Here is a 55,687-nt window from a genome sequence, read left to right as displayed (position 1 = left end):
GCCGGTACGCCGAGCGCTATCGCCAGCCGCGCCCCAACCCGCGGCGCGTGGTCATCGAGATCACCGTCACCCGCCTGCTCGGCAGCCTGCCGGTCACCGCCTGACCCTGCTCCGCGCGCCCGGTGGGGTGTGTCCGGTGTTTTGCGCCCGGTGTCCGGTTCGGGGTGTCCGGCGCCACCCCGGCAGCGGAATCAGGAGCAGCTACGGACCGTTAGTACTTCCGTACGACCGAGCCGGGCGGGTCCCGGCGGTCGTCGTTTTCCCGGTGAGTGAAGCGGGGCCGCGCCCCGATCCCCCGAGAGCAAGCCGAGCGCCACTCCTGGTGCTCCGTCCCGTGGACGTCCCGCGGGACGGCAACCCCCCGAATGGAGCTTCGACATGAACTCGATCTTCCGTAAGAGCATGCTGTCCGTCGCCGGTCTGGTCATGTCCGGTGGCGTCGTCGCCGGCCCGGCCGTGGCCGCCCACGCCGCCCCGGCGCACGCGAAGCCCGTCGTCGCCGACAAGGGCAACGGCAAGGGCAACGGCAAGGGCGCCGACAAGAGCGAGCGCAGCGCCGGCTACGAGTACGAGGCCCAGCCGAACTACTTCTACTGCGGCCCGGCCTCGACCCGGATCGCGCTCTCGGCCGAGGGCAAGGAAGTCAGCCAGGACGAGCTGGCCAAGCAGCTCGGCACGACCGAGAACGGCACCGACTCGGCCATCGACATCACCCGGGTGCTCAACGAGCACACCGGTGGCAAGTACAAGACCACTGAGATCCGGGACGACGTGGCGACCAAGGATCAGATCGAGCGGCTGCGGGTCGACGTCAAGGCCGCCGTCGACCAGGGTCGTCCGGTCGTCGCCAACGTCCTGGGCAGCGCGCTGGACATCGACGGTGCCGCGCACAGCTACCCCGGTCACTACCTGACAGTGGTGGAGTACAAGAACGACGGCAACACGGTGCTGATCGCCGACCCGGCCAGCCCGAACGAGCCGACGTACTGGATGGGCGTGACCGACCTGGCCAACTGGATCGCGGGCCGCGGTTACAGCTCCTGACCGAGCCGCACGAAGGGCCGGCCTCCCTCGGGGGAGGCCGGCCCTTCGTCGTCCTCAGGGCCGGTCGGCCCTCGATAGCATCGGGAGCGTGCCGCGTCCGGTGATCTTCGACCTCTTCCACACCCTGGTGCCCGGCGGCGACCCCGAGCGGGACCGGGTGATCGGCGAGATGGCCCTGATGGTCGGGGTGGCGCCGGCCGCGCTGGTCGCCGCGTACCACGCCACCTGGCGGGACCGGATGACCGGCTGGGACACCGAGGAGACGGTACGGACCCTCGCCCGGCGGCTCGGCGGCACGCCGACCGAGGAGCAGGTCGCCCGGGCCGCCGCACACCGCCGGGAGCTGGCCTGCCGGCTGCTGGCCCGCGTCGCGCCGGAGACCCTCGCCGTGCTGGACGCGCTGCGCGCCGACGGTCACCCGGTCGGCCTGCTCAGCAACGCCACCGCTGAGACCGCCGAGGCGTGGCGGTCCAGCCCGCTGGCCCGCCGCGTCGACGTGGCGGTCTTCTCCTGCGAGGTCGGCCTGGCCAAGCCCGACCCGGCGATCTACCGGACGGCGGCCGAACGGCTGGCCGCCGAGCCGGCCGACTGCTTCTTCGTCGGCGACGGCGCGGACGGCGAGCTGGCCGGCGCGGCCGCGGTCGGCATGACGGTGCTCCGGACGACCGAGCACAACGACACCGACCCGGCCTGGGCGGGCCATGTCCTCACGAACCTCGGCGAGCTGCCCGTCCTGCTGCACGAAAGGTAATCGGCTGGCCGGCCGGGGGACCCGCGGTTAGCGTGCCGCCATGACCAGCAGGCTGGCGCTCGCCACGCTCACCGCCGACCTCGACGACCTCTTCGAGCTGGCGGACGCCGAGCCGGACACCGCCATGCGGCGGCACGTGCCGCGGGTGCACGACGAGGCCGGGATCGACTGGCGGCGGTACGTCACGCCCCGCTTCGCCGAACGGTTCAACGGCCTGATGATCGAGGGCCGCCCCGAGGTCGGCCGGGTCTTCGTCGCCTGCTTCCCCTCGGCGGAGGTCCTGGACCGGTGGCTGCCCGCCGCCGCGCCCGGCGACCTGCTGGTCACCCACCACCCGATCGACCTGCGCAACGGCCACCCGTCCGGGGTGTGGGCCGAGGGCTTCGTGCCCATCCCGGCCGCCCGCTTCGCGCAGCTCCGCGACGCCGGGGTCAGCCTCTACGCCTGCCACGCGCCGATGGACACCTCGCTCCGGGTCGGCACCGCCGCCGCCATCGTCGCGGCGCTCGACGGCACGATCGTGGACCGGTTCTGGCCGTACGGCGACGGCCACGCCGGACTGGTCTGCGAGGTGTCGCCGTGCAGCAGCGCCGACCTGGTGGCCCGGGCCAGGGAGATCTTCGGCGTCGACCTGGTCGAGGTGGCGGGGCGACGCCGGGACGTGATCGAGCGGATCGCCGTGGTCGGCGGTGTCGGCGACCACGTCGAGGAGATGGCCTACGCCGAGCGGCTCGGTGCGCAGGCGTACCTCACCGGCGAGCTGCACGTCCGGATCGAGGGCGAGTACGGCCGCCGCAAGTACGACCAGGTCCGCGAGTTCGCGGCCGGGACGTCGATGACCCTGGTCGGGGTGTCGCACGCCGCCAGCGAGCAGCTGGTGCTGGAGACCCAGCTCGCCGCCTGGTTCCGCGAGCGGCACGGGGCCGAGGTCGTGCCGCTGCGGGAGCCGGAGTGGTGGCGTCGACGGAGGCACCCTCCCGCCCCTCGTGAGGACGGGAGGGCGCGACCGGTCGGATCAGTGGGTGAGGATCCGGGCGAGTTGACGGATTTTTGTCGCCCCGGGCAACGAGCGGCCGCCGCAGGTCACCCGGTCAGGGGCTCTGCGGGTACGGGTCGAGGGGACGCTCGAAGAAGCTCTCCAGCACCACCACGGTCTGCGTACCGGTGACGCCCTCCACCTGGAAGAGTCGGCGCAGGCTGGCCTGGAGCTGCTCGGGCGTACCGACCCGGATCTTGACCAGCAGCGAGGCAGGGCCGGCGATGACGTGCGCCTCCTCCACCTCGGGCAGCGCCGCCAGCGCCGCGTGGGTGGACCGGTCACCCATCCAGGCGTTCGCCTCGACCAGCACGAACGCCAGCACCCCCCGGCCGACCGCGCCCGGGTCGACGTCCACCGTGGTCCGCCGGATCACCCCCTGCTCGCGCAGCTTGCGTACCCGGTCGTGGACGGCGCCGGTGGAGAGCCCGACCGCGCCGGCGAGTGCGGCGTACGACTGGGTGGCGTCGCGTTGCAGCGCGGCGAGCAACTTCCGGTCCACGTCGTCCACGAGCCCTCCTTCGTTCGGAGATTATCTTCTGCACCGATTCTGGTTCGGTCATGTTAGCTTGCTCCCGAACGTGAGTCACAGAGTGGAGGCAGTCATGGCCGACCGGTTCAGGACGCGGTTCGAGGTGCTCGACGAGCGGTTCCGTCGGGGCAACGGCGACGAGTGGGTGCAGTGTCTCTGGACGGGTGGCCGCTGGCTGGAGGGCCCGGCCTGGTTCCCCGCCGGGCGGTACCTGGTCTTCAGCGACATCCCGAACGACCGGCTGCTGCGCTGGGACGAGACCAGCGGCGCGGTCGGGGTGTTCCGCCAGCCGGCCGGCTACGCCAACGGGCACACCGTCGACCGGCGGGGGCGGCTGGTGAGCTGCGAGCAGGGCCGGCGGCGGGTCACCCGCACCGAGGCGGACGGCACCGACACCGTGCTGGCCGAGCACTGGCGGGGCCGGCGCCTCAACAGCCCGAACGACGTCGTCGAACGCTCCGACGGGTCGATCTGGTTCACCGACCCCAGCTACGGCATCGACAGCGACTACGAGGGGCACCGGGCGGAGAGCGAGATCGGCGGCAATCACGTCTACCGGGTCGACCCGCACGACGGCGTGGTGCACCTCGTCGCCGACGACTTCGGGCAGCCCAACGGCCTGGCCTTCAGCCCCGACGAGTCCGAGCTCTACGTCGTCGACACGCGGGCGAAGCACCTGCGCCGGTTCCAGGTGACCGAGGGCGGCACACTGCGCGGCGGCGACGTCTTCGCCACCTGCGACGCCGGCTCGTTCGACGGCATCCGCCTCGACGACGCGGGGCGGGTCTGGGCCGCCGCACACGACGGGCTGCACTGCTTCGACCCGGACGGGACCCTGCTGGGCAAGCTGCACCTGCCCGAGGTCGTCGCCAACTTCACCTTCGCCGGGCCGAAGCGCAACGAGCTCTACATCTGCGCCTCCAGCTCACTGTTCAGTCTGCGAGTGAACATCAGCGGGGTCCGCTACCCCGGCTGGTGATCCTCCGGCCCTGGGTGTCGGATCGACGCCCGTCGGGTATCGCCGCCGTCGCCTGACCCGGCCGGGCGGCCCGGGTCAGGCGGGATGCGGGGTACGGAGCTTGGTGGTGAACCAGGTGCCCGCCTGGTCGGCCACCTGCTCCAGGGCTCCGGGCTCCTCGAAGAGGTGGGTGGCGCCGGGGACGATCCGCAGCTCGGCGACGTCGCCCAGGTCGTCCCGCGCCTGCTCGTTGAGCACGATCACCTCCTGGTCCAGGCCACCGACCAGCAGCAGCGTCGGGGCACGCACCGCCGACAGGGAGCTGCCGGCCAGGTCCGGCCGACCACCACGCGACACCACGGCACCCACCTTGCCCGGGCGGGCGGCCGCGGCGACCAGGGCGGCGGCCGCGCCCGTGCTGGCGCCGAAGAGCCCGATCGGCAGCTCCCCCAGCGTCGGCTCGGCGGCCATCCAGTCGACGATGGCGGCCAGCCGCTCGGCGAGCATCCCGATGTCGAAACGCAGCTCCGCGGTCACCGCGTCCCGCGCGTCCTCCTCCGGGGTCAGCAGGTCGACCAGCACGGTGGCCAGCGCCCGGTCGTTGAGCTGGTGCGCCACGGCCACGTTGCGCGGACTGTGCCGCGAGCTGCCGCTGCCGTGCGCGAAGAGCACCACCCCCACGGCCCCCTGGGGCACCATCACGTCCGCCGGCAGCCCGCCGTCCACCACCGGCACCGTCACCTCACGCGTCTCCATCCCACACCTCCCACCCCGCCGCATACCCCCGCCCACCGCCTCCTCACCTCGGGGTTGCCTTGACGTCGGCGGCAAGGTTTAGCGTGGGGTGCCGAGGGAGGGCGGGCTGGGAGGTGGGGATGCGGATCGGCGAGCTGGCGGAACGGGCCGGCACGAGCACCCGGACCCTGCGGTACTACGAGACCCAGGGGCTGGTGCGGCCACGCCGCTCCGCCAACGGCTACCGGATCTACGACGAGGCGGAGCTGCGCGTCGTGCACGAGATCCGGGCGCTGCTGGCGGTGGGCTTCGGCCTGGACGACATCCGCCCGTTCGTGGCCTGCCTGCGGGCCGGCAACAGCTCCGGCGACGTGTGCCCGGATTCCGTCGCGGTGCTGCGGCGCAAGCTCGCCGAGGTGGACGACTACCTCGACCGGCTCGGCGCGGTCCGCCGACAGCTGCACGACCAGCTCGCCCGCGCGATCGCCCATCGGGAGGAAACATGCCTCAGGACACGCAACAGGCCCGACTGACGCCGGTCACCGACGCCACGTTCGCCGCCACCGTGCTGGCCAGCGACCGGCCGGTGGTGGTCGACTTCTGGGCGGAGTGGTGCCCGCCCTGCCGGGCGGTCTCCAAGCACCTGGCCGAGCTGGCCGAGGAGTTCGGCGACACGCTGCGCTTCGTCACCCTCAACTCGGACGAGAACCCGGAGACCACGCGGGCGTACCAGGTGATGTCGATGCCGACGATGCTGGTGTTCCGGGACGGGCAGGTGGTCGGCTCGATCGTCGGCTCCCGCCCGAAGAACCACCTGCGGCTGAGCTTCGCCCGCCACCTGGACGGTTGAGCCGCCCCGGATCGGGAAGGCGCAGGGTGACCACGGACCCCGACCGATCGCGAGGATCGTCATGGCGAAACAGGACAGGTCCCGGCAGCAGGAGCTCACCGATCAGAAACGCCGCGAACAGGACATGAGACGCTCGCAGGACTGGGCGGACCACGCGGCGTTGGCACGTACCGCCGACGACCCGCAGGCGACGGCGCCACGGGACGCCGGGGGCCGGCCGTCCAACGGCCGCCAGTTCTGACGTACGCCGGAGACGCCCCGGACCGCGACGCCGCGGCCGGGGCGTCTCAGCTCGCGTTCTCGGGCAGATGCAGCAGGGGCGCCCGGCCCGGCGGCTGCTCCGGCGGCGGCCCGGACGGGTGGGCCGGCGGCACCGGCACGGTGACCGGCTGTTTGGTGGTGACCCGGATCGGTTCGCCATGGTGCCGCAGCTCCAGCACCGCGTCCGGTCCCCCGTGGCGCAGCGAGTACGTCGTCTGGTGCGGCCGGATGTCCACCCGCAGCCGCATCGACCGCCACTGCAGCGAGAACTCCAGCCGGCTGAGCCGGCTGGAGAGCCGGGGCGAGAAGGAGAGCGTCCCCGCGTGGTCGCGCAGGCCGCCGAAGCCCGCGACCAGGGCGATCCAGGCGCCGGCCAGCGAGGCCATGTGCACCCCGTCGCGGGTGTTCTCGTTCAGGTCGTGCAGGTCCATCAACGCGGCCTCGCGCAGGTAGCGATGGGCCAGCTCGGGGTGCCCCACCTCGGCCGCCACCACCGCCTGGGTGCAGGCGCTCAACGAGGAGTCCCGGACGGTGCGCCGCTCGTAGTAGAGGAAGTTGCGCCGCTTGTCCACGTCGCTGAACGCGTCGCCGCGCCAGTGCATGGCGAGCACCAGGTCCGCCTGCTTGACGACCTGCTTCCGGTAGAGGTCGAAGTACGGGTAGTGCAGGAGCAGCGGGTACTTCTCCGGCGGCGTGTTCTCGAAGTCCCACTCCTGCAACCGGGTGAAGCCCTCCACCTGCTCGTGCACGTGGAGTTCCTCGTCGTACGGGACGTGCATGGCGTGCGCGGCATCCCGCCAGGCGGCCGCCTCCTCCTCGGTGACGCCGAGGTCGAGGGCCTGGTCCCGGTGCCGCATCGCGCAGTCGGCGGCGGTGAGCAGGTTCCGCTGCGCCATCAGGTTGGTGTAGATGTTGTCGTTCTTGACCGCGGTGTACTCGTCCGGGCCGGTCACCCCGTCGATGTGGAACTGCCCATCGCGGTCGTGGTGGCCGAGCGAGCGCCAGAGCCGGGCGGTCTCCACCAGCAGCTCCAGTCCGATCTCCTGTTCCAGCCTGTCGTCGCCGGTGACCAGCACGTACCGGCGCAGCGCGTCCGCGACATCGGCGGCGACGTGGAAGGCGGCCGTGCCGGCCGGCCAGTACGCCGACGACTCCGGACCCTCGATGGTCCGCCACGGGAAGGCCGCCCCGTTCAGGTTCAAGGTCAGGGCCCGCTCCTGCGCCTGCGGCAGGGTGGAGTATCGCCAGTGCAGGGCGTCCCGCACCGCCGACGGTTGGGTGTACGTGAGCACCGGCAGCACGAACATCTCGGTGTCCCAGAACGCGTGCCCGTCGTACCCGGGGCCGGTGAGCCCCTTGGCGGAGATCGGGCGGCGTTCCGCCCGGGCACCGGCCTGGAGCACGTGGAAGAGCCCGAACCGGACGGCCTGCTGCACCTCCGGGTCGCCCTCCACCCGCACGTCGGCGGCGTCCCAGAACTCGTCCAGGTATTCCCGCTGCGCCCGGCGCAGCCCGTCCCACCCGTCGAGCCGGGCGGCGGCCAGGCCCGCCCCGACCTGGTCGCGCAGCGCCGGAAGTGAGCGCCGGCTGGACCAGCCGTACGTCAGGTACTTGACCACCCGCAACATCTGGCCCGGCTTGAGCACGCAACCGATGGTGGTCCGGACCCAGTCCTCGTATCCCTCGGACTCGAGGGTGGTGCGCTCCGGGCCCTGCACGTCGTGCGCCATCGCGGCGGCAACCCGCAGTCCGCTGACCTTGGTCCGGTGGATGAGCAGCCCGCCGTCGTCGGTGGTCAGCTCCTCTTCTGCCTGCAACGGAGACTCCAGCACCGCGGCCACCCGGGGATCCCTGCTCTGCGCCGGCAGGCTCTCGTTGGCGACCAGTTCGGACTGCAGGATCAGCCGGAGCGGCTCGTCGACCGCCTCGACCTCGTAGCGGATCGCGGCGACCGCCCGCTGGGTGAACGACACCAGCCGGGTGCTGCGGACCTTCACGGCCTGCCCGGCCGGCGAGCGCCAGTGCAGCTCCCGGTGCAGCGTGCCGGCCCGTAGGTCGAGCACGCGCTCGTGGGAGAGGAGTTCGCCGTACCGGACGTCGAGCGGCTCGTCGTCGACCAGCAGCCGGATCAGCTTCCCGTTGGTGACGTTGACGATGGTCTGGCCGGACTCGGGGAAGCCGAAGCCGGCCTCCGCGTACGGCAGCGGCCGCAGCTCGTAGAAGGAGTTCAGGTAGGTGCCGGGGAGACCGTGCGGCTCCCCCTCGTCCAGGTTGCCGCGCAGCCCGACGTGCCCGTTGGAGAGGGCGAAGACCGACTCGGACTGGGCGAGGACGTCCATGTCGAGCCGGACCTCGCGGACGTGCCACGGCTCGACCGGATAGGCCCGTTCCCGGATCACCGGGCCGCCTCCGTCATCAGCTCGGCGAGGTCGGTCACGACCACGTCCGCGCCGTTCGCGCGCAGGTCGTCGGCCTGGCCGACCCGGTCGACGCCCACCACGTACCCGAAGCCGCCGGCCTTCCCGGCCGCCACGCCGGCGAGGGCGTCCTCGAAGACCGCGGCCTGCTTCGGCCCGACGCCGAGCAGGTCGGCGCCGGCCAGGAAGGTGTCCGGGTGCGGCTTGCCGCGCAGCCCCCGCTCGCGGGCCACCAGCCCGTCCACCCGGGCCTCCAGCAGCCGGTCCAGCCCGGCGGCGGCCACCAGGGCCGCGCAGTTGGCGCTGGCCGAGACGACCGCCCGGCGCAGCCCGGCCCGGGCCGCGGCCTCCAGGTAGCGCACCGAGCCCTCGTAGACCTCGACGCCGTCGGTGTGGATCCGCTTGAGCAGGATGACGTTCTTCCGGTTGCCCACCCCGTTGACCGTGTCCACCTCCGGCGGGTCGTCGGGCGAGCCCTCGGGCAGGGTGATCCCGCGCGAGGCCAGGAACGAGCGCACCCCGTCGGCCCGCGGCTTGCCGTCCACGTACCGGTTGTAGTCCGGGCCGGGGTCGAACGGGCGGTACGGCTCGCCGGTGGCCGCCGCGCGTTGCTTCAGGAACGCGTTGAAGGTCTCGGTCCAGGCGGCGTTGTGCACCTTGGCGGTCTGCGTCAGCACACCGTCCAGATCGAAGAGACAGGCGGTCACGTGAGCGGGTAGGCCCAGCACGGTACGAATCTATCCAGCGGACCGGCCGGGCAAACCCGATTCGGACGTCAGCGGTTCGGGCGGAGCGTCCAGATCACCGTCAGCACCGAGGTGACCGTGCCGTCCTCGGTGCCGATCTCCACCTCGACCGGGAACTCCGGACGCTGCCCGGCGTCCAGTTCGGCGACCACCTCGGCCGGGATTCGCCCCAGCCGGGCGGTGGCCCGCACCGGCCCCAGGGCGACCTTCTGGTACCGGATGGTGGCGGTCACGGCCAGCGGCACCGCCCGGTCGAGCACCTGCCCGAACGCGGCGAGCACCACCGCGCCGGAGGCGGTCTCCCCGAGGGTGAACATCGCCCCGGCGTGCGGGCCGCCGACGTGGTTGTGGTGCTCGGGCGTGTCGGGCAGCCGGACGACCGCCCGCACCCCGCCCTCGGCCTCGGGGGCGACCTCGACGAATTCGATACCGAGCGTGCGGGCGAACGGTACGGCCTCCAGCAGACCGGCCGCCACCTGGCGAGAGTCGATGGACATGCCCGAACGCTACTCGCCGGTAACTTCTTGGGCAAGGGGTACGCCGCTCATCGCCAGCCCACGTCGATCCGGTCGCCACGCTCGTCGAAGAAGTGCAGCGCGTCCATCCGTACCTGGACGGCCAGCGGGTGCCCCGCCGACACCGTCGGGTACGGAGCGAGCCGGACGGCCAGCTCGGCCGGGCGGCGGTGGTGCCGGCCCGGGTCGGGGAGCACGCTGGTCCGGCTCTCGCCAGCGGACGGCGCGGAGACCGGGGCGTCCGCGGCCCGGCCGGTGAGCCGCTGCATGAAGCCGAACCGGCGCAGGCCGCGCTGGCCGGGCAGCGCGCTCTCCACGGGGGTGCCCATCTCGTCCACCACGATGGCCGTGGCGCCGACGTCGAGGAAGGCCAGCGACTCGTGGCCGTGGTGCTCCAGGTAGCGGATCCGCCCCTGAAGGACGTCACCCGCGGTGTCCGGGGCGACCGGGGTGAGCGCCTCGGCCCGCAGCCCGACCACGATCCGCTCGCCGTGGTAGTGCGCCACGGCCCGGCTCCGGATGTCGTCCCAGGGCAGATAGAGCGACTGCTCGCCGAGGTTCAGTACCACGTACCGGTCGAGGTGGACGTAGACCGACGCCTCCAGCAGGTTCATCCGGGGGCTGCCGAGGAAGGCGGCGACGTAGAGGGTCGCGGGACGGCCGTACACCTGGGTGGGGGTGCCGACGTCCTGGAGCACGCCCTTGCGCATGATGGCGACCCGGTCGGCCATGGTCAGCGCCTCGGCCTGGTCGTGCGTGACGTAGATGGTGGTGACGCCGAGCTCACGGGTCAGCCCGGAGATCTCGGCGCGCAGCTCGGCGCGGAGGCCGCTGTCCAGGTTGGAGAGCGGCTCGTCCATCAGGAACAGCCCAGGCCGGCGTACGATCGCCCGCCCCATGGCCACCCGCTGCCGCTGGCCGCCGGAGAGCTGACTGGGCTTGCGGCCGAGCACGTCACCGATGCCGAGCGCGCTCGCCACGTCCTGGATCCGCTCACCGCGCGGCCCGGGCTCGACCCCGGCCAGCCGCAGCGGGAAGCCGATGTTGTCGCCGACGGTCATGTGCGGATACAGCGCGAAGTCCTGGAAGACCATGGCGATCTTCCGCTCCCCGGGCGGCAGGTCGTTGGCGACCTCGCCGTCGAGCATCACCGCGCCGGAGGACGGGTCCTCCAGTCCGGCCACCATCCGGAGCACGGTGGACTTGCCGCAGCCCGAGGGGCCGAGCAGCACCATGAACTCGCCGTCCTGGACGTCCAGATTGATGGCGTCGACCGCGACTGTCCCGTCCTGGAACACCTTGGTGACATCCTTGAGCGCGACGGTGGTCACCGTCACCTCCCCAGCTCCTCGGCGAAATCCGGGAATGAATGTGACCAGGATCATCCGATCCGCGCATCGGGTAAACGTGCCATGTTCATCTCGTGACCGGCTTATTACGTCGATCGGTCGGCGCCGATCGCTAAGGCGACCGACGAGTAACCGGATTCAGACCGGCTCGTCCAGGAAGACCCGGCGGACCACGCGCTCCGCGGCGTGGCCGTCGTCGAGCGCGCAGAACCGGGCCCGGAACCGTTGCCGGGCCTGCTCGGCCTCGGCCGCCCGGACCGCTCCCGAACTGAACACGTCGAGCAACCCGGGAAAATCGAGGGCCACCGCGCCGGGCGGTTCGGCGATCAGGTCGAAGTAGACACCCCGGGCCACCCGGTACGCGTCCCAGTCCGGGGCGTAGACGACGATCGGCCGGTCCAGCACCGCGTAGTCGAACATGGCCGACGAGTAGTCCGTGACCAGCACGTCCGCCGCGAGGTAGAGGTCCTCCACCCGGTCGCACGTGCTCACGTCCAGCACCCCGTCGGCGGACGGCCCCCCGGGCCGCCGGTCCCGGTCGTGGAAATAGTGGCTGCGCATCATCAGCCGCCCAGCCGGGCCGAGCACGTCGCGCATCCGGTCCGGGTCGAACGGCGGCCGCCAGCCGGGCAGGTGCTCCCGGTGCGTCGGCGCGTAGAGCACCACGAACTCGTCCGGGCCGATGCCCAACCCGGCCCGTACCCGGCGGCACTCCTCCGGGGTGGCCAGCGCCAGCCGGTCGTTGCGCGGATAGCCGACCTCCAGCGCGCTGTACCCGGCCGGGTACGCCCGCTCCCACATCTGCGTGGAGAAGCTGTTCGCGGTGACGCTGAAGTCCCAGCGGTCCACCCGGTGCAGCAGCCTGGCGAAGTTCATGCCCATCGCGCCGACCGGGTACCGCTGCTGGTCCAGCCCCATCACCTTGACCGGGGTGCCGTGGTGGGTCTGCAGGTGCACCGAGCCGGGTCGCTTGCGGACGAAGTCCGGGAAGTTGACGTTGTTGACCAGCCAGTGCGCCCGGGCCAGCGCCCGGTAGTAGTCCCGGGTGCCGGCGACCACGTACTCCACGCCGGGCGGGAGGTTGCCCACCCGGTCCCGCCGGACCACCCACACCCCGCGTACATGGGGGGCGAGCCGGCGGGCGGCGGCGTAGATCGCCGCCGGGTTGCAGGCGTAGCCCCGGTACCAGTACGCGGCGTACACGGCGAGGGTCGGGTCGAGCGGCCGGTGCAGCTCGCCCCGGTAGTACTCGCGCAGCGCGGCGTTGCGGGCCTTCCGGGCGGTGCGCCGGGCCACCGGCAGCACCCGCCGCGTGACCCGGCGGGCCGTCTTCCGGGCCGTGTCCGCCGCCTGGTGGGCGTCGCGCAGCGCGCTGAACGTCCGCCACCGCCCGGCCGCCACCAGGCGGTGCTTCAGCCCCTCCACGCCGGGCGGCGCCGGGTAACCGCCGGGCGGCAGGTAGCGGACGTAGTCGGCGTGGATCTGGGCGAAGAACGGCGGCCGCAGCTCGGGGGCGATCCGCTCGCCGTTGCCCAGCACGGTCAGGTAGTGCCAGATCATCCGCTCGAAGACCGCCGGGCGCAGCGCGGCGACCTCCGGCTCGCAGCGGTCCATCAGCCGGAACACCCGGTGCCACTGGGCGAACACCTCGAAGTGCCGGTCCCCGCGGGTCCGGGTGATCGCCCCGGTGCGGCGCTGCCGGTAGTTGAGGCAGACCCGGTCCAGTACGCCGAGCCGGTCGGCGGCCATCAGCACCGGGTAGGTGAACGAGACGTCCTCGTACCAGCCGGGCTCGAAGCGCAGCCCCCGGTCGAGCAGGAACTCCCGCCGGACCACCCGGTTCCAGGCGGTGTGCAGCAGCCGCATGGTCTCCGGCCGCTCCCGCAGCCGGAAGGTCACCTCGCCGGGCGGCTCCGGGAACACCTCGCGCATCGCGCTGCGGGTGCCGACGTTGTTCCAGTGCGCCCGGACGTGGTCGACGATCAGCACGTCCGGGCGGGTGGCGAGGAGCCGGTCGGCGACGTGCGGCAGGCAGCCCGGGACCAGCCAGTCGTCGCCGTCGACGAACCAGACGTACTCGCCGACGGCCCGGTCCAGCCCGATGTTGCGGGCCGGACCGAGCCCGACGTTCTCGGCGAGGCGGACCGGGTGGACCCGGGGGTCGCGGGCCGCGTACTCGACCAGGATCTCGCCGCTCTCGTCCGGCGAGGCGTCGTCGATCCCGATCACCTCGAGGTCGGCATCCGGCTGTTCGAGGATCGAGTCGAGGCACTCCCGCAGGTAGCCCTGCACCCGATAGGCCGGTACGACGAAGCTGAACAGGGTCATCCCGGCCGGCCCTCCGTCAGCCCGGCGAGCGGTCACCCCCACCCACCGGGACCGGCGTCCGTCGGGCGCGCGCCGGCAGGAGCACCCAGGCGAGGACCACGCTCGCGACGAAAACCACGAGAAGGTACGTACCGAGTGTAGCTAGGGCGATATTCACGATTCCGGTGATTGCCGCTATACCCAGCAACAGGGACCGACCCTCCCAGCCGAGGGTGGCGCGATGCAGCGGCGGCGCGGGCTGCCGCTTCTCCAGCCGGGCGGTCAGGTCGTAGTGGTGCAGGGTCAGCACGAAGACGTACCCGAAGATCAGCCAGGCGGGCGCGTGACCGGCCACCCCGACGGCGATGGCGAACAGGTACTCCCCGGCCCGCAGCACGGCCGGGACCAGCCAGTCCAACGGCCCGGCGTGCGTCGCCCGCGACCCGAGCGCGCCGCCCAGCAGCACCAGCAGCCCGGCCGGCACCACCCAGCCCCGCAGCTCCCCGCCCCCTTGCACCACGCGTAGCGCGAGGATGAGCAGAGCCGCCGCGCCGAACGCGCCGATCATCGCCAGCGCCAGCGGATCGCGCGCCACCGGCAGCGTCCGGGCCAGCCGCCCGTCGTCCCGGTGCAGGCCCGCGTCGACCGTGGTCATCACCGGCACCCGCATCCAGCGCGCCCGCAGGGTGCGCAGCGCCCCGGTGTACCCGAACGCCAGCGTGCCCCAGATCAGCACCGCGCAGAGCGCGACCAGCGGGCCGAAGAGCGCGGCGGCCACCGCGATCAGGGCCCACCGCTCCCCGATCGGGAAGACCACCGTCCGCTTCAGCCAGTACGACACCGAACCGGTGTCCGCCTGCACCTTCGTCGAGGCGGCGTTCAGCTTCCCGCCGATCCCGCCGGCCTCCCCGGCTGCCGGGCGGGGACGCCGGGCCGCCTCGTCGTGCAGCACGCCGTACCAGGCGTCGGTCATGTGCCGCACGGTCTGCAGGGTCATCGCCGCGATCGCCAGCGCCCAGCCGTAGCGGACGCCGGCGTGCGTGGCGCCGTAGCCGAGGCCGGCGTAGACCAGGTACTCCTTGGCCCGGTCGGCCATCGTGTCCAGCCAGCCGCCCCAGGCACTGAAGTTGCGGGTGTAGCGGGCCAACTGCCCGTCCACGCAGTCGAGCACGAAACCCAGGTAGAGCAGCACGCCGCCGGCGACCAGCGCAGGCCGGCCGCCGACGCCGAAGAGCACGGCGGCGGCCACCGCGAAGGCCACCGAGATCATGGTCACCCCGGTCGGGCTCAGCCCCAACCGGGCGGCCGCCTTCGTCACGTACGGGGACCAGGTGCTGACGAAGAACGTGGTGAAGAAGTCGTCCCGCTCCTTCACCGACAGCCGCAGCTCGGCCTTGTCCTCGTCGACCGCGCCCACCGCCGCGTCGGCCGCGGCCAGCTCGGCCGGGGTGCCGACCCGGCGCGCCACGAGCAGGCGTACCCGATGGGCGAAGATCTGCGGGCCACACGCCGCGAGCTCGGCGAGGAGCCGGTCCACCGCCGGCCCGCCCGCGGAACCCGCCGCCGCGCAGGCGGCGGCGAGGGCCGGCAGGTCGGCCCGGCCCACCCGCAGCGCGCCGCCGAACACGCCGGTCGCGCCCTCCGGATCGCCGACCGCCACCACCTGGCCCCGCTCCTCGCGGACCGTCACCTGCCCGGAGGCCGGCGGGTCGGTGAGCACCAGGGCCACCGTCGGCCCCACCGGGCTGGTCGCCAGCTGCCTGAGTACGGCCGTGTGCGCCACCAGGTCGGCCCCGCTGACCAGCACCGGACCGGTGGCGCCGGCCAGCAGCGCGGCCAGCTCGGTCAGGTCGGCGGCCACCCGCACGTCGTCCGCCCCGGCCCGGCGCCACTGCCCGGCCAGCCGGTCGGCCAGGCGCTCCCCCGCGTTCGTGGTCAGGCCCGCCGCCGGGTCGGCGAGCACGATCGCGAGCGTCACCGCTGCCCGGCGCCGGCGTACGCCCGCAGCGCCTCGTCGATGGTCCCGTCGACCGTCAACCGCCCGGCGTCGAGGTAGAGCCCCCGACGGCAGAACCGGGTGAGGTCCTTTTCGTTGTGTGACACCAGCACCAGCGTGCGCCCTTCCGCGAGAAGTCGCTCGATGGTCGCATAGCACTTCGCGCGGAACTCCGCGTCCCCGACCGCGGTCACCTCGTCCACCAGCAGGATGGGGTGGGGCAGGTGGGCGATGACCGCGAAGCCGAGCCGCACCTTCATCCCCGACGAGTAGTGCCGGACCGACGTGTCGATGGACCGCTCGATCTGGTCCCCGGCGAACGAGACGATCTCGTCGAAGTGCCGCCGCAGGTACCCCGTGGACAGCCCGTGCAGGCCGCCGACCAGGTACAGGTTCTCCCGGCCGGTCAGGTCGTTGGAAAAGCCGGCGGAGAGTTCCAGCAGTGGGGCCACGTCGCCGCGGACCCGGATCCGGCCCTCGTCCGGGATCAGGACCCCGGCGATCAGCCGCAGCAGGGTGCTCTTGCCCGTGCCGTTGCGCCCGACCACCCCGACGGTCTCGCCCGGCTCGATCCGGAACGACACGTCCCGCAGCGGCCAGAACTGGCCGGCGGCGGCGTTGCGCCCGCCCCGGTGGATCAGCAGCTCGCGCAGCCGGAGCTGGCGACGCCGGTTCCGGACGAACCGGATGCCGAGCCCCTCCGCCTCGATGATCGCCGGCATTCAGAGTTCCTTGAGCACGGCCGGTTCCAGCCGGCCGAACGCCCACCAACCGACCGCCAGCACCAGCAGGCTGCCCGCCACGGTGACGACGAGCAGCCGGGCGTCGGGGAACTCGTCCGGGTACCAGATCGAGTGGTGCAGCTGGAAGATGCCGACCAGCGGGTTCAGCTCGTACCCGACCTTGACCCAGGTCGGCATGCCGGAGTCCCGGACCAGGGTCAGCGGGTAGATGATCGGGGTGGCGTAGAAGAGCACCCGGATGATCAGCCGCATGAACCGCTCGATGTCCCGCATCAGCACGTTCAGCGCCGACAGCAGCAGCGCGATCCCCGACAGCAGGACGAACTGCACCGTCACCGCCAGCGGCAGGGCGAGCAGCGTCCAGCCGGGGTGGATCTTCCCGTGCGCCGCGTAGATCGCCGCGATGCCGATCAGGATCGGCAGGCCGGCGGCGTACTCGGCGAACCGGCCGGTGACCCGGCCGATCGGAAAGACCTGGCGGGGCACGTTCATCGTGGTGATCAGCCGGGCCTGCCCGGTCAGCGCGTTGGTCGCCTCGCTCAGCGCCGAACTGGCCCACATCCAGGCGAAGATCCCGGTGATCAGGAAGAGCGGGTACGACCCGGCCGCGTCGCCCAGGTGCCGGCGGGTGGCGCCGGAGTAGAGCACACCGAAGACGAACCAGTAGATCAGGCCCATGCCGAGCGGCTCGATGAGCGACCAGAGGTAGCCCAGCACCGACTGCTGGTACTTCACCGCGAGGTCCCGCTTGACCAGGATGCGCAGCGAGTGGCGGGCCGACCAGAGCGCGGCGACTCCTGTCGTCACCGCCCCATCCTCGCCCCCGCCACCCGGCGCCGACGCCGGTACGCGCCGGGTCACCCCTTCGGGTTCAGCACTCGATCACGTTGACCGCGAGGCCGCCCCGCGCCGTCTCCTTGTACTTCACCTTCATGTCGGCACCCGTCTCCCGCATGGTCTTGATGACCTTGTCCAGCGAGACCGCGTGCACCCCGTCGCCGCGCAGCGCCAGCCGGGCGGCGGTGATCGCCTTGATGCTGGCCACCGCGTTCCGCTCGATGCAGGGAATCTGCACCAGACCGCCGACCGGGTCGCAGGTGAGCCCGAGGTTGTGCTCCATGCCGATCTCGGCCGCGTTCTCCACCTGCTCCGGGGTGCCACCCAGCGCCTCGGCGAGCCCGGCGGCGGCCATCGAGCAGGCCGAGCCGACCTCGCCCTGGCAGCCGACCTCGGCCCCGGAGATCGAGGCGTTCTCCTTGAACAGCACCCCGATCGCGCCGGCGGCGAGCAGGAAGCGGACCACGCCGTCCTCGGAGGCGTTCGGGACGAACCGGGTGTAGTAGTGCAGCACGGCCGGGATGATCCCGGCGGCGCCGTTGGTCGGGGCGGTGACCACCCGCCCGCCGGCCGCGTTCTCCTCGTTCACCGCGAGGGCGAACAGGGTCACCCAGTCCATCGCGCGCAGCGGGTCGGTGGCGTCGGTCTCGGCCTCCAGGCTCCGGCGCAGCTCGGCCGCCCGGCGGCGCACCTTCAGCCCGCCGGGGAGGACGCCGTCCCGCTCGCAGCCGCGCTCGACGCACTCCCGCATCACCCGCCAGATCTCCAGCAACCCGGCCCGGACGTCCGCCTCGCTGCGCCAGGAGAGCTCGTTGGCGAGCATCACCTCGCTGATCGACAGCCCGTTGGCGGTGGTCACGGCGAGCAGGTCCGCCCCGGTGAGGAACGGATACCGCACCCGGGTGGTGTCCGGCTTGATCCGGTCCGCCCCGGCCGCCTCCTCGTCGACCACGAACCCGCCGCCGACCGAGTAGTAGGTCCGGGCCCTGACCTGCTGCCCGGCCCCGTCGTACGCGGCGAAGGTCATCCCGTTCGGGTGGTACGGCAGCGACCGCCGCCGGTGCAGCATCAGGTCCCGGTCCGGGTCGAAGTCGATCTCCTGGGTGCCGAGCAGGCTGAGCCGCCGCTCGGCCCGGATCCGGGCCACCCGCGGGCCGACGGTGTCCGTGTCGACCGTCTCGGGGACCTCCCCCTCCAGCCCGAGCAGCACGGCGCGGTCGCTGCCGTGCCCGTGGCCGGTGGCGCCCAGCGAGCCGAAGAGCTCGGCCTGCACCCGGGCGGTGTCGGCGAGCAGCCCGTCGGCCTTGAGCCCGGCCACGAAGGTCCGGGCGGCCCGCATCGGCCCGACGGTGTGCGAGCTGGACGGCCCGATGCCGACGCTGAAGAGGTCGAAAACACTGATCATGGCTGCACTTTCCTCGCCGTCGTACCCGTTGTGCGGGTCCGGACCGGTGTGTGCCGCCCCGGGACCGGGACGGCGCGGGCTCCGGGGTGTAGGTGCCCGACGGGCGAGCCTACCCGCCCAGGTCAGTACCCGTCCGCGCCCCGGCACACTCCCGCACACCCACCCACCCTCCGCCCGCTCCCGTCTCCCCACCGTCACCGTCCCGGTGGGCCGTGCGCGGGGCGCGTCGGCGGGGACCCGGCGGGGTAAGCACCTACGGGTGCCCCGGTCGCCGATCCTCCTCGGGGCCGAGGGCGTGGCGCGCACCGGTTCCTAGCGTGGAATCAGCGCGGCGGATCGCCGCAGAGTTGGGAGTACGACGATGAGTCGCAAACTGGTCCGGCCCCGCCAGGGGCGCATGGTCGCCGGCGTCTGCGCCGGCCTCGCCCAGCGGTTCGGCATGTCGGCCGGCATGGTCCGGCTGCTGTTCCTGCTGTCGCTGCTGCTGCCCGGCACCCAGGTGATCATCTACCTGATCCTCTGGATCCTGATGCCCAACGAGGACCGCGTCCGCTACTGACCCTTCCCCGTCCGGAAGGCGCCCGCCCGGCGGGGGCGGGGCGGGCGTCGGGGGTGGCCGGGGTCAGGGGGTCGTGTAGGTGACGGTGACCTTCTGGTAGCCGAGGGAGCGGAGCAGGCCCTCCAGCATCTTGCGGGTGTTCTCCTGGGCCCGGGCGGTCAGCCCGCTGTCCCGGGCGGCGGCGGTGATCCGGTCCTCGGCCAGCTGGTAGACCTGCTGCTGCCGGTTGGGATTGCCGGCCACCAGGTCGTTGAGCCGGTTGATCAGGCCACGCTGCTCGGCGAAGACGTAGCTCTTCTCCAGGTCGAGGTTGGTCTCCCCGAGCTGCGGCGCGGGCAGCTTGATCTCCACCGACTTCTTGTCGGCCGACTCCACGATCGCCCCCTCGGCGATCTTGGAGAAGTCGACGTACGCCTCGACCGAGCCCGCCCCGACGAACAGGGTCCGTTCGTTGAGCAGGAAGTCCGGCACGTTCCGCCGGTCGTTCTGCAGGTCGACGACCACCTGGAAGTCGCCCTCGGCGGCCACGTACCGGCTGAGGTCGCGGATCGACTTGAGCAGCGGCGGTTGGCTGCGGTCGGTCTGCTCCTTGGCGAACGGGTTGCGGAAGTCCGGCAGGATCCCGGTCGCCTGCACGCCGAGCAGCACCACCACGGCCAGCGCGGCCGCGCCGAGCACCCAGAGCAGGCCACGGACCGGGCCGCCGGACGACGTCGGGGCACCCGGCGCGGGTTCGGGTGTGACGTCCGACCGGGCCCGGAGGTCGTCGCCGGTCGGGTACTCCGGGAACGCCGTGGTGGGCTCGTTGCTGTCACCGTCGCGAGCCATCGCCCTCACCGTCCTCGTCAGACAAAAGCGCCTCAAGATGACGGTAAGGCCCCGGTACGACAGCCGCTCGGCGAGCGGCCCGCACCGATGAATCCCCAGGTCAGGCGAACGCGGAGAGCCCGGTCAGCCGCTGACCGATGACCAGCTGGTGGATCTCCGAGGTGCCCTCGTAGGTGAGCACGCTCTCCAGGTTGTTGGCGTGCCGCATCACCGGGTACTCGCCGGAGACGCCGTTGGCGCCGAGGATCGTCCGGCACTGCCGGGCGATCGCCAGGGCCTCCCGCACGTTGTTCAGCTTGCCCACGCTGACCTGCTCCGGCCGCAGCTTCCCGGCGTCGGCGAGCCGGCCCAGGTGCAGCGCGAGCAGCAGGCCCTTGTTCCACTCGACGGCCATGTCGGCGAGCTTGGCCTGGGTGAGCTGGAAGCCGGCCAGCGGCTTGCCGAACTGGGTCCGGGTGGTCGCGTACGACAGGGCGGTCTCCAGGCAGTCGCGGGCCGCGCCGAGCGCGCCCCAGACGATGCCGTGCCGGGCCTCGGTCAGGCAGCTCAGCGGCGCCTTGAGCCCGATCGCCTCGGGCAGCCGGGCGTCCGCCGGGAGCCGGACGTCGTCGAGGGCGATCTCCCCGGTCAGCGACGCGCGCAGGGACATCTTGTGCCGGATCTCGCGCGCCGTCACCCCGGGCGTGTCCATGGGTACGGCGAAACCGCGCACGCCCTCGTCGGTGCGCGCCCAGATCACCGCGACGTCGGCGATCGGCGCGTTGGTGATCCACAGCTTGCTGCCGTTGAGCACCCAGTCGTCGCCGTCGCGGCGGGCCCGGGTGGCCATCGAGGCCGGGTCGGAGCCGTGGTCCGGCTCGGTCAGCCCGAAGCAGCCGATCGCCTCGCCGGCCGCCATGGCGGGCAGCCAGCGCTGCTTCTGCTCCTCGCTGCCGTAGCGCCAGATGGCGTACATGGCCAGCGAGCCCTGCACGGAGACCAGCGAGCGGATGCCGGAATCGCCGGCCTCCAGCTCCAGGCAGGCCAGCCCGTACGCGACGGCCGACGCGCCGGCGCAGCCGTACCCGGTCAGGTGCATGCCGAGCAGGCCGAGCTTGCCGAACTCGCGGGCCAGCTCGCGGGCCGGCACCTGGCCGTCCTCGTACCAGCCGGCGACGTGCGGGCGGACCCGGTCATCCACGAGCTGGCGCACGACGGCGCGGATCTGCCGCTCCTCCTCGTCGAGGGACGCGTCGATGTCCAGCAGGTCCAGCGCAGTCATGCCGTCACCTTAACGAAGACTCAGGAGGAGGTCACTCGCCCTGCGGGCCGAGCACCAGGACCCGGGCGTGGATCTGGTTGCGCCCCTGGAGCGCCGCGCGCAGCGCCCGGTGCAGGCCGTCCTCCAGGTAGAGGCCACCGTTCCACTGCACCACGTGCGGAAAGAGGTCGCCGTAGAAGGTCGAGTCCTCGGCGAGGAGCTTGTCCAGCGCCAGCTCCCGCTTGGTGGTGATGAGCTGGTCCAGCCGCAGCGGACGCGGCGGGATCTCCGCCCACTGCTTGAGCGTGAGGTTGTGCTCCGGGTAGGGACGCCCGTCCCGGACCGCTCTGAAGATCACGGCACGCTCCCGTCCCCCAAGCCCGGCTGTTGATGTCGGTGCCAGCCTAGCCGCACCCCGCACACCGCGTTTTACTCCCTCATGTCGGTTTCGCCACCGCCGGTTTCCTCAATTCCACCGGCCCCGCCGGACCACCTCGTCCACCGGCCGCCGCCCCCGGCGCAGCGACGGTGACCGGTGGTCCGGCGCCCGGTAGCCGACCGTCACCGCGCCGATCGGGTGGTAGTCCGCCGGCACCCCGAACGCCTCCCGGTACGCGTCGAGCCGCTGCGGCGGGATGCCGAAGAAGCACGCGCCCAGCCCCTCGTCCACCGCGGTGAGCAGCATCAGCAGGGCGGCGAAGCCGGTGTCCACGTACCAGTACGGGACCGGCCAGCGCTCGGTCGACCGGTCCGCCCAGCCCTTGTCCGCCTCGGCGTACCGGTCCAGGTAGGCGGAGCGGTTGGCGTGCGGCACCACGATCAGCGGGGCCCGGCGCATCCCGGCCAACCAGCGTTCCCGGCCACCGCCACCCGGGGTGGCCACCGCCCAGAACCGCTCCCGGTCGGCCGGCTCCTCCAGCACCAGGAAGCCCCAGCCCTGGGCGAAGCCCGCCGAGGGCGCCCGGACGGCGTGGTCCAGCAGCCGGTCCACCACCTCGGGCGGGACCGGCCGGTCCGGGTCGTAGTTGCGTACCATCCGGCGGCGCCGGACGACCTCGGCGAACTCCACGCTCAGGCTCCGGGCCGGAGGCCCCAGGCACCCCGCCAGGTCTCGCCGGGGGCCAGCGTGATCAGGTCGCGGCCGGAGCGGAAGGCGTCCGCCGGGCAGGTCATCGGCTCCACCGCCACCGAGCGGCGGTGGCGCTCGCCGGTGAGGGTGTCCCCGGTGAAGACCTGCCACCAGCCGAACGCGCGGTCCGCCCAGATGTGCACGGCCGAGCCGTCCGGCGCGGCCAGGGTCACCGACGAGTCGCCGTCGGCGTCCCGCACGAGGTCGCCGAAGGCCACGTCCAGCACCGCGTCGCCGATCGGGCGGGGCTCGGTGAAGTCGTACTCGGTGCCGGCCACCCCGGTCGCGGCCACCGGCAGCAGCCGGTTGTCCAGCAGCACCCGGGTACGCCCCGGCACCCGCAGCGACACCTCGTCCACCCCGGCCTTCGGCAGGCGCAGGTAGGGATGGACCGAGAAGCCGAACGGTGCCGGCTCGCCGGCCAGGTTGGTCACCTCGTGCTCGGCGCGCAGCCCGTCCACCCCGACGCTCCACCGGGTACGCAGCCGCAGTGCCCACGGGTAACCCGGGCTCGGCGGCAGGGCGTAACCGACGGTCACGGCGCCCGGCGACTGCTCGACCAACTGCCAGGCGACCCAGTTGACCAGGCCGTGGATGGCGTTGTGCCGGGCCGGCTCGCTCAGGTCGAGCTGCAACGACCGCTCGCCGAAGGTGTACGCCCCGTCCCGGATCCGGTTCGGCCAGGGGGCGAGCACCTGACCGGCCGAGCCGGGGCAGAGCTCGTCCGCCTCGTACCCGTCGAGGTGGTCGACCCCGTCGCGCCGGTAGGTCCGCAGCCCACCGCCGACCTCGACGACGACCGCCTCGTGACCGTCGGCGGCGATGGTCCACTGCGCCCCGGACGGGTACTGGTGCGCGCCGTTCTCCATGCCGGCGACCTTAGTCGATGCAACGAAGGGCCCCCGGTCAACGCCTGCGGCACCGCAGGGGTCCCCTCCGCACACCGCTCAGGCCCGGTCGGCGGGCGGGGTGGCGGCGCGGTAGCGCAGCAGCGCCGGGAAGACCACCACGAGCAGCACCGCGAGGACGGCGGAGGCGAGCCCGCCGCCGACCCAGGCGACACTCGTGCCGAACCCGGCGGCCAGCGCGCCGGCCCGCAGGTCACCCAGGCGGGGCCCACCGGCGACCACCACGGTGTTGACGCCCTGGAGCCGGCCGCGCATCCGGTCCGGCGCGTAGATCAGCAGCATCGACTGGCGCAGCACCGAGCTGACCAGGTCAGCCGCCCCGGCCACCGCGAGCAGCAGCACCACCAGCCAGAGCTGGCGGGCCAGCCCGGCCAGGGCGATCGCCACCCCCCAGCCCACCACGGCCAGCACCAGCACGAGCCCTTGCCGGCGCAGCCGCCCGATCCACCCGGAGGTGAGGCCGCCCACCATCGCCCCGATCGCGATGGCGCTGTAGAGCCAGCCGACCGCGCCGCCACCGCCGAGCCGCTCCTGCGCCACCTCGGGGAAGAGCGCCCGGGGCATGGCCAGGATCATCGCGATCAGGTCGATGGCGAAGGACAGCAGCAGCACCGGCGTGGTGGCCAGGTAGCGGAACCCGTCCACGATGCTGGCGAGGCCGGCCCGGCGCGGGCTGCCGTCGCTGTCCGGATCCGGCTCCGGCGGCATGGCCGGCAGCCGCAGGGTGGCCCAGAGCGAGACGGTGAACAGCAACGCGTCCACCGCGTACGCGATCGGCAGCCCGGCCTCGGTCCGCCAGGTGGCGAAGATCAGGCCGGCCGCCAGCGGCCCGAAGACCGAGGTCGCGGTGAACGTGGTGAAGTTCAGCGTGCTCGCCGCCGGCACCAGCTCGGCCGGCACCAGCCGCGGCAGGATCGCGCTGCGAGCCGGCGAGGTGATCGCGAACGCGATCGACTGCACCGCCACCAGGGCGAGCAGCAGCACCGGGCTGCCAACCCGGAACAGCGACTGGAGCAGCAGCCCCAGGGTCGCCGCCCAGAGCAGCGCGCCGGCCGCCAGCAGCACCCTGCGCCGGTCCCGGGCGTCGGCGACCGCGCCGCCCCAGAGCCCGAAGATCAGCAGCGGCAGGAAGCCCGCCACGCCGAGCAGCCCGACCCAGAACGAGCCGCCGGTCAGGTGGAACATCTCCACCGGTACGGCCACCGCGGTGAACTGGAAGCCGAACATCGCCACGCTGTTGCCGAGCCACACCCGCCGGAAGGTGGGCACGCGCAGCGGTCGAAGGTCGATCGCCCAGCGGCGCACTCCGCGCGGCCGGGCCTCCTTGACCCCCGTCACGGCGCCAGCCGCTCGGTGATCCAGGCGCCACCCTCGGTACGCCGGTAGCGGAGCCGGTCGTGCAGCCGGCTGGCCCGGCCCTGCCAGAACTCCACCGTCTCGGGACGGACCCGGAACCCGCCCCACTGCGGCGGCGCGGGGATCTCGTCGACGGCGGCGAAGCGCTCGGCCGCCGCCCAATACGCCGCGTCCAGCGCGGCCCGGTCCGGGACGACCAGGGACTGGGTGCTGGCCCAGGCGCCGAGCTGCGAGCCGCGCGGCCGGCTGGCGAAGTAGGCCTCGGTCTCGGCCCGGTCGACCTTCGCCACCCGCCCGGCGACCACCACCTGCCGTTGCATGGGGAACCAGGGGAAGACCAGGCTGGCCCACGGGTTGGCGGTCGCCTCGGTGCCCTTGCGGGAGCCGTAGTTGGTGTAGAAGACGAAGCCCTCCGGGTCGTACCCCTTGAGCAGGACCGTCCGGGCGCTGGGGCGGCCCTCGGCGTCGGCGGTCCCGACCACCATCGCGTTCGGTTCGGGGAGCGGATACGCCACCGCGTCGGCGAACCAGCGGGCGAACTGGCGGTGCCAGTCCGGTGCCAGCTCGGATTCGGAAAGGCCCAGGTCGGTCGCGTACTCGTTACGCATGTCCGCCGGAGCTGGTGTGTCGCCGGTCACAGTCCTCGTCCCTTTCGTCGGGGCGGACGCGTCCCCCGACGCTGGCCAGACCCCGCTACCCAGTCTTGTCGAGGCCGTGAGCTTGTCCACCCGCGGGGATGTCATGTGGCGCACAGTCGCAGTGGGTCGCGCAGCAGGTTACCCACCAGGCAAGATGTCACGAACACATCCCTGAGGGTCGCCCGAAGATGCGCAGGCCGGATGAGCCCGCACGGGCGCACCCTGCCGGCCACCTGGAGACGACATGTCCGACTTCAAACCGGGCCTGGAGGGCGTCGTAGCCTTCGAGACCGAGATCGCCGAACCGGACCGCGAGGGTGGCGCGCTGCGCTATCGCGGCGTGGACATCGAGGATCTGATCGGCCAGGTCTCCTTCGGCAACGTCTGGGCGCTGCTGGTCGACGGGCGCTTCGGCCCGGGCCTGCCGCCGGCCGAGCCGTTCCCGGTGCCGGTGCACTCCGGCGACATCCGCGTCGACGTGCAGTCCGCGGTCGCCATGCTCGCCCCCTACTGGGGGCTCAGCCAGCTCCTCGACATCTCCGACGAGCAGGCCCGCGAGGACCTGGCCCGGGTGTCGGTCACCGCGCTCTCCTTCGTCGCCCAGTCCGCCCGCGGCCTCGGCCTGCCGGCCGTGCCGCAGAAGGAGATCGACAAGGCGGAGACCATCGTCGAGCGCTTCATGAAGCGCTGGCGGGGCGAGCCCGACCCGCGGCACGTCAAGGCCGTCGACGCGTACTTCATCTCGGCCGCCGAGCATGGCCTGAACGCCTCCACCTTCACCACCCGGATCGTCGCCTCCACCGGCGCCGACGCCGCCGCCTGCATCTCCTCCGGCATCGGCGCGCTCTCCGGCCCGCTGCACGGTGGCGCGCCGTCCCGCGTGCTCAGCATGCTCGAGGCCGTCGAGCGCAGCGGCGACGCCGAGGGGTACGTCCGGGGCGTCCTCGACCGCGGCGAGCGGCTGATGGGCTTCGGCCACCGGGTCTACCGGGCCGAGGACCCGCGCGCCCGGGTGCTCCGCCGCACCGCCAAGGAGCTGGGCGCGCCGCGCTTCGAGATCGCCGAGGCGCTGGAGAAGGCCGCCCTGGCCGAGCTCCAGGCCCGCCGCCCGGACCGGGTGCTGGCCACCAACGTCGAGTTCTGGTCGGCCGTGGTGCTGGACTTCGCCGAGGTGCCGGCGCACATGTTCACCTCGATGTTCACCTGCGCCCGGATGGGCGGCTGGTCCGCGCACATCCTCGAGCAGAAGAAGCTGAACCGGCTGGTCCGCCCGTCGGCCAAGTACGTGGGCCACGGCCCGCGCAAGCCGCAGGAGGTCGAGGGCTGGGACGCCATCCCGCACGGCGTCTGATCGCGCGTACGCCACGAAGGGCCCGGTCCGCGACGGACCGGGCCCTTCGTGTTGTGGCGGATGCCTCAGCGCGGGGAATGGGACCAGCCGCCGGAGCGGGTGCCGCGGGTGCGAGGATGAAGGCCGGCAGTGCCGCCGGACCGGGCTCGGATCCCGGCTCCCCGCGCGTCCGCGCGCGGCCGCCGTCGGTCCGCGCCCGCTGAAGGGCCCGTCCCCGCCCACGCGGAAGGATCGAGACAACCGTGGCTGACGCACCGACCATCCGGATTCCCGACGACATCAAGCCCGCCGACGGGCGTTTCGGCTGCGGGCCGTCCAAGGTCCGTCCGGCGGCCGTCTCCGCGCTCGCCGACGTCGCCACCAGCTACCTGGGCACCTCCCACCGGCAGCAGACGGTCCGCGACCAGGTGGCCCGGCTGCGCCGGGGCATCGCCGAGTTCTTCTCCCTGCCCGAGGGCTACGAGGTGGTCCTCGGCAACGGCGGCACCACCGCCTTCTGGGAGGTCGCCGCCTTCGGCCTGGTCCGCGACCGGGCCCAGTTCGCCAGCTTCGGCGAGTTCGGCGCGAAGTTCGCCAAGTCGGTCAAGGACGCCCCGTTCCTGGGCGAGCCGACCGTCCGCAAGTCCGAGCCGGGCAGCGCGCCGACCCTGGTCGCCGAGGCGGGCGTGGACGTCTACGCCACCCCGCACAACGAGACCTCCACCGGCGTGGCCGTGCCGATCAACCGGGTGGCCGGCGCCGACGAGAGCTCGCTGCTGCTGGTCGACGCCACCTCCGGCGCCGGCGGCCTGGAGGTCAACGTCGGCGAGACCGACGTCTACTACTTCGCCCCGCAGAAGTGCTTCGGCTCCGACGGTGGCCTCTGGCTGGCCCTGATGTCGCCGGCCGCGATCGCCCGGGCCACCGAGATCAAGGAGTCGGGCCGTTACATCCCGGCCTTCCTCGACCTGGTCACCGCGATCGACAACTCGCGGCTGGAGCAGACCTACAACACCCCGGCGCTGGCCACCATCTTCCTGGCCGCCGAGCAGACCGACTGGATGAACTCGCAGGGCGGCCTGGCCTGGGCGGCCAAGCGCACCGCCGAGAGCGCCGGCATCGTGTACGGCTGGGCCGAGCGTTCGTCGGTCGGCACGCCGTTCGTGGCCGACCCGGCGCTGCGGTCCAACGTGGTCGCCACGATCGACTTCGCCGACGGGGTGGACGCCTCGGCGATCGCCAAGGCGCTGCGCGCCAACGGCATCGTGGACACTGAGCCCTACCGGAAGCTGGGCCGCAACCAGCTGCGCGTCGCCCTCTTCCCGGCGATCGAGCCGGCCGATGTGGAGGCGCTCACCGCGTCCATCGACTACGTGATCGAGCGACTCTGATCAACCCGTGACGGTGGGTGGTCGTCGGGGCTCCGGCGACCACCCACCGTGATCATCGCCGCAGCTCAGTCCCGACATGCCGGGTGTCGCATCCCCCACCTTCGGGTAGATGAGCGTACGGTGGTCCGAGACGCCCGGGTGGCCGGCTCGTGGCGTGACGGCCAGCGAAGCGGGACGGAGGCAAGCCCATGCGCCCAGTACGCTTCGTCGCCCTCTCCGAGGACGGTCAGGCTCTGGTGCTCACCGACGAGGTCGGGCGTCTACTTGCCCTGCCCCTCGACGAACGCGTCGCCACGGCGCTGCACGCCGAGCCCGGCACGACGCCGCACGCGGTGGTGCCGGCCGCCGCCGACCCGACGCCGTCGCTGTCCCCCCGGGACATCCAGGCCCGGATCCGCTCCGGCGAGTCCGCCGAGGACGTGGCCCGGATCGCCGGCGTTCCGGTCGACCGCGTCCTGCGCTACGCGGGACCGGTGCTCCAGGAGCGGGCCATGCTCGCCCAGCACGCCCGGCGGACCCGACTCAAGGGCGCGGAGAAGCCGACCCCGCTGGCCGAGGTGGTCAACGGCCGGCTGGCCCAGCACGGGATCGACACCGAGAAGATCTCCTGGGACGCCTACCGGCGGGACGACGGCGCCTGGCGGATCATCGCCACCTGGCCGTCGGGCAAGGCCACCGCGCAGGCGGTCTGGGACCTCGACAAGACCCGGCAGCACGTCGCCCCGCACGACGACATGGCGCAATACCTGTGCGCCGAGCGGCCCACGCCGATCCTCGGCCAGGAGCCGGCGCCGGAGCGGGGCGGCCACGCGCTGCCCGGCCCGTCGCGCGGCGAGCCGAGCCGGGGCGGGCACGGCCTGCCGGCGCCCGCCGAGCACGCGCGTCCGGGGCGGGATCCGATCCGCGCCGGCCGGGACGCCCTGCTCGCCTCGCTCGACCGGCCGCTCGGCGGCGCGTCCGGGCGGGGCCTCGAGACCCGGTCCCCGGCCGCGCTCGCCGGCCCCGACGCGCCCCGGCAGCGGGCCGTCTCCGGTGGCGCGGCGGCACTGCTCGGCGGCGGCCAGGGTTCGGCGTTCGACGACGACTCGGACGCGCCGAAGGAGATCCCGGCCGTACCGTCGCTGGCCGTGCTCCGACCGCGTCGCACCGGCGCCGCGGCGGCCGCCGGCGGCGAGTCGGGCGAGGCCGGCGGCAAGCCGCGCAAGCGGCTGCCGAGCTGGGACGACGTCCTCTTCGGCAGCGGCCCGGCGGCCCGCGAGTCCTCCTGAGCCACGGTCCACCCTGGTAGGGATGAGGCACTCGAAGTGCCCGCGTGCCAGGGTGGACCCATGGAATACACGAACCTGGGACGCACCGGTCTCTCGGTGAGCCGGCTCTGCCTCGGCACCATGAACTTCGGGCCGCAGACGGACGAGCCGGACAGCTTCGCCATCATGGACCGGGCGCTGGAACACGGGATCAACTTCTTCGACACCGCCAATGTGTACGGCTGGAAGCTCGGCGAGGGCGTCACCGAGCAGATCGTCGGCCGCTGGTTCGCCCAGGGCGGCGGGCGCCGCGACAGGGTCGTCCTGGCCACCAAGGTGTACGGCAAGATGGGCGAGTGGCCCAACGAACAGGGCCTGAGTGCCCGGCACATCATCCGGGCCTGCGAGGAGTCGCTGCGCCGGCTGCAGACCGACACCATCGACCTGTACCAGATGCACCACATCTCCCGGACCACGCCGTGGGAGGAGATCTGGCAGGCCATGGAGACCCTGGTCGCCCAGGGCAAGGTCATCTACGTCGGATCGTCCAACTTCGCCGGTTGGCACATCGCCCAGGCGCAGGCGGCCGCGGGCCGGCGCAACTTCCTCGGCCTCGTCTCCGAGCAGTGCATCTACAACCTGATGACCCGGTACGTCGAGCTAGAGGTGATCCCGGCCGCGCAGCACTACGGGCTGGGCATCATCCCCTGGTCGCCGCTGCACGGCGGGCTGCTCTCCGGGGTCATCCGCAAGATGGCCGAGGGCGGCGCCGCGCGGGGCACCACCGGCCGGGCGGCCGACGCGCTCGCCGCGCACCGGCCGACCGTGGAGGCGTACGAGAAGCTCTGCGCGGACCTCGGCCATGACCCGGCCGACGTGGCGCTGGCCTGGCTGCTCTCCCGGCCGGGCGTGACCGCCCCGATCGTCGGTCCGCGCACCATGGACCAGCTCGACCGCAATCTCGGGGCCTTGGACGTGAAGCTGGACGACACCGCCCTCACCCGCCTGGACGAGCTCTTCCCACCCGTCGGCAACGGCGGTCCCGGCCCCGAAGCCTGGGCCTGGTAACTGGGTCAGAGGGGCCAGGCCGCCAGGCGGGCGTAGGTGGGGTTGGGGCCGGGGCGGCTGCGGACCAGGACCAGCTCCTCGGCCGGCCACTCGGGGCCGTCGTAGGCGTGCAGGGCCTCCCGGTCGGCCAGGATTTCGGTGCGCTCGATCCGGTCGCCGGGGCGGGCGATGGTCAGGTGGGCCCGGAACGGTTTGTCGTCGTGGGGCAGGTCGGCCCGGCGGAGCCGGAAACGGATCAGCCGGGCCAGCGTGGCCAGCCCGTCCAGGTCGCCCCGGACGTCCACCCAGAGCACGGTGAACCGGCCGCGCCCGAAGCTGCCGCCGCCGCCGAGGCGGAGCCGGAGCGAGCTGTCCCGGCCGTCCCGGAACGTCTCGGCGGCCAGGCCGAGCGCGCTCACCACCTCCACCAGCCGGTTCTCCTCGACGTCGCCGAGGAAGGCCAGGGTGAGGTGGGCCTTGGCCGGGTCGGCCAGCCGGACGTTGGTGCCGGCGGCGGAGGCGACGCCGACCCGCAGCCGGGTGACCTCGGCGGTCAGGTCGTCGACCGCCGGCCGGGGCGGGTAGATCGCGACGAAGAGCCGCACGGTGCCCCGGTCAGCGGTGCCGCTGGTGGTGGCCGGCGCGGGCGGCGGGCAGGGTGAGCCCGGCGGCGTGCAGCAGCCCCTCCACCCGGACCCGTTCGATCTCCCGGTCGACGCCGTCCAGCTCGGCCAGGTGCTCGGGGAGGTCCAGCGCCCGGCAGGCGGCGCGCAGCCGCTCGTCGTACGCGTCGATGACCGCGCCGTGCCACACCACCGAGCGGTCCGCGACGGCGAGCCGGTGGCCGCCGAGCCGGCGCAGGTCGACGGCGATCTGTTCCAGCGGCCGCCGGCCGTCCCGATCGAACTCGGTGAGGTCGATGTCCCGGGTGAGTGCGTCCGCCTCGACGGCGCGGTCCAGCCGGGCGATGGTGCGCCCTTCCCGGCGCTGCTCCCGCCACTCGGCCCACCAGCAGGCCACCCGGTCGAGGATCTCGTCGGCGCAGAAGATCAGCGCGAAGAGGGCGGGCAGGCAGCAGACGGCGACGATCGCCATCGCCAGCAGCAGTCCCCGCCCTACTCCCACATATCGACGCTAAGCCGCGTGGTGGTCGCCCGCCACCTGTTTGCCGACATCCGAACGCGATGAATGAGAAAGGACCGGTCCCCGGAGCGGGAACCGGTCCTACCGGACGGTCGACGGGTCACTCGGCGCCGGGCGACACCACGTAGAAGCGGGGCATCGGCAGCACCCGCATCCGCAGCCGGGCGCCGGAGTGGCGCAGCTGCCAGGTGAGGGCGAGGAGCGCGGCGACCAGCGAGATCAGCCCGCCGATCCAGATGCTCGCTCCGGCGCCGTAGGTCTCGGCCACCCAGCCGATGATCGGCGCGCCCACCGGGTTGGTGCCGAGGAAGACCAGCACCCACAGCGCCATGACCCGGCCGCGGAAGGCGGCGTCGACGCCGAGCTGGACCCGCTGGTTGGCGGCCTGGGCGAAGAAGACCATGAAGAACCCGGTCGGCAGCAGCAGCGCCACCACCATCCAGTACGTCGGGGCGAGCCCGACCAGGGTGCCGAAGCTGGCGCAGCCGACCGCCGCGCCGAGCACCAGCCACACCGTGGGGCGGCTGCGCCGCCCGGTGCCGGACAGGGCGCCGGTCAGCGCGCCGACCGCGAGCGTGGTGGTGAACAGGCCGAACGAGGCCGCGCCGGTGTGGAACACGGTCTTGGCCAGCGCGGCGAGGGTGAGCTGGAAGTTGAACAGGCTCATCCCCATCACCGACATCAGCGCCATCGGCAGCAGGATGTCGGACCGACGCCCGACGTAGCGCAGCCCGTCGACCACCTTCGCCTGAGCCCGTTCGCCGACCGGCGGGAGCTCCGGCCGGTGCAGCTCGGCCGTGCGCATCCGCACCACGTTGACCAGCGGAGCGATCGAGCTGAGCGCGGTGATCATGAAGACCGGGCCGACGTCGAAGGCGGCGATGGCCAGGCCGGCGACGGCCGGACCGATGATCCGGGCCGAGTTGAAGGTGGCCGCGTTGAGCGAGAGCGCGTTCGGCAGCAGCGGTACGCCCACCAGCTCGGACACGAACGCCTGCCGAACCGGGGTCTCCACCGCGTTGGCGACGCCGAGCAGGGCGGCGAACGCGAAGACGTGCCAGAGCTGGACCACCCCGGTGACCACCAGCACGCTCATGGCGAGCGCCAGCACGGTCCAGAACGCGTTGGCGATGAAGAGCAGCAGCCGCTTGTCGTACCGGTCGGCGAGGCGGCCGGAGAGCAGGGTCAGCAGCAGGACGGGGGTGAACTGCAGGGCGGTGACCACGCCGAGCGCGGTGGCGGAGTTGTCGCTGAGCTCGAGGACGAGCCAGTCCTGGGCGATGAACATCATCCAGACGCCGATCAACTTGATCAGCTGTCCGGTGGCGAAGAGTCGGTAGTTACGGACTCGTAGGGACTGGAACATCGTGCTCAGCTTGGCCTGCACTCTTGGTGCGCCTCCTCGCGTCAGGTACGCCTCATCCACAGCGGACGGGGCGGACCGCACGACGCGGGGTCACCGCTCAGGCGCGAGCGATCTCCTGCAGGATGTCCGCGGCGCGCCGTAGCGTGTCGCGTTCCTCCTCGCTGAGCGCGGCCAGCCGGTCGGCCAGCCACGAGTTGCGGGCCCGCTCGAACTGGTCGAGCACGGCCCGGCCTCCCTCGGTCGCCGCCAGGATGACCTGCCGTCTGTCGGTCGGGTGGGGGGTGCGCTGCACGAGGCCGCGCTCCTCCAGCTTCGCGACGATCTTGGTCATCGTCGGTGGCTGCACCCGCTCGACGTCGGACAGCTCCCGGGGCGTCAGAGCGCCCGCCAGATTCAGGCTGGTGAGCGCCGAGAGCTGGCTGCCCGTCAGGTCGCCGACCGGGCGGGCCTGTCGGACCCGCCGGTTGAGTCGGGTGATCGCATCACGCAGCTGAGGGGCCAGCTGCGCCGGTGGCACGCGTTTCGCCGTCACCGTCCGCTCCGTCACAGTAGTTAGCTTAACTAATGAGCCTGGCTAACGACATGCGATATGACCAGGCTCACCACAAGATCTTCTGCCCTGCGTCAGCGCACCACGGACTCGATCGGCCCGCGCAGGAAGTACAGGATGAACAGCGCCGCCACCCCGTACAGCAGGGGGTGGATCTCCCGGGCCTTCCCCTTCGCCAGCTTCACCAGCACGTAGCTGATGACGCCGGCGCCGATGCCGTTCGAGATCGAATAGGTGAACGGCATCAGCACGATGGTGAGGAACGCCGGGATGGCGATCTCGTAGTCGGTCCAGTCGATGGTGCGTACCGCGCTCATCATCAGGAAGCCGACCACCACCAGCGCCGTCGACGCGGCCTCGAACGGCACGACCTCCGACAGCGGCGCCAGGAACATGGCCAGCAGGAACAGGCCGCCGGTGACCAGGTTGGCCACCCCGGTCCGGGCGCCCTCCGCGACCCCGGCCGCGCTCTCGATGTACGACGTGTTGCTGGAGACGCTCGCCGCGCCACCCGCCGCCGCGGCGATCGAGTCGACCAGCAGGATCTCCTTGGCCCGCGGCGGGGTGCCCCGCTCGTCGAGCAGGTCCCCCTCCTGGCCGATCGCGACCATCGTGCCCATGGTGTCGAAGAAGTCCGTGATCAGCAGGGTGAAGACGAACATCAGCGGGACCAGCCAGCCCACCCGGCTCCACGAGTCCAGCACGTTGAAATGGCCGAGCAGGGACAGGTCCGGGATGTCGACGATCTTCTCCGGCAGCCGGGGCACGTTCAGCGCCCAGCCCTTCGGGTTCGGCTGGCCGTTCACGAACGACGGCCCGATGTGCCCGATCGCCTCCACGATGATCGCCAGCACGGTCGAGGTGAGGATGCCGATCAGGATCGCGCCGCGGACCCGGCGTACCACCAGCACCACGGTGAGCAGGAGGCCCACCACGAACACCAGCATCGGCCAGCTGACGATCTTGCCGTTGATGCCCAGGCCGACCGGGACGGTGGTCTTCGCGATGTCCGGCACCCGCCGGACGAAGCCGGCGTCGACCAGGCCGATGAGGGTGAGGAAGAGGCCGATGCCGACGCCGATCGCGGTCTTCAACTGGGTGGGCACCGAACGGAACACCGCGGTACGCAGCCCGGTGAGCACCAGGATGCCGATCACCACCCCCTCGATCACCACCAGGCCCATCGCGTCGGCCCAGGTCATCTCCGGCGCGATCTCGAACGCGACCAGCGCGTTCACGCCCAGCCCGGCGGCCAGCGCCAGCGGGAACCGGGCCGCCACTCCCATCAGGATGGTCATCAGGCCGGCCACCAGCGCGGTGGCGGCGGCGAGCGCCGGGATCGCGAGCTTGCGGCCGTCGCCGTCGACTGCGCTGCCCAGGATCAGCGGGTTCAGCACCACGATGTACGCCATCGTGAAGAAGGTGGCCAGGCCACCGCGTACCTCCCGGCTCGGCGAGGAGCCGCGGGCGGAGATCTCGAACCAACGGTCGAAGGCGTTGCGTGGATGGGCGGGATCAGGTGGGATGCCGTGGTCCGGCGGCGGCGCAATGGCCATCGGGTCCTCGCAGGGTCATCGACCGGCTGTCGCGCGCATCGTCCCAGATCACCGGCGGGCAGGGAAGGACGATCGCGTACGCTGTGCCGGTGCCCCAGGAGCAACCGCCGCGGCCCGAGCCGCTCGACCCGCCGATGGTGCCGTTCGCCGTCGCCGGGCTGATCATCTGGGCGGCGGTCGGGCTGGTGCTGCTGATCTTCTTCCGCGGTTGGCTCACCGAGCACGGGCACCAGAACTGGCTCTGGACCTGCCTGGCCGGATTCCTGTGGGGCTTTCCCGGTCTCGCGGTGATGATGCGGCACGACGCCAACCGGCGCCGCCGCCGGCAGGCCGCCGCCCGGCAGAGCTGACCGCCGCCCCTGCGGGCGCGACCGTCAGGAGTGGCCGTACGGCTCCGCCGGCTCGGCCGCCTCCACCGAGCCCGGGGACCGGCTCACCGACACCGCCTCGACCGCGCTGTCGTCGTAGACCGTGGGCAGCTCGTCGACCGGGGTCTCGGCCGCCTCGACCAGCGTCTCCGAGTGCGCGCCGCAGCCGTGGTCGGCGCTCACCACCCGGCCGTCGTCCGGCGCGTAGAAGTTGCCGCAGGCGCCGAAGGCCTGCCGCATCGACCCGGCGAGCGGCAGGTAGAAGCCGCAGGTGCCGCAGCGGGCGGCGGCCGGCGCGGCCACCGAGATCGCCGCCGAGGGGCCGTGGTCGCCGTCGTACCAGCGCTGGGCGGCGTCCGAGCGGCCCTCCCGGGACAGCACCCGGGGCCGGCCCAGGCCGAGCTCCCACGCGGTCTCCTCGACCGCCGGGTCGTCGGAGAGCAGGTAGCCCGGGGCGAGGCGCTCGTCGTCCGGCGGGGTGGGCAGCAGGTCGCCCGGCCCCAGGTCGCCCGGCTTGAGCCGCTCCTGCCAGGGCACCCAGCCGGGGGCGAGCAGCGCGTCGGGGCCGGGCAGCAGGACCGTCTCGCAGATCGTGACGTGGCGGCTGCGCGGCACCCGGGTCACCGTGACGGCCCAGCGCCAGCCGCGGTAACCACCGAGGCGGCACTCGAAGTAGTGGGTGACGAGCCGGTCCCCCTCGGCGACGGCCTGGAGGTGCTCGCCGACGCAGTCGGGCTCGACCTCGGTGATGGCCGCGCGGGCCACCTCGACGGCGGCGGCGCAGACCTGGTCGAGCCGGGGAGCGCGGGCGGAGGCAGGCCTGGTCACCCGACCATTGTTCCCCATGCCCAGGGTCGGCTGACAGGGACTCCCCGGAGTAGTTATCCCCGGCTGCTGGGGCACGCGTGGATCAAATGGGCGAGGATGGGGGACATGCCGCCGTCCTCCCGCTCGGGACGGTCCGTCCTCGGGCGGACCGTCGGCACGGGCATCCGCGCCACCCGCCTGCTGGTCCGCGGCTCGCTGCGAGGCGGTCGGTGGATGACCCGACGGGCCGGAACGGCCCGGGCCCGCAGCGCCGGCAACGAGCTCGGCATGGTCCGCATGTTCGACCTGCACGCCCTCTCCTGCGCCGGGGACACCCTGATCGCCATCGGCCTGGCCGGGACGATCTTCTTCGACGTGCCGTTGGGCGAGGCCCGGAACAAGGTGGCGCTCTACCTGCTGGTGACCATGGTGCCGTTCGCCATGCTCGCCCCGGTGGTGGGTCCGCTGCTGGACCACTTCCGGCACGGCCGCCGGTACGCGCTGGCCACCACCATGCTGGGCCGCGCCTTCCTGGCCTGGCTGATCTCCGACTACATCGGCGGTTTCGGGCTCTACCCGGCGGCGTTCGGCGTGCTCGCGCTCTCCCGGGCGTACGGGGTGGCCCGCTCGGCGGCGGTGCCCCGGCTGCTGCCGGAGGGGCTCGGGCTGTCCCAGGTCGGCGCCCGCGCCAGCGTCTACGGCACGGTGGCCGGCGGGCTGGTCGCCCCGCTCGGGCTGGCCGCGTTCTGGTTCGGGCCGCAGTGGCCGCTCCGGGTCGCCTCGTTGATCTTCCTGATCGGCATGGTGATCGCGCTGCGCCTGCCGCCGAAGGCGGACTCCGAGCCGCCGGAGCGGGTGCCGCGCCCGCTGCGGGCGCTGCGCCGCAGGGAAGGCGAACGGCCGCTGGGCCGGGGGCGTCCCGCCGGTCGCCTGGTGATCGCCACGCTGATCGGCGCGGCGGCGCTGCGCGGGTTGTACGGCTTCCTGCTGCTCTTCCTGGCCTTCGCGATCAAGGCCGGCGACCTGACCACCGACTTCTTCGGCCGGACCTTGGGGGCCCAGGCCGCGCTGGGGCTGGTCGGCGGCGCCCTGGCGGTGGGCACCTTCCTGGCCACCGCGATCGGCACCCGGCTGCGGATCCACCGGCCGACCGCGATCCAGTCCAGCGGAATGATCATCGTGGCCGGGGTGGCGGTGCTGGCCGCGTTGAAGTTCTCCCTGCCGATGGTGGCGCTGCTCTGTCTGGTCACCTCGCTGATCAGCGGGATCTCCAAGCTCGCGGTCGACGCGTCGATCCAGGAGCGGATCCCGGAGCGGCTGCGGGCCAGCTCGTTCGCCCACTCGGAGACGGCGCTGGTGCTCGCCTTCGTGGCCGGCGGCGGGCTCGGGCTCGTCCCCTTCACCGGCCGGCTCGGGGTCGCGGTGGTCGCCGGCGTGGCGTCGCTGGTGGCCGCGCGCGGCGTGCTGGTGGCCACCCGGTTGCGCAGCGAGCACCTGCTGGGGCGGCCGCTCGGCGACGAGGAGCTGGTGGACGAGTTCGGCGATGCCGCGCCCACCTCGCCGGCCCCCTCGCGGAACGGCACCCCCACCCGGGTCGACGGCGACGGGCTGACGCCACCCGGGTTCCACATCTACCGCCCCTCCTCGGCCGTCGGCGGCCCGGGCGGGGCCGAGGAGGAGAACCGGCGGGAACCCCGGGGACCGCTCGCGTGACCGGACTGCTGGTGGTGACCGCCGTACCCGCCGAGGCGGAGGCGGTCCGGGCGGGTCTCACCGACCCGACGGTGACCGTCGCCCCGGTCGGGGTGGGCCCCGCCGTCGCCGGGGCCGCCACCGCCCGCCTGCTGGCGCTGGCCGAGGCGGCCGGGCGGCCGTACCGGGCGGTGGTCAGCGCGGGCATCGCCGGCGGCTTCGTCGGTCGGGTGGCGGTCGGCGGCACGGTGCTGGCGACCCGCAGCGTGGCCGCGGACCTGGGCGCCGAGTCGCCGGCGGGCTTCCTGCCGATCGAGGAGCTGGGCATGCCGGCGGAGCTGCTGGGCGTGGGAAGCGTCGTGACCGTCGACTCGCAACTCCTGGGCGACCTGCGTGCGGCGCTGCCGGAGGCGGTGGCCGGCGCGGTGCTCACGATCAGCACGGTGACCGGCACCGCCGCGAGCACCGCGGCCCTCGCCGCCCGCCACCCCGACGCGGTGGCCGAGGCCATGGAGGGGTACGGCGTCGGCGTCGCCGCCGCACAGGCCGGCCTGCCCTTCGCCGAGCTGCGGACGGTGTCCAACCCGATCGGGCCCCGGGACCGGGGCGCCTGGCGGATGCGGGACGCGTTCGCCGCGCTCACCGCGGCAGCGGCCGCCCTGCGCTGACCGGCCGCCCTGCGCCGGCCGGCCGGTCCAGCCGAAGGGCGGCGGGTCGGCCCGCCTCCAGCCGGAAACCGCAGGCGAGCAGGAAGCTGACGCCCGGCTCGTCGGCCAGCGCCCGGGCGACCCGGATGCCGGCGCGGGTGAACTCGCCGACGAGGGCCTGGACCAGGCGGCGGCCGATGCCCGGCCGGCGGTGGTCGGCGGCGACCAGCACCCCGTCGACCACGACCTCCCGCTCCCCCGGGTGCTCCTCGCCGCCCCAGTGGAGGTGGGGACTCCGCTCGTGCGCCCGGAGCTCGCCCACCAGCTCCCCGCCCGGCAGTTCCGCCACGAACCGCCAGGACGTCAATGGCAGCGCCGGGCCGGTCACCCGCCGCACCGCCACCGCGCCGCGCACCCACTCCGAGCGACGCCGCCGGTTTCGGTACTCCCGGTTCAGCTCGTACGTGGCCGGCGGCAACGGCAGCGGCCACCGCTCCGGCGGCAGGTTGTACCACTCCGCCCACCACGCGCCGGGCCAGTCCTTCGGCTCGCGGACCTCCCACACGTCGAGGTGCGCCGGATAGCGACGCCCGGCCTGGTCCCGGAACCCGTCATGCGGCACGGGTGCCGGCAGGTGACCTGGTTCGTCGGCCGCCTCGGCGCCGAACCGCAGCTCCCCGCCCGCCGCCCGGATCAGCCGCTCCACCGTCCGGTAGCGCGGATCGGTGGCCCGGCCGGACTCGATCCGCGCGACGGCGGCCTGCGGCACGCCTGCTCGGGCGGCGAGCTCCCGCTGGTTGAGGTCGGCTCGCCGCCGCAGCCGGCGGAGCACGTCGCCCAGGTCTTCCCGGTGATCCGTCGAAGGGGTCGGCTCAGCCACAGCCGGAATGTTCCCGGCCCCACCGCCACCGTTTCAACAGGGACCATCAGCCTGTGGATAACCCTGTGGACATCCGCTCCCCGGCCGGACGGCATGTGGATAGCGAGACGCTTTGGAGCTGAGTCGTTGGTGATATCGCCGGTGCTGTCGGAATGCCGGCGGCCGGCCTCGATTCGCGGCCCACACGGCCCGCAAGCTGGGGTTCGCGCCGACGGGCCCGGGCGCCCAGTCGCTCCGGATCCCGCCGTTGAGTCGTTCGCGACATCAGCTCGAAAGGAGGTCGGGAGCGATCCCTCGGCCGCAGCCGCGAGGCCTGCCTGGCCCGGCGAACAGCGCGAGCCTTGGCGGTCCAGCGAGCACCGCGCAACGGTGGGGCCGGCAGGGGGCCGGCGGCGGCACAGCGGCAGGGCCGGCAGGGGGCCCCGCTGGCGGCACAGCGGCAGGTCCGGCGGGGGGCCCGGTGGCGGCACAGCGGCGGGTGGGCGGGGACGGGGTGCGGGTGGTCGGGAGGGCGGCGTTACGGTGGGGGCGTGGCGCTCTCCCTGGCGATCTCCCCCTGCCCCAACGACACCTTCGTCTTCGACGCCCTGGTGCACGGCCGGGTGCCGGGTGCCCCGCCGGTGGAGGTGACCTACGCCGACGTGGACGTCACCAACACCGCCGCCGAGCGCGGGGCGTTCGACCTGGTGAAGGTGAGCTACGCGGCGCTGCCCTGGCTGCTCGACGACTACCACCTGCTGCCCTGTGGCGGTGCCCTGGGCCGGGGATGCGGGCCGCTGGTGCTGACCCGGGGGGACCGGACCGACCTGTCGGGCGCGACCGTGGCGGTGCCGGGCGAGCGGACCACGGCGTACCTGCTCTTCCGGCTCTGGTCGGCCGAGCGGCCGCCGGCGCGGATCGAGGTGGTGCCGTTCCACGAGATCATGCCGGGCGTCGCCGCCGGCCGGTACGACGCCGGGCTGGTGATCCACGAGGCGCGCTTCACCTACCCGCGGCACGGGCTGACCGCCCTGGTCGACCTCGGCGAGTGGTGGGAGGGCGACACCGGCCTGCCGATCCCGCTCGGCGCGATCCTCGCCCGCAAGGGCGCGGTCGACCCGGTCGAGGCCGCCGCCTGGATCCGCGAGTCGGTACGCCAGGCCTGGGCCGACCCGGAGGCCAGCCGCGAGTACGTCCTCTCCCACGCGCAGGAGATGGAGCCCGACGTGGTGGACCAGCACATCGGCCTCTACGTCAACGAGTTCACCGCCGACCTGGGAGAGGCCGGCTTCGCCGCCGTCGAGGCGCTGCTGGGCCGGGCCGCCGACGCCGGGCTCGTCCCTCAGACCTCCAGCTCGCGCGCCACCGCGTGGACCAGCTGAGCGATCTTCTGCGCGGTCTTCCGGTCCGGGAAGCGACCCCGGCGCAGGTCCGGCTGGACCTTCGCCTCCAGCACCTTGATCATGTCCTCGACCAGGCCGTGCAGCTCCTCGGCCGGCCGCCGGCGCAGCTCCGCCACGGACGGCGGCGCCTCCAGCAGCTTGACCCCCATCGCCTGGGCGCCCCGGCGGCTGTCGACCACGCTGAAATCGACCCGCTGGCCGCCCTTCAGGTCGGTGACACCCGCCGGTAGCGCGCCCTTCGGCAGGAACACGTCGCCACCCTCGTCACTGGTGACGAACCCGTATCCCTTGGCCGCGTCATACCACTTCACTCGACCCGTCGGCACCTGAAACCCCTGCTTCGCTCGAGACAACTACCCCTTCAAGGCTAGCTGGATGATCCGGTCCAGCGCCCCCGGGAATTCGGTGAGATCGTCCAGCACCAGATGGGCACCGGCCACCCGCAGTTCGTCCCGGGAACAGGGTCCGGTCGCCACTCCCACACCCGCGATTCCCGCCGTTTTCGCCGCGGTCATGTCGGCCACGTGGTCGCCCACGTAGAGGGTGGCGCCGTGCTCCCGCAGCGCGGTCGCCTTCTGCTCGGCGAAGAGGTCGCCGGCCAGCTCGTCGACGGCCAACCCGAGGTGGTCCAGGTGCAGCTTGGCCAGCCGGCCGATCTTGGAGGTCACCACCATGACCCGGCCGCCGCGGGCGTGCACCGCGTCGATCGCGTCCGGCGCGCCGGGCATCGGCAGCGTCGGAGTGATCGCGTACGCCGGGTAGAGCTCGCGGTACGCGACGACCGCCTCCTCCACCCGCTCCGGCGGGAACCAGTGCGCGATCTCGGTGCGCAACGGCGGCCCGAGCCGGGAGACCGCCAGCTCGGCGTCCACGTGCACACCGGTCATCGCGGTCAGGGCCCGGTAGGCGGCGGCGATGCCGGGGCGCGAGTCGACCAGGGTCATGTCGAGGTCGAAGCCGACCATCAGTGGGGGCATGCGGAGAACGTACCCGCCCAAGCCGGACCGAGGCGGACGTCCGAGGGGCGCGACAGCCCTCCGCCGGGCTAGCGTGGAAAGACGATGACCACCTCACTCGCCGACCACCTGCGGACCCTTCCCGACGAGTCCCTCGCCGCCCTCCTCCAGCTGCGGCCGGACCTCGTCGTACCGGTGCCGGCCGACATCTCCGCCCTCGCCATCCGCGCCCAGTCGCGGGTCTCCGTGGCCCGGGCGCTCGACGGGCTGGACCAGTTCACCCTCCAGATCCTGGACGCCGCCCGGCTCACCCGGGACCCGGAGGGCGGCGGCACCTCCACCGACGCCATCCTGGCGATGGCCACCGCCGGCCCGCACCCGCCCGCGCCCACCGCCGTCCGCAGCAGGTTGGACCGGCTCCGCGCGCTCTTCCTGCTGTACGGCCCGGAGCACGACCTACGCGTGGTGGGCGGCGTCGACGAGGTGGCCCCGTACCCGGCGGGCCTGGGCCGGCCGGCGGCGGACCTGGACCCGCGGACGGCGGCCCTCTGCGCGGACCCGGCGAAGCTGCGGCGGACGCTGCTGGCCGCGCCGCCCTCCGCCCGGGCGATCCTGGACCGGCTCGCCGCCGGCCCGCCGGTCGGCACCGTGGCCCCGGGCGCGCTGGAGGCCCCCGCCACCGGCGCCGAGGACGTCCTCCCGCCGGACCTGGTCAACGGCGGGGCACCCACCGGCTCCCCGATCCGCTGGCTGGTCGAGCACCGGCTGCTCGTCCGGGTGTCCGGCGGCAAGGGCGCCGCGGGCACCGTCGAACTCCCCCGCGAGGTGGCGCTGCTGCTGCGCCGGGACAGCGGTCCGCTGGGCCCGCTGCGCACCAGCCCGCCGGAGGTGACGAGCCCGGCCCGCGAGGCGAAGTCCGCGGACTCCGCCGGGGCCGGGCAGACCATGGAGGTGGTCCGGCACACCGAGGCGCTGCTGGAGAGCCTGGCCGCCGAGCCGGCCCCGGTGCTGCGCTCCGGCGGCGTCGGCGTGCGGGACCTGCGTCGGCTGGCCCGGGGCCTCGGGCTGGAGGACGCCACCACCGCCCTGCTCTTCGAGGTGGCGTACGCGGCCGGGCTGGTCGGCGAGCTGGAGCTGACCGGCGCCGTCACCACCCGCGCCGGCGGTGACCAGCAGATCCTGCCCACCGGCGGGTACGAGGTGTGGCGGGCCGCCTCGCTCGCTCAGCGCTGGGAGCAGCTGGCCCGGGCCTGGCTGACCATGACCCGCCAGGCGGGCCTGGTCGGGCAGCGCGACGACCGGGACCGGCCGATCACGGTGCTCTCCGCCGAGGCGGAACGGGCCGGCGCGCCCGGGGCCCGGCGCTCGGTGCTCGCCGTGCTGGCCGACCTGCCGCCGGCGACCGCCCCGACCACCGACGAGGTGCTGGAGCTGCTGGACTGGCGGGCGCCCCGGCGGGCCCGGGGGCGGGAGGCCGCGCACCGGGAGGTGCTGGCCGAGGCGGCCCAGCTCGGGGTGACCGGGCTCGGCGCGCTCACCTCGTACGGGCGGCTGCTGCTCGGCGAGCTGACCGAGGCCGACGAGCGGCCGGACGACCCGCTGGGGCTGCGCGCCGAGGCCGAGTCGGGCGAGCCGTCCACCGCCGCACGGGCACTGGACGCGCTGCTGCCCGCCCCGGTCGACCACTTCCTTGTGCAGGCCGACCTGACCGTGGTGGTGCCCGGGCCGCCCGACCCGGCGCTCGCCGCCGAACTGGACGTGGTGGCCGAGCACGAGTCGGCCGGCGGGGCGAGCGTGCATCGGGTCACCCCGGCCAGCGTCCGGCGGGCCCTGGACGCCGGCTACTCGGCCGACGACCTGCACACCCTGTTCCGCCGCCGGTCCCGCACGCCGGTGCCGCAGGGGTTGACGTACCTGGTGGACGACGTGGCCCGCAAGCACGGCGGGCTGCGGGTCGGCTCGGCCGGCGGGTACGTGCGCAGCGACGACGAGGCGCTGCTCACCGAGGTGCAGGCCGACAAGCGGCTGGAGGCGCTGGCGTTCCGCCGGCTGGCTCCGACGGTGCTCGTCACCCCGTATCAGGTGCAGCGGATGCTGACCGCGCTGCGCGACGCCGGGTATGCACCGGTGCCGGAGGACGCCAGCGGCTCCGCGGTGCTCTCCCGGCCGAAGACCCGGCGGGCGCCGGTCCGGGTGCCGGCCGCCGCCCGCAACCTGGACCCCCTGGCGGCGCCCCGGCTGCCGCTGCCCCGCCTGCTCGGCGTGGTGGAGCAGATCCGGCGCGGCGAGGCGGCGGCGCGGGCGGCCCGGCGGGCCCCGGCGGTGGTCCGCGGCAGCGCGGCGCGTACCGGTCCGGTGCCGGCACACACCCACAGCGACGCCCTCGCGGTGCTCCAGCAGGCGGTCCGGGACAAGGCGCTGGTCTGGGTGGGCTACGTCGACGCGCACGGGGCGACCGCCTCCCGGCTGGTCCGGCCGGTGTCGATCGGGGCGGGCTACCTGCGCGCCGAGGACGAGCGCACGGAGATGCTGCACACCTTCGCACTGCACCGGATCACGGCGGCGGTGCTGGAGGACTAAGCGGTCACCCTCCGTTGTGGCGGAACGCGCCGACCACCGACACGGCCAGCAGCAGCGCGAAGCCCGCGCCGGCCGACTCGCCGAACGAGTCGACGAAGCCCTGCCGCTGCACCAGCAGTCCGAACAGGAACCAGCCGAGCAGGCCGACGGCGGCGGCCGCGTACCCGACCAGGGCCGCGGTGGACACATCGTGTCCGGCGGCCCGGTCCTCCTCGGGGAGCACGTCCTGGTCGACCGTCATGGCAGCCCCTCCCGCGCCGTCCGGAACCGACTTCCAGCGTGGCACCGAACGGGTCAGGCGGACCAGGGGATAAATCCCTGATCCGGGCGGGTTCAGGTGCCGGGGCGGCGACCGAAAACGGACACCCGGGTGCCGATCGAACCCAGCTCCCAGAGGCGTACCGCGTCGCGGTGCAGCAGATTGACGCAGCCGTGCGAGCCGATCGACCCGTTGTGCAGGTAGGTGGTGGTCTCGTGGAAGCCGATCCCGCCGTTGAACTGCTGCCAGTAGGGCAGCCACACCTCGTACGGGTTGGACCACTCCTTCAGGTTCCGCCCGCCCACGTGGTAGGTGCCGGACGGGGTCGCGAACCCGGCCATGCCGGTGCGGGTGACCGTCGGACCCATCACGACCTTGCCGCCGCGCATGGCCCAGACGGTCTGGTGGGTCAGGTCGACGCAGAAGGTGAGGCCGGAGCCGGTCCGGCAGCGGTGCACGTCGGTGTTGGCCAGCCGCTTCGCCACGTCGTACGTGGTGGTGCCGGCGCGACCGGCGGCGGGGCTGATCCCGTAGCGGCGCTGGAACTTCTTGATCGCGGTGCAGTCGGCGGCGGACTGCTTCCCGTCCACGGTCACCTTGCCGAACCCGCCCAGCCGGGCCAGGTACGTCTCGACGGCCCGCTGGTGCTCGCCCTGGGGGCAGCCGGCGGGCTTGCTCGGCTTCGGTTTCGGCGCCGTCGACCGGTTGGGCGTCGGGGTGGCCGTCCGGCTCGGCGGCGTGGACGGGGTCGCCGTCCGCTGGTCGGGCGTGGGCGTTGCGCTCGCCCCCGATACCTGTTCCGTCAGGCCGACGGGATCCGGGGCGGCCGCCCCGGATCCCTCGTCCTGCGGACCGAGCGCGCACGCACCGACGCCGACCAGTACGACCGCTGCCAGGGTGACGACCCGGGCGGCGAATCGGACACGCTTCATGGGTCCTCCCCCTGGACAGTTGTCCTCCTTCCTAGACGTATGAGATCCACGTCCCGTTGCCTGTCCGGCGTGACATTTTTCGGACACCTCCGCGCGTGCAACACTGGATGGTCCGCCTCCGGCAGGTCAGCCGGCATGCGGGCGACGAATCCGGCATAGGGAGAGGACGCTGGCGTGAGCGGTGGACCACTGATCGTGCAGTCGGACAAGACCCTGCTGCTGGAGGTCGACCATCCCGACGCGCAGGCCTGTCGGATGGCCATCGCGCCCTTCGCCGAGCTGGAACGCTCGCCGGAGCACGTGCACACCTACCGGCTCACCCCGCTCGGCCTGTGGAACGCCCGGGCCGCCGGCCACGACGCCGAGGGCGTGGTCGACGCCCTGATCAAATACTCCCGTTACCCGGTGCCGCACGCGCTGCTGGTCGACGTGGCCGAGACCATGGACCGGTACGGCCGGCTCCAGCTCGCCAACGACCCCGTGCACGGCCTGGTGCTGCGCGCCCTGGACCGGGTGGTGCTGGTCGAGGTCGCCAAGAGCAAGAAGCTCGCCGGCATGCTCGGCAACAAGGTCGACGACGACACCATCCAGGTGCACCCGTCCGAGCGGGGCCGGCTCAAGCAGGCGCTGCTGAAGCTCGGCTGGCCCGCCGAGGACCTGGCCGGGTACGTCGACGGCGAGGCGCACCCGATCGAGCTGGCCGAGTCCGGCAAGGACGGCCGCAAGCCGTGGACGCTGCGGTCGTACCAGCGGGAGGCCGTGGAGGCGTTCTGGGCCGGCGGGTCCGGCGTGGTGGTGCTGCCCTGCGGCGCCGGTAAGACGCTGGTCGGGGCGGCGGCGATGGCCGAGGCGAAGGCGACCACGCTGATCCTGGTCACCAACACGGTCGCCGGCCGGCAGTGGAAGCGGGAGCTGATCGCCCGCACCTCGCTGACCGAGGAGGAGATCGGCGAGTACTCGGGTGAGCGCAAGGAGATCCGCCCGGTCACCATCGCCACGTACCAGGTGCTCACCTCGCGGCGCGGCGGCGCGTTCACCCACCTGGACCTGTTCGGGGCCCGCGACTGGGGCCTGGTCATCTACGACGAGGTCCACCTGCTGCCCGCGCCGATCTTCCGGTTCACCGCGGACCTCCAGGCCCGCCGCCGGCTCGGGCTGACCGCCACCCTGGTCCGCGAGGACGGCCGCGAGGGCGACGTGTTCAGCCTGATCGGCCCCAAGCGGTACGACGCGCCGTGGAAGGACATCGAGTCGCAGGGCTGGATCGCGCCGGCCGACTGCACCGAGGTACGGGTCACCCTGACCGACGCCGAGCGGATGGCGTACGCGACCGCGGAGGCCGAGGAGCGCTACCGGATGGCGGCGACCGCCCGCACCAAGCTGCCGGTGGTGAAGGCCCTCGTCGACCGGCACCCGGACGAGCAGGTACTCGTGATCGGCGGGTACATCGACCAACTGCACCAGCTCGGCGAATACCTGGACGCGCCGATCGTGCAGGGCTCCACCACCAACAAGGAGCGGGAGCGGCTTTTTGACGCATTCCGCTCCGGCGAGGTCCGCACCCTGGTCATCTCGAAGGTCGGCAACTTCTCCATCGACCTGCCCGAGGCGGCGGTGGCGATCCAGGTCTCCGGCACGTTCGGGTCGCGTCAGGAGGAGGCGCAGCGGTTGGGGCGGGTGCTCCGGCCGAAGTCCGACGGCCGGCAGGCGCACTTCTACACCGTCGTCTCCCGGGACACCATCGACACCGAGTACGCCGCACACCGGCAGCGCTTCCTCGCCGAGCAGGGGTACGCGTACACCATCGTGGACGCCGACGACGTCCTCGGCCCCAAGCTCCCCAGCGTGGACTGAGGCCGGCCCAGCCGCGAAACGACACCCGCCGACCCCGGTTCTCCTGTCGGCAACTGGACAGTTGGTTACTCCGGGGCAACGGAGACGTCACCCTCCGCCTTACCTTCCTCGATATTCGTCAATACGAGGAGGGCAAGGATGGCAAGAATCCGTACGTTCGCCACCGTGCTGCTGATGGCGACGGCCGTGTCGCTGACCGACGGCGGGTTGGCGCACGCTGAGCCGAGCGGTCTGACGTATGAGCAGATCGCCGCATTGCCGCAGGCGGAGCAGGCCCGCATTCTGGACCCGCTGCGCGCGGTGGCCCAGGCGGCGGACCAGGTCGGGAAGGCCGGCTGGTCGAGTCTCTACTCCGGTCTGGAAATCGACGCCTCTGCGGGCAAGGTCACCGTCTACCTGACCGATCTGAGCCGGCAGGGGGATTTCGTCGCCGCGGCGCGAAAGCAGGACTCGAAGGCCGACCTGCGGCTGGCCCGTTTCGCGCAAGGCGCGCACACCCTCGCCGAACTCAACGCCGCTCGGGACGCTCTGATGGTCGACCCGAACTCGAGGGACCTGACGATCGAGAGCGTGGCGATTCCGGCCGACGGCAGCAGCTTGCGAGTCCGGGCAATGGACGTGGCGCGTGCCCGGCACGGCTTGTCCGCCAGAACGGCGCGGCTGCAGTCGCTGGCCACCTCGGTGCCCGTCACCGTCGAACAGGCTGAGGCCGGGTCGGACAAGTCGCGGCTGCGCGACACACCTCAGTGGATCTCCGGGGAGGCGCTCACCCAGACCAGCGACCCCTCGTCGATCGTCTGGACCTGCACCTCCGGCCTCCCGGCGCGTCGCAACTCCGACGGCCGATCCTTCCTGATCACCGCTGCGCACTGCTACGGGGACGGCGCCACCGTGTACACCGGCTGGGAGAGCGGTGGCCGCAACAGGATCGGGACGGTGGCGCGGCGGGACAACCTCGACGACGCCATCGCCATCGACACCAGCAGCACCGGCACGACGGCCAGCCGGGAGTGGGACGGCAAGCGCCCCGGTCCATACCAGGTCCTCGACGTGACACTTTCCGCATTTTCGTACAACGGCGACCTGACCTGCCAGGACGGCTACACTTCGGGGATCGTCTGCGGCCTCAGGGTCAACAACGGGAACGTGACCTGGACCGGCAGCAACGGGGTGGTCCACCGCGGGGTCGAGGCGCACCAGGTCAACGGCACCACTGCGGCCCAACCAGGCGACAGTGGTGGCCTCGTCTTCGCTCTGCTGAGCGGGAACGTCCGCCAGGCCCGCGGCGTGAACAGCTACGCCGGCGGCACGATGCTCCGGTGGACCGAGGCGCCGTACATCTTCTCCAACTTCGGGATGACCCTCGCGCCGTGAGCTGATCGGCCGGGGCTGGTGCGCGGTGCCCTGTCGGCACCGCGCACTGCTCACCGGGACAACCGGGCCCGGCCGGTCAGCAGCGGGCCGGACAGGGCCGGGATGCCGATCGACAGGTGTCCCGAGCCGCCCTGGACCGACCCCTGGAGCACCACCACCTCGTACGCTTCGGGCTCGGACCAGATCTGGCGCCAGGTCAGGGACGGACAGAGCCGGTCGCGCGCCCCGAGATCGAGCTGTGCCGGACGCCGGGGCCCGACCTCGAACGCGTAGCCCACGGCATCGATGCCCTGGGGCTGCATGTCCCCCGGATCGTTCAACATCGGGCCGCCGCCGACGATGAGCCCGTCCCGGAGATACAGCACCTGGAACAGACTCGGCGGACTGGAGGTGACCTGGGTCGCGGCGGTGGCGGTGAAGGTGACGCCGAGCATGGGCCCGACGTCCTCGCTGCGGTACCTGGCGGTGCCCACCGTCATCCTGAGAACAGACCGGGTGCTTGCCGAGTCGGACAGGTCGAGCCGGCGGCCGCACATGAAAACCGGGGAGTCGGGCACTGGCGAGGCGACCGGGGACGTGACCGCCGTCGACGGATCGACCGACGCATCTCCCCCAGCCGCCCGCTCCGGTCGGGGGGTGCCGCCGAGACTCCCCACGACCGCGGTAACGGCCAGCACCGCGATCGCGGTCCCGGCGGTGGCGCCGACCAGCGCCCGGCGACGGCGACGGCGGCGGACCCGCCGTACGACAGGTGTCGCGTCGAGGCGGAGCGGCCCGGCTTGCGCCGCCACCACCTCCAGACCGTCGCGCAGCTGTGGCTCATCAGGCTGCATCAGTGCTCCTCCCGGGCAGGCTCGGGAGGCCCGAGCCGTTCGGCGAGCCGCGAGCGGGCCTCGTACAGGTACCGCTTCACGGCTCCGGGCTTGAGGTCGAGCAGGTCGGCGCACTCCTTCACCGGAAGGTCGAGGTAGTAGTACAGGACCACGGACGCCCGCTGCCGGGTGGACAACTCCCGCAGCGCGCGGCCGAGATCTCCCCGCAGGTCCGCGTGCGCCTGCTGATCCGGCTGCGGCTCCGGCGCCGCGAGCGGCTGGATCCGCCGCCAGAGGTTCCGCCGCCGCGCCCGGTCGAGGTACAAGCGCAGCATGACGGTGCGGACGTACCCCTCGACCTGGCCCACCTCGGTGCGTCGGGCCGAGCTGAACGTGCGAACGAGGGCCTCCTGAACCAGGTCCTCGGCCTCGCTGCTGTCACCGCACAGGAGGTAGCCGTACCGCTTGAGCGCAGTGCCCCGCTGCTGCACCAGCCCGGTGAGCACGCCTTCCCAACTCGTCACCCCGCCCCCTTCCTCCGCGTCGTTCGTATCGGGTCCCTGCCGCCCTATCAACAAGACGAACGAGCACGTCCGATGGTTGGGGTACCGGTGTCGGAAGTACCGGGACGTGTATGACAAGCCCGCAGCAGAGCCGCGTCAACACCTCCTCTTCTGGATCTGGCCACTTTTCGTGATCCGGACCGCCCTCCTTCGACTGACCGGCTTCAGTTAGGCGGCTCGTGCCGTTACTGTGCTCGTCCGGCGAGAAGCCAACGTGCGACGGGGACCTGGATCAGGACGCGGGTGCCCTCGGCGGCGACCGGAGCGATGCCGCCCTCCAGGGCAAGCGACACCCGGGGGTCTCGCGCCAGGTTACGTACCTTTTGTCCCGAGCCGCTCCGGACTCAGCGGCTCAGGACGGTCTCCCGAACCATGTGCGACAGCTTTTCGGGATTGCGCACGGCGTAGAGCCCGGTGATGAGGCCGTCGTCGATGCGCACGGCCAAGACCGTGTCGATCTCGCCGTCGAGCCGGACAACCAGCGCCGGGTAACCATTGACCTGTGCCGGACGCAGCGACGAGATGTCGGCGACCCTGCCCCACCCGCCAGCCAGCAGGCGGGCGACCTTGTCGGCCCCCACGATTGGCCGCGGGACGGCCTGCTTGACTCCGCCACCGTCGCCGAGGAGGACGACATCCGGTGCGAGGATGTCGAGCAGGCTCTGCAGATCGCCCGTTTCGACCGCCCGCTGAAACGCATCGAGCGCGTAGCGGGTCTCGGCCGCTGAAACGACGTGGCGCGGCCGGCGCGCCGCGACGTGTGCCCGTGCCCGGTGCGCGATCTGGCGGACCGCGGCCGGGCTCTTGTCGACGGCTTCGGCGATCTCGTCGTAGTCGACGTCGAACACCTCGCGCAGCACGAACACCGCCCGCTCGGTCGGCGTGAGTGTCTCCAGCACCAGCAGCATCGCCATCGAGACGCTGTCGGCCAACGCGACGTCCTCGGCCACGTCGGGCGCGGTGAGCAGCGGCTCGGGCAGCCAGGGGCCGACGTAGGACTCCTTGCGGCGGCCGAGCGTACGCAGCCGGGCGAGTGCCTGGCGGGTAGTGATCCGGACCAGGTAGGCACGCTGTTCGCGCACCGTGCCGAGATCGACACCCGCCCACCGCAACCAGGTTTCCTGCAGGACGTCCTCCGCGTCGGCGGCCGAGCCGAGCATCTCGTAGGCGACGGTGAACAGCAGGTTGCGGTGGGCGAGGAATGCCTCGGTCGCCGGATCCGGGCGGTCGTCGGGGCTGCTGCCCCTGCCACGATCATCAGCTTCGGTCTGCGACGTGCCCACCATCGGTGACTCCTGTTCCGTCTCGACTGTGTCACCCACCAGATGCCGGACCCCGCCGTTATGTGACACCGGCGCGTCACCGATGCGCCCGGTTGTGGCGGGCGTCACCTGACCGCGCTGTCACAGGAACCTGATCGCCGGCATCTCGTGTTCGTTCAGCAGAACAGCACGAGAGAGGACGGAATCATGGACGCCCGATTCAACATGTTCGACAACGAGATCGCCATGAAGTTCTTCAAGCGGTTCGCCAACGCCGGCATGGTGATCCAGCAGTCGCCGCTGCCGAAGTCCACGCAGGAGTTGGTGTCGCTGCGCGCCAGCCAGATCAACGGCTGCGGTTGGTGCATCGACATGCACACCAAGGAGGCCGCAGCCGCCGGTGAGACCTCGGTCCGGCTCAACCTGGTCGCCGCCTGGCGCGAGTCGACCGTCTTCACCGAGGCCGAGCAGGCCGCGCTGGCACTCGCCGAAGAGGGCACCCGACTCGCCGACGCCCACCAGGGCGTGTCCGACGAAACCTGGGCCCAGGTGCGCAAGCACTACGACGACGACCAGATCGCCGCACTGGTCTCCCTGGTCGCCCTGATCAACGCAGCCAACCGGCTCGCCGTGATCGTGCACCAGCAGGGGGGTTCCTACCAGCCCGGCATGTTCGCCGCCGCGTTCGACTGACTCGCGGACGAATCCGGCCCGGCCCAGGATCATTCGATCCGGGCCGGGCCCTTACCGCGCCGGCGATCGGGTGATGCGGATGCTCAGCCTGGATGCCCAGAACGGCGAAATCGTGCTGGACCCGGACATCCTTCGCCCTCGCATCCACGTCGGTTAGTCGTTGTCGCCCTGGGTACTCCCTTCTGTGGGTATCCCAGGGCGGAGGAAGCTGTCCGGCGACGCATGGCACGCGCCGTCCGTTGCGGTGCCGGCTTTGCTGCTGGCCCCGTTGGCGTTCGTGCGCACGGCGATGGTCGTGGTGGGAGCCGTCGCCGCGGGCTGGTTCGTGGGCTGGCTCATTGCCGTAGCCATCAACAAGGCGGCGAAGGAGCCCTACCGGTCGTTGTTGATGCCGACCTACCGTGCCTGCCGCCGCCTGACAATTCTCATCCTGGCCCTCGCCGCGCTGTACTTCACCCTGCGATACACCGGCCTGCCGCACGAATGGATGCCCCACGGCCGCAACGCGCTGCGCCTGATTTTGGTCCTTTTGATCGCTTGGCTGGTGGCCAAGGCGCTCCGCGTCACTGAGGCAGGAACCCTGCTACACCTCCCCCAGCACAGTAAGGATCCGGCCGTCCGGCGGACCCGCAACGAGATCCGGCTGCTCCGCAAGCTGGCCGGGGCGGCCGTCGCAGTGCTGGCGATCGGCTGGGTCCTGACCACCTTCGACGCCCTGCGGTCCTTCGGCGTGTCCCTGCTGACATCCGCCGCAGCCCTCGGCGTCATCGTCGGCCTCGCCGCCCGGAACACGCTCGGCAACGTCCTCGCCGGGCTCCAGGTGGTTGTCGCCCACGCCATGCAGGAAGACGACGTCGTCGTGGTGAACGACGAGTGGGGCCGGGTCGAGGAGGTAAGTCTCACCCACGTCGTTATGCGGATGTGGGACGAACGGCGGCTTACCCTGCCCACCACCTACTTCACCGAACGCCCTTTCCAAAACTTGACCCGACACGACGCGCGGGTGGTCAGCGAAGTCACCCTGCACTTGGATTTCACCGCCGAACTGAACGAGCTGCGGAGCGAGGCGCAACGTCTCCTGGAGGCGAACCCGCTGTGGGAACGCGACAACAAATGGCAACTACAGATGGTCGACGTAACACCGCAATCAGTCGCCGTCCAGCTACGCGCCTGGGCCGCAGACTCACCCAGCTCCTGGAACCTCGCGTGCGACATGCGAGAGGCCCTCACCACGTACGTCCGGGAGCGGCACCCTCAATGGCTCCCACGCACCCGCGGCGAGTATCACCCGTAATGCGCTCGCCCGGGAGGCTCGCTGCCTCCATCTCGTCCTCGCCTCGGCTGACGTCCTCAACCGCCCGTTGGCATCGCACAGGCAAGCGGACAAAATCGGCCCGTGGCTCACGAAGAAGACCTTCTCCGCTGCGAGGTGGTCGCGTGGGTCAGCCAGGACTTCCCGGGCTGGGTGCGCGTCCGCCTGGTCGACGCTGACGGGAAGTCGTGGTTCTTCGTCGACAAGGTCCCCGTCTTCACCGGCGGTCAGCTAAATGCCGACACTCGTCTGCCAGCACCAGTTCGCCTGCGATGCAGCATTGCCGGCCACGACGAACACGGTGCCCTAGTCATCTCCACCCAGCCGGATGGGGTCGAAGCAGAGGATGGCCAGACGCTGTTCCGGGTGCGCGAGAACCAGCTGGACCGACACACGGTTTAGGAAAGCACCCGCGCGGCCGTCGCTGACGCGGCGACCGACCGGTCCTGGCGCACCAGGTCAGGAAGACGCGCAGGTCGGAGTCGGTATGCAGCCAACGAAGCGGGCCGCTGTCGGGCGCGGTCACAGCAGGTCCGGGTTGAAGTGCTGGTACTGGGAGTAGAACAGGTGGAAGCAGTGGTGGAGGTTCTCCACGTCAAGCGCATCGGACTGGAGGTACTGGTCGGCCACCTTCTTCCAGCCGTCCGCACCGCCCACGTCGTCGGCGTACTCCCCAGCCGGCGAGAGTTGATCGAGCACTACGGCGTAACGGGGCCGATCATCGACCGCGCTATGCAGGTCCTACGGATCAAGGGGATGACCGATACGCCGCCCGGCGTGGGCATCTTCGTCGTCGAATAGGCTGCCGGACCCAGCCGCCGCGACTTACAAACGAGGGGTCGCGGTCCGACGATCGTGACCGCGGTCGTGGTGGGAGCCAGTGTCGGATGCGATCCGGAATCGCCTGCCTCGGTTGCTGTCTGTCAGCGTTGCTGTCGGGTTGACCCGGGCGGCGAGGGTGCCTCACCTGGGTGCTTTCGCTCTCGTATCGTGTCCCACGCCGCGATCCCGGCCAGCACGGTGGCTGCGGTGCTGGTGGCGATCAGCGGCGGCAGGCGGACCATCACCGGTGCCAGAGCGGCAAGCGCGAGAAGTCCGATGACCCGGGACGCGGACACCCGGGCGAACACGTCGTACTCGAGGCGGGACCGCCCGGCCAGGAACAGCGCGGGCCCACCCAGGATGACCGCGAGCCACAGCGCTTCCTCGTGTACGCCCGGATGGTGGATGACCAGTGCGTGGCCGACGCCGGTGGTGAGGATGCCGGTCACGATGATCAGGTGGGTGTGGAACGCAGACCGACCGAGGCGGGCTGGGCTGGGGATGGCATCCATGGCGGCGGGCAAAAGCGCCCCAGCGCGGTGGAAGTAGATTCGCCACATCAGCATCGTGGTGGCGAAGGACACGACGCTCGGCACCACCCGGTCGGGGGTGAACTGCTGGGCGAACGTCAATCCTGTGAGCAGGATCGTTTCGCCGAGCGCGATGACGATGAACTGCTGATAACGCTCGGCGATGTGCTCGCCGGCGACCTTCCAGTCGTCTATACGGGTGCGGCCAAGTCCCGGAACGGGCCAGCCGAGGACGAGCCCCGTGTAGTCCAGCGCCAACGCCAGCGTCCACAGGACCCCGCGCGCGGGACTCTGCGGGAAGAGAACCGCCCCGGCGATCCAGGGTGCGGCGGATACCGCTGCCCAGCAGAGTGCCCGCGCTGGGGTGTGCCGTTCACGGTCGTACCGGCCGAGCAGGAGGACGACGGGCTTGCCGAGTTGGATGGCGACGTAGGTGACCGCGAAGACCACGCCTCGATCGCCGAACGCAAAGGGCAGCGTAACCGCCATGATCATGGTGCCGAACATGACGAAGACGAGCACGAGCCGGATCGCCCATTTTCGCGGATCGAAGGCGCTGTGCACGATCGCCGCGCGGACCCAGGTCAACCAGAGGGCTAGCAGCAACAACGCCGTCTGACCGAGTTCTGGCAGAACGACCCGCCGCTGCGCGGTGAAGTCCACGATCAGCCGCTCCGAGATCCGGGTGAGCGCGAAGACATAAACCAGGTCGAGAAGGAGATCCCCCTCGCGGCCACGGAGCAGACCCCGCAAGCCACCGACCGTCATCTTCCGCCCGTTTCCGTCCGCCTCGCACCACTGTTCAGCGCAGTCGTACCACGCCGGTCAGGGCTTCCGACGCGGATAGGCGGAACCCTAGGCGGCTGACTAATCCGGTGCTACATCCTCTCGGCGGGCCCCCGCCCGGCACCGTGTCGCGCACAGCCAACGATTGACGACCCAGGTCAAGGGCTCGCAGTTGATCGTCTACCCGGATGCCCCGCACGGCATCACCGAGGCACAAGGACCAACTCGGCCGCGACGTGCTGGAGTTCGGACCCCCTTGCCGACTCTTCTACGACGCCCGGTAGTATTTACTACGTCTCGTAGTATCATCCCTGAAGGGATACGTCAAGTGAGCACCATCGTCCTCATCCACGGCCTCTGGCTCACCCCGCGCAGCTGGGAACACTGGGTCCCGTACTACGAGAGC

At 72.4% G+C, this 55,687-nt stretch carries 57 protein-coding genes and 1 pseudogene (1 of these 58 cut by a window edge); 24 read left to right on the top strand and 34 right to left on the bottom strand.

From position 1 onward, the window contains the following. The 4 genes from ACFYOS_RS22700 to ACFYOS_RS22685 form a co-directional block, all read left to right on the top strand. A protein-coding gene (locus ACFYOS_RS22700; RefSeq protein WP_387144933.1) for a pyridoxamine 5'-phosphate oxidase family protein crosses the window boundary here: on the top strand, window positions 1–104 show its 3' portion. The gene continues 316 nt to the left of window position 1, outside the view; 104 of the gene's 420 nt are visible here — the last part of the coding sequence; the start codon falls outside the window, past its left edge; the stop codon is at window positions 102–104. Between the two features lie 274 nt (window positions 105–378). After that, the gene (locus ACFYOS_RS22695; protein ID WP_387144930.1) at window positions 379–1,044 is read left to right on the top strand and encodes a C39 family peptidase; all 666 of its coding nucleotides are present in this window, start codon (window positions 379–381) and stop codon (window positions 1,042–1,044) included. Window positions 1,045–1,132: 88 nt separating this feature from the next. Then, complete coding sequence (locus ACFYOS_RS22690) at window positions 1,133–1,795, top strand: HAD family hydrolase (RefSeq protein WP_387144928.1); 663 nt, start codon at window positions 1,133–1,135, stop codon at window positions 1,793–1,795. 40 nt (window positions 1,796–1,835) lie between these two features. Further along, window positions 1,836–2,963: a Nif3-like dinuclear metal center hexameric protein gene (locus ACFYOS_RS22685; RefSeq protein WP_387144925.1), complete on the top strand. Its 1,128-nt coding sequence runs from the start codon at window positions 1,836–1,838 to the stop codon at window positions 2,961–2,963. Here the strand turns inward: ACFYOS_RS22685 and ACFYOS_RS22680 are convergent. After that, on the bottom strand, window positions 2,887–3,342 hold the full coding sequence (locus tag ACFYOS_RS22680) for an Lrp/AsnC family transcriptional regulator (RefSeq protein ID WP_387144922.1): 456 nt from the start codon (window positions 3,340–3,342) through the stop codon (window positions 2,887–2,889). The genes ACFYOS_RS22685 and ACFYOS_RS22680 overlap by 77 nt on opposite strands. 94 nt (window positions 3,343–3,436) lie before the next feature. Here ACFYOS_RS22680 and ACFYOS_RS22675 point away from each other — a divergent pair, with 94 nt between their 5' ends. Continuing rightward, on the top strand, window positions 3,437–4,342 hold the full coding sequence (locus ACFYOS_RS22675) for an SMP-30/gluconolactonase/LRE family protein (RefSeq protein WP_387144919.1): 906 nt from the start codon (window positions 3,437–3,439) through the stop codon (window positions 4,340–4,342). A 75-nt stretch (window positions 4,343–4,417) separates the two neighbouring features. On the opposite strand, the gene ACFYOS_RS22670 is transcribed toward ACFYOS_RS22675, so the two are convergent. Beyond that, window positions 4,418–5,077: a dienelactone hydrolase family protein gene (locus ACFYOS_RS22670; protein WP_387144916.1), complete on the bottom strand. Its 660-nt coding sequence runs from the start codon at window positions 5,075–5,077 to the stop codon at window positions 4,418–4,420. Window positions 5,078–5,196: 119 nt separating this feature from the next. Here ACFYOS_RS22670 and ACFYOS_RS22665 point away from each other — a divergent pair, with 119 nt between their 5' ends. From ACFYOS_RS22665 to ACFYOS_RS22655, 3 genes are all read left to right on the top strand, one after another. Next, window positions 5,197–5,589 carry a MerR family transcriptional regulator gene (locus ACFYOS_RS22665; RefSeq protein ID WP_387144913.1) on the top strand — a complete coding sequence of 131 codons (393 nt, stop codon included), beginning with the start codon at window positions 5,197–5,199 and terminating at the stop codon, window positions 5,587–5,589. Next, window positions 5,559–5,906 carry a thioredoxin gene (gene trxA, locus ACFYOS_RS22660; RefSeq protein WP_387144910.1) on the top strand — a complete coding sequence of 116 codons (348 nt, stop codon included), beginning with the start codon at window positions 5,559–5,561 and terminating at the stop codon, window positions 5,904–5,906. Before ACFYOS_RS22665 ends, trxA begins: the two co-directional genes overlap by 31 nt. A gap of 61 nt (window positions 5,907–5,967) precedes the next feature. After that, window positions 5,968–6,147: a hypothetical protein gene (locus tag ACFYOS_RS22655; RefSeq protein WP_387144907.1), complete on the top strand. Its 180-nt coding sequence runs from the start codon at window positions 5,968–5,970 to the stop codon at window positions 6,145–6,147. A gap of 46 nt (window positions 6,148–6,193) precedes the next feature. Here the strand turns inward: ACFYOS_RS22655 and ACFYOS_RS22650 are convergent, their stop codons facing one another. From ACFYOS_RS22650 to ACFYOS_RS22610, 9 genes are all read right to left on the bottom strand, one after another. After that, the gene (locus ACFYOS_RS22650; RefSeq protein WP_387144904.1) at window positions 6,194–8,566 is read right to left on the bottom strand and encodes a glycoside hydrolase family 65 protein; all 2,373 of its coding nucleotides are present in this window, start codon (window positions 8,564–8,566) and stop codon (window positions 6,194–6,196) included. Beyond that, window positions 8,563–9,312 carry a beta-phosphoglucomutase family hydrolase gene (locus ACFYOS_RS22645; protein WP_387144901.1) on the bottom strand — a complete coding sequence of 250 codons (750 nt, stop codon included), beginning with the start codon at window positions 9,310–9,312 and terminating at the stop codon, window positions 8,563–8,565. Before ACFYOS_RS22645 ends, ACFYOS_RS22650 begins: the two co-directional genes overlap by 4 nt. Window positions 9,313–9,359: 47 nt before the next feature. Then, window positions 9,360–9,827 (bottom strand): DUF4442 domain-containing protein, encoded by a 468-nt coding sequence (locus ACFYOS_RS22640; RefSeq protein WP_387144898.1) that lies wholly within the window; start codon window positions 9,825–9,827, stop codon window positions 9,360–9,362. 47 nt (window positions 9,828–9,874) lie between these two features. Continuing rightward, on the bottom strand, window positions 9,875–11,176 hold the full coding sequence (locus ACFYOS_RS22635) for an ABC transporter ATP-binding protein (RefSeq protein WP_387145076.1): 1,302 nt from the start codon (window positions 11,174–11,176) through the stop codon (window positions 9,875–9,877). A 156-nt stretch (window positions 11,177–11,332) separates the two neighbouring features. After that, entirely contained in the window at window positions 11,333–13,522 is a 2,190-nt protein-coding gene (locus tag ACFYOS_RS22630) for a CDP-glycerol glycerophosphotransferase family protein (RefSeq protein ID WP_387144896.1), read from the bottom strand. A gap of 16 nt (window positions 13,523–13,538) precedes the next feature. Beyond that, complete coding sequence (locus tag ACFYOS_RS22625; protein ID WP_387144893.1) at window positions 13,539–15,479, bottom strand: DUF5941 domain-containing protein; 1,941 nt, start codon at window positions 15,477–15,479, stop codon at window positions 13,539–13,541. Further along, window positions 15,476–16,219 carry an ABC transporter ATP-binding protein gene (locus tag ACFYOS_RS22620; RefSeq protein WP_387144890.1) on the bottom strand — a complete coding sequence of 248 codons (744 nt, stop codon included), beginning with the start codon at window positions 16,217–16,219 and terminating at the stop codon, window positions 15,476–15,478. Before ACFYOS_RS22620 ends, ACFYOS_RS22625 begins: the two co-directional genes overlap by 4 nt. Further along, window positions 16,220–17,047 (bottom strand): ABC transporter permease, encoded by an 828-nt coding sequence (locus tag ACFYOS_RS22615; protein WP_387144887.1) that lies wholly within the window; start codon window positions 17,045–17,047, stop codon window positions 16,220–16,222. A gap of 64 nt (window positions 17,048–17,111) precedes the next feature. Then, window positions 17,112–18,482, bottom strand: a complete 1,371-nt coding sequence (locus ACFYOS_RS22610) for an L-serine ammonia-lyase (RefSeq protein WP_387144884.1) — start codon at window positions 18,480–18,482, stop codon at window positions 17,112–17,114. Between the two features lie 361 nt (window positions 18,483–18,843). Here ACFYOS_RS22610 and ACFYOS_RS22605 point away from each other — a divergent pair, with 361 nt between their 5' ends. Then, window positions 18,844–19,041, top strand: a complete 198-nt coding sequence (locus ACFYOS_RS22605) for a PspC domain-containing protein (protein ID WP_387144882.1) — start codon at window positions 18,844–18,846, stop codon at window positions 19,039–19,041. A gap of 63 nt (window positions 19,042–19,104) precedes the next feature. Here the strand turns inward: ACFYOS_RS22605 and ACFYOS_RS22600 are convergent, their stop codons facing one another. The 7 genes from ACFYOS_RS22600 to pdxH all read right to left on the bottom strand — a co-directional run bounded on the left by ACFYOS_RS22600 (window position 19,105) and on the right by pdxH (window position 25,110). Next, the gene (locus tag ACFYOS_RS22600) at window positions 19,105–19,869 is read right to left on the bottom strand and encodes a DUF4230 domain-containing protein (protein ID WP_387144879.1); all 765 of its coding nucleotides are present in this window, start codon (window positions 19,867–19,869) and stop codon (window positions 19,105–19,107) included. A gap of 100 nt (window positions 19,870–19,969) precedes the next feature. Continuing rightward, window positions 19,970–21,130, bottom strand: a complete 1,161-nt coding sequence (locus ACFYOS_RS22595; RefSeq protein ID WP_387144877.1) for an acyl-CoA dehydrogenase family protein — start codon at window positions 21,128–21,130, stop codon at window positions 19,970–19,972. A gap of 31 nt (window positions 21,131–21,161) precedes the next feature. Next, window positions 21,162–21,467 (bottom strand): type II toxin-antitoxin system VapB family antitoxin, encoded by a 306-nt coding sequence (locus ACFYOS_RS22590; RefSeq protein ID WP_387144874.1) that lies wholly within the window; start codon window positions 21,465–21,467, stop codon window positions 21,162–21,164. A 108-nt stretch (window positions 21,468–21,575) separates the two neighbouring features. Further along, window positions 21,576–22,178 (bottom strand): nitroreductase family protein, encoded by a 603-nt coding sequence (locus tag ACFYOS_RS22585; protein WP_387144871.1) that lies wholly within the window; start codon window positions 22,176–22,178, stop codon window positions 21,576–21,578. Between the two features lie 2 nt (window positions 22,179–22,180). Beyond that, window positions 22,181–23,107: an aldose 1-epimerase family protein gene (locus tag ACFYOS_RS22580; RefSeq protein WP_387144868.1), complete on the bottom strand. Its 927-nt coding sequence runs from the start codon at window positions 23,105–23,107 to the stop codon at window positions 22,181–22,183. 78 nt (window positions 23,108–23,185) lie between these two features. Then, complete coding sequence (locus tag ACFYOS_RS22575) at window positions 23,186–24,484, bottom strand: MFS transporter (RefSeq protein WP_387144865.1); 1,299 nt, start codon at window positions 24,482–24,484, stop codon at window positions 23,186–23,188. After that, the gene (gene pdxH / locus ACFYOS_RS22570; protein ID WP_387144862.1) at window positions 24,481–25,110 is read right to left on the bottom strand and encodes a pyridoxamine 5'-phosphate oxidase; all 630 of its coding nucleotides are present in this window, start codon (window positions 25,108–25,110) and stop codon (window positions 24,481–24,483) included. The genes ACFYOS_RS22575 and pdxH overlap by 4 nt, the downstream gene beginning before the upstream one ends. 274 nt (window positions 25,111–25,384) lie before the next feature. Here pdxH and ACFYOS_RS22565 point away from each other — a divergent pair, with 274 nt between their 5' ends. From ACFYOS_RS22565 to ACFYOS_RS22550, 4 genes are all read left to right on the top strand, one after another. Further along, complete coding sequence (locus ACFYOS_RS22565) at window positions 25,385–26,491, top strand: citrate synthase 2 (protein WP_387144859.1); 1,107 nt, start codon at window positions 25,385–25,387, stop codon at window positions 26,489–26,491. 242 nt (window positions 26,492–26,733) lie between these two features. After that, entirely contained in the window at window positions 26,734–27,861 is a 1,128-nt protein-coding gene (gene serC, locus ACFYOS_RS22560; protein WP_387144856.1) for a phosphoserine transaminase, read from the top strand. Between the two features lie 188 nt (window positions 27,862–28,049). Further along, complete coding sequence (gene sepH, locus ACFYOS_RS22555; RefSeq protein ID WP_387144853.1) at window positions 28,050–29,129, top strand: septation protein SepH; 1,080 nt, start codon at window positions 28,050–28,052, stop codon at window positions 29,127–29,129. 60 nt (window positions 29,130–29,189) lie between these two features. Beyond that, on the top strand, window positions 29,190–30,176 hold the full coding sequence (locus ACFYOS_RS22550; protein WP_387144850.1) for an aldo/keto reductase: 987 nt from the start codon (window positions 29,190–29,192) through the stop codon (window positions 30,174–30,176). 5 nt (window positions 30,177–30,181) lie between these two features. On the opposite strand, the gene thpR is transcribed toward ACFYOS_RS22550, so the two are convergent. From thpR to ACFYOS_RS22525, 5 genes are all read right to left on the bottom strand, one after another. Next, on the bottom strand, window positions 30,182–30,760 hold the full coding sequence (thpR, locus tag ACFYOS_RS22545; RefSeq protein ID WP_387144847.1) for an RNA 2',3'-cyclic phosphodiesterase: 579 nt from the start codon (window positions 30,758–30,760) through the stop codon (window positions 30,182–30,184). 10 nt (window positions 30,761–30,770) lie between these two features. After that, a complete protein-coding gene (locus ACFYOS_RS22540; protein ID WP_387144843.1) occupies window positions 30,771–31,280 on the bottom strand; it encodes a hypothetical protein in 510 nt (169 codons plus the stop codon). Between the two features lie 118 nt (window positions 31,281–31,398). Then, on the bottom strand, window positions 31,399–32,685 hold the full coding sequence (locus ACFYOS_RS22535) for an MFS transporter (RefSeq protein WP_387144840.1): 1,287 nt from the start codon (window positions 32,683–32,685) through the stop codon (window positions 31,399–31,401). A gap of 76 nt (window positions 32,686–32,761) precedes the next feature. Then, window positions 32,762–33,211: a MarR family winged helix-turn-helix transcriptional regulator gene (locus ACFYOS_RS22530; RefSeq protein WP_387144837.1), complete on the bottom strand. Its 450-nt coding sequence runs from the start codon at window positions 33,209–33,211 to the stop codon at window positions 32,762–32,764. A gap of 77 nt (window positions 33,212–33,288) precedes the next feature. Beyond that, the gene (locus ACFYOS_RS22525; protein WP_387144834.1) at window positions 33,289–34,770 is read right to left on the bottom strand and encodes an NCS2 family permease; all 1,482 of its coding nucleotides are present in this window, start codon (window positions 34,768–34,770) and stop codon (window positions 33,289–33,291) included. 89 nt (window positions 34,771–34,859) lie between these two features. Between ACFYOS_RS22525 and ACFYOS_RS22520 the strand changes: the two genes are divergently transcribed. Further along, window positions 34,860–35,120, top strand: a complete 261-nt coding sequence (locus ACFYOS_RS22520; protein ID WP_387144831.1) for a DUF2530 domain-containing protein — start codon at window positions 34,860–34,862, stop codon at window positions 35,118–35,120. Between the two features lie 24 nt (window positions 35,121–35,144). On the opposite strand, the gene ACFYOS_RS22515 is transcribed toward ACFYOS_RS22520, so the two are convergent. Next, window positions 35,145–35,984, bottom strand: coding sequence for a DUF3027 domain-containing protein (locus ACFYOS_RS22515; protein WP_387144828.1), 840 nt, complete (start codon window positions 35,982–35,984; stop codon window positions 35,145–35,147). Window positions 35,985–36,071: 87 nt separating this feature from the next. Between ACFYOS_RS22515 and ACFYOS_RS22510 the strand changes: the two genes are divergently transcribed. Continuing rightward, on the top strand, window positions 36,072–37,658 hold the full coding sequence (locus tag ACFYOS_RS22510; protein ID WP_387144825.1) for an MFS transporter: 1,587 nt from the start codon (window positions 36,072–36,074) through the stop codon (window positions 37,656–37,658). Then, window positions 37,655–38,305, top strand: a complete 651-nt coding sequence (locus ACFYOS_RS22505) for a futalosine hydrolase (protein ID WP_387144822.1) — start codon at window positions 37,655–37,657, stop codon at window positions 38,303–38,305. Before ACFYOS_RS22510 ends, ACFYOS_RS22505 begins: the two co-directional genes overlap by 4 nt. On the opposite strand, the gene ACFYOS_RS22500 is transcribed toward ACFYOS_RS22505, so the two are convergent. After that, entirely contained in the window at window positions 38,277–39,164 is an 888-nt protein-coding gene (locus tag ACFYOS_RS22500; RefSeq protein ID WP_387144819.1) for a GNAT family N-acetyltransferase, read from the bottom strand. The two genes, ACFYOS_RS22505 and ACFYOS_RS22500, sit on opposite strands and share 29 nt — an antisense overlap. 530 nt (window positions 39,165–39,694) lie before the next feature. On the opposite strand from ACFYOS_RS22500, the gene ACFYOS_RS22495 reads away from it, so the two are divergent. Next, window positions 39,695–40,525, top strand: a complete 831-nt coding sequence (locus ACFYOS_RS22495; RefSeq protein ID WP_387144816.1) for a 1,4-dihydroxy-6-naphthoate synthase — start codon at window positions 39,695–39,697, stop codon at window positions 40,523–40,525. On the opposite strand, the gene ACFYOS_RS22490 is transcribed toward ACFYOS_RS22495, so the two are convergent. Both ACFYOS_RS22490 and ACFYOS_RS22485 read right to left on the bottom strand, forming a co-directional pair. After that, window positions 40,486–40,872: a cold-shock protein gene (locus ACFYOS_RS22490; protein ID WP_088997128.1), complete on the bottom strand. Its 387-nt coding sequence runs from the start codon at window positions 40,870–40,872 to the stop codon at window positions 40,486–40,488. The two genes, ACFYOS_RS22495 and ACFYOS_RS22490, sit on opposite strands and share 40 nt — an antisense overlap. Window positions 40,873–40,899: 27 nt before the next feature. Then, window positions 40,900–41,523 (bottom strand): HAD family hydrolase, encoded by a 624-nt coding sequence (locus tag ACFYOS_RS22485; RefSeq protein WP_387144813.1) that lies wholly within the window; start codon window positions 41,521–41,523, stop codon window positions 40,900–40,902. Window positions 41,524–41,607: 84 nt separating this feature from the next. On the opposite strand from ACFYOS_RS22485, the gene ACFYOS_RS22480 reads away from it, so the two are divergent. Then, a complete protein-coding gene (locus ACFYOS_RS22480) occupies window positions 41,608–44,082 on the top strand; it encodes a helicase-associated domain-containing protein (RefSeq protein ID WP_387144810.1) in 2,475 nt (824 codons plus the stop codon). A gap of 4 nt (window positions 44,083–44,086) precedes the next feature. Here ACFYOS_RS22480 and ACFYOS_RS22475 read toward each other — a convergent pair whose 3' ends face one another. Together ACFYOS_RS22475 and ACFYOS_RS22470 are read right to left on the bottom strand one after the other, a co-directional pair. Then, window positions 44,087–44,323: a hypothetical protein gene (locus ACFYOS_RS22475; RefSeq protein WP_387144807.1), complete on the bottom strand. Its 237-nt coding sequence runs from the start codon at window positions 44,321–44,323 to the stop codon at window positions 44,087–44,089. Between the two features lie 92 nt (window positions 44,324–44,415). Continuing rightward, window positions 44,416–45,273, bottom strand: coding sequence for a L,D-transpeptidase family protein (locus ACFYOS_RS22470; RefSeq protein WP_387144804.1), 858 nt, complete (start codon window positions 45,271–45,273; stop codon window positions 44,416–44,418). 174 nt (window positions 45,274–45,447) lie between these two features. On the opposite strand from ACFYOS_RS22470, the gene ACFYOS_RS22465 reads away from it, so the two are divergent. Then, complete coding sequence (locus ACFYOS_RS22465) at window positions 45,448–47,127, top strand: DNA repair helicase XPB (protein WP_387144801.1); 1,680 nt, start codon at window positions 45,448–45,450, stop codon at window positions 47,125–47,127. Window positions 47,128–47,265: 138 nt separating this feature from the next. Continuing rightward, window positions 47,266–48,501 carry a hypothetical protein gene (locus ACFYOS_RS22460; protein ID WP_387144798.1) on the top strand — a complete coding sequence of 412 codons (1,236 nt, stop codon included), beginning with the start codon at window positions 47,266–47,268 and terminating at the stop codon, window positions 48,499–48,501. A gap of 50 nt (window positions 48,502–48,551) precedes the next feature. Here the strand turns inward: ACFYOS_RS22460 and ACFYOS_RS22455 are convergent, their stop codons facing one another. From ACFYOS_RS22455 to ACFYOS_RS22445, 3 genes are all read right to left on the bottom strand, one after another. Then, on the bottom strand, window positions 48,552–49,334 hold the full coding sequence (locus ACFYOS_RS22455; protein ID WP_387144795.1) for a hypothetical protein: 783 nt from the start codon (window positions 49,332–49,334) through the stop codon (window positions 48,552–48,554). After that, window positions 49,334–49,837 (bottom strand): sigma-70 family RNA polymerase sigma factor, encoded by a 504-nt coding sequence (locus ACFYOS_RS22450; protein WP_387144792.1) that lies wholly within the window; start codon window positions 49,835–49,837, stop codon window positions 49,334–49,336. Before ACFYOS_RS22450 ends, ACFYOS_RS22455 begins: the two co-directional genes overlap by 1 nt. A gap of 383 nt (window positions 49,838–50,220) precedes the next feature. Further along, window positions 50,221–51,162 (bottom strand): RNA polymerase sigma-70 factor, encoded by a 942-nt coding sequence (locus tag ACFYOS_RS22445; protein WP_387144789.1) that lies wholly within the window; start codon window positions 51,160–51,162, stop codon window positions 50,221–50,223. Window positions 51,163–51,345: 183 nt separating this feature from the next. On the opposite strand from ACFYOS_RS22445, the gene ACFYOS_RS22440 reads away from it, so the two are divergent. The 3 genes from ACFYOS_RS22440 to ACFYOS_RS22430 all read left to right on the top strand — a co-directional run bounded on the left by ACFYOS_RS22440 (window position 51,346) and on the right by ACFYOS_RS22430 (window position 53,545). Beyond that, the gene (locus ACFYOS_RS22440; protein ID WP_387144786.1) at window positions 51,346–51,831 is read left to right on the top strand and encodes a carboxymuconolactone decarboxylase family protein; all 486 of its coding nucleotides are present in this window, start codon (window positions 51,346–51,348) and stop codon (window positions 51,829–51,831) included. Between the two features lie 253 nt (window positions 51,832–52,084). Then, window positions 52,085–53,125, top strand: a complete 1,041-nt coding sequence (locus tag ACFYOS_RS22435) for a mechanosensitive ion channel family protein (protein ID WP_387144783.1) — start codon at window positions 52,085–52,087, stop codon at window positions 53,123–53,125. 102 nt (window positions 53,126–53,227) lie between these two features. Further along, the gene (locus tag ACFYOS_RS22430) at window positions 53,228–53,545 is read left to right on the top strand and encodes a hypothetical protein (protein WP_387144780.1); all 318 of its coding nucleotides are present in this window, start codon (window positions 53,228–53,230) and stop codon (window positions 53,543–53,545) included. A gap of 120 nt (window positions 53,546–53,665) precedes the next feature. Here the strand turns inward: ACFYOS_RS22430 and ACFYOS_RS22425 are convergent, their stop codons facing one another. Further along, window positions 53,666–53,800, bottom strand: coding sequence for a hypothetical protein (locus ACFYOS_RS22425; RefSeq protein WP_387145087.1), 135 nt, complete (start codon window positions 53,798–53,800; stop codon window positions 53,666–53,668). A 12-nt stretch (window positions 53,801–53,812) separates the two neighbouring features. On the opposite strand from ACFYOS_RS22425, the pseudogene ACFYOS_RS22420 reads away from it, so the two are divergent. Then, window positions 53,813–53,944, top strand: a pseudogene (locus tag ACFYOS_RS22420) (GntR family transcriptional regulator); the annotation flags it as partial. A gap of 122 nt (window positions 53,945–54,066) precedes the next feature. Here ACFYOS_RS22420 and ACFYOS_RS22415 read toward each other — a convergent pair. Next, window positions 54,067–55,263, bottom strand: coding sequence for a low temperature requirement protein A (locus ACFYOS_RS22415; RefSeq protein ID WP_387144777.1), 1,197 nt, complete (start codon window positions 55,261–55,263; stop codon window positions 54,067–54,069). Window positions 55,264–55,687: the final 424 nt, after the last annotated feature.

Source organism: Micromonospora sp. NPDC005806, assembly GCF_042871425.1.
Taxonomy (GTDB): domain Bacteria; phylum Actinomycetota; class Actinomycetes; order Mycobacteriales; family Micromonosporaceae; genus Micromonospora.
This window is presented reverse-complemented; position numbering and strand designations above follow the sequence as displayed.

Bases quoted from the DNA above. Each gene is read 5' to 3' on its own strand.
- ACFYOS_RS22675 (WP_387144919.1), top strand. From the start codon at position 3,437: ATGGCCGACCGGTTCAGGACGCGGTTCGAGGTGCTCGACGAGCGGTTC.
- ACFYOS_RS22600 (WP_387144879.1), bottom strand. From the start codon at position 19,869: ATGGCTCGCGACGGTGACAGCAACGAGCCCACCACGGCGTTCCCGGAG.
- ACFYOS_RS22460 (WP_387144798.1), top strand. From the start codon at position 47,266: ATGGCAAGAATCCGTACGTTCGCCACCGTGCTGCTGATGGCGACGGCC.
- ACFYOS_RS22665 (WP_387144913.1), top strand. From the start codon at position 5,197: ATGCGGATCGGCGAGCTGGCGGAACGGGCCGGCACGAGCACCCGGACC.
- ACFYOS_RS22485 (WP_387144813.1), bottom strand. From the start codon at position 41,523: ATGCCCCCACTGATGGTCGGCTTCGACCTCGACATGACCCTGGTCGAC.
- ACFYOS_RS22455 (WP_387144795.1), bottom strand. From the start codon at position 49,334: ATGCAGCCTGATGAGCCACAGCTGCGCGACGGTCTGGAGGTGGTGGCG.
- sepH (WP_387144853.1), top strand. From the start codon at position 28,050: ATGCGCCCAGTACGCTTCGTCGCCCTCTCCGAGGACGGTCAGGCTCTG.
- ACFYOS_RS22640 (WP_387144898.1), bottom strand. From the start codon at position 9,827: ATGTCCATCGACTCTCGCCAGGTGGCGGCCGGTCTGCTGGAGGCCGTA.
- ACFYOS_RS22670 (WP_387144916.1), bottom strand. From the start codon at position 5,077: ATGGAGACGCGTGAGGTGACGGTGCCGGTGGTGGACGGCGGGCTGCCG.
- ACFYOS_RS22610 (WP_387144884.1), bottom strand. From the start codon at position 18,482: ATGATCAGTGTTTTCGACCTCTTCAGCGTCGGCATCGGGCCGTCCAGC.
- ACFYOS_RS22655 (WP_387144907.1), top strand. From the start codon at position 5,968: ATGGCGAAACAGGACAGGTCCCGGCAGCAGGAGCTCACCGATCAGAAA.
- ACFYOS_RS22685 (WP_387144925.1), top strand. From the start codon at position 1,836: ATGACCAGCAGGCTGGCGCTCGCCACGCTCACCGCCGACCTCGACGAC.
- trxA (WP_387144910.1), top strand. From the start codon at position 5,559: ATGCCTCAGGACACGCAACAGGCCCGACTGACGCCGGTCACCGACGCC.
- ACFYOS_RS22415 (WP_387144777.1), bottom strand. From the start codon at position 55,263: ATGACGGTCGGTGGCTTGCGGGGTCTGCTCCGTGGCCGCGAGGGGGAT.
- ACFYOS_RS22580 (WP_387144868.1), bottom strand. From the start codon at position 23,107: ATGGAGAACGGCGCGCACCAGTACCCGTCCGGGGCGCAGTGGACCATC.
- ACFYOS_RS22605 (WP_387144882.1), top strand. From the start codon at position 18,844: ATGAGTCGCAAACTGGTCCGGCCCCGCCAGGGGCGCATGGTCGCCGGC.
- pdxH (WP_387144862.1), bottom strand. From the start codon at position 25,110: ATGCGTAACGAGTACGCGACCGACCTGGGCCTTTCCGAATCCGAGCTG.
- ACFYOS_RS22630 (WP_387144896.1), bottom strand. From the start codon at position 13,522: ATGACCCTGTTCAGCTTCGTCGTACCGGCCTATCGGGTGCAGGGCTAC.
- ACFYOS_RS22440 (WP_387144786.1), top strand. From the start codon at position 51,346: ATGGACGCCCGATTCAACATGTTCGACAACGAGATCGCCATGAAGTTC.
- ACFYOS_RS22480 (WP_387144810.1), top strand. From the start codon at position 41,608: ATGACCACCTCACTCGCCGACCACCTGCGGACCCTTCCCGACGAGTCC.
- ACFYOS_RS22470 (WP_387144804.1), bottom strand. From the start codon at position 45,273: ATGAAGCGTGTCCGATTCGCCGCCCGGGTCGTCACCCTGGCAGCGGTC.
- ACFYOS_RS22595 (WP_387144877.1), bottom strand. From the start codon at position 21,130: ATGACTGCGCTGGACCTGCTGGACATCGACGCGTCCCTCGACGAGGAG.
- ACFYOS_RS22695 (WP_387144930.1), top strand. From the start codon at position 379: ATGAACTCGATCTTCCGTAAGAGCATGCTGTCCGTCGCCGGTCTGGTC.
- ACFYOS_RS22550 (WP_387144850.1), top strand. From the start codon at position 29,190: ATGGAATACACGAACCTGGGACGCACCGGTCTCTCGGTGAGCCGGCTC.
- ACFYOS_RS22525 (WP_387144834.1), bottom strand. From the start codon at position 34,770: ATGGCCATTGCGCCGCCGCCGGACCACGGCATCCCACCTGATCCCGCC.
- ACFYOS_RS22475 (WP_387144807.1), bottom strand. From the start codon at position 44,323: ATGACGGTCGACCAGGACGTGCTCCCCGAGGAGGACCGGGCCGCCGGA.
- ACFYOS_RS22515 (WP_387144828.1), bottom strand. From the start codon at position 35,984: ATGGGGAACAATGGTCGGGTGACCAGGCCTGCCTCCGCCCGCGCTCCC.
- ACFYOS_RS22565 (WP_387144859.1), top strand. From the start codon at position 25,385: ATGTCCGACTTCAAACCGGGCCTGGAGGGCGTCGTAGCCTTCGAGACC.
- ACFYOS_RS22620 (WP_387144890.1), bottom strand. From the start codon at position 16,219: ATGCCGGCGATCATCGAGGCGGAGGGGCTCGGCATCCGGTTCGTCCGG.
- ACFYOS_RS22510 (WP_387144825.1), top strand. From the start codon at position 36,072: ATGCCGCCGTCCTCCCGCTCGGGACGGTCCGTCCTCGGGCGGACCGTC.
- ACFYOS_RS22445 (WP_387144789.1), bottom strand. From the start codon at position 51,162: ATGGTGGGCACGTCGCAGACCGAAGCTGATGATCGTGGCAGGGGCAGC.